Origin of the sequence: Allomuricauda sp. NFXS6 (assembly GCF_040148835.1) — a bacterium.
In the GTDB taxonomy this organism is placed as follows: Bacteria; Bacteroidota; Bacteroidia; order Flavobacteriales; family Flavobacteriaceae; genus Flagellimonas.
The window spans coordinates 402,532-460,202 of the sequence record NZ_JAGEMG010000001.1; the positions used below are offsets into that span (position 1 = coordinate 402,532).

Consider the following 57,671-nt stretch of genomic DNA (forward strand, 5'->3'; position numbering starts at 1 on the left):
GACCACTGACTTATACCCCATCATTGCCGGGGCCATTGGGGAACAAAAGGTGGCCAAGGAACTCGAAAAATTGCCTGGATCATATGTGCTTATCCATGACTTTTCCCTTGCCTTTGATAGCCCCTTATACAACAAGCGGGAAAATGACCGCATATTTAGTATCCAGATCGACCATCTCTTGGTTACTAAAGCCGGCATATTCATTATTGAGACCAAGAACTGGAGCAAGAAGTCCATGGAACAAAATGACCTGCGCTCCCCTGTAAAACAGATACAACGGGCCAATTTTGCCCTTTATGTCCTGCTGAATGGCAGTAAAACATCATTAAGCGGTGTACTCAAACGGCACCATTGGGGGCAACGAGCATTGACCATAAGGAATATTGTGGTGATGGTTCACCACAGACCCCGGGTAAAGTTCAAGTATGTTACCATCAAAACACTTAAGGAGTTGAATGGGTATATCAACCATTTGGAGCCTTTGTTTGATGATGATGAGGTGAAGTGTATAGGGGAATATTTGATAAATATCAAAAATTAGATTACTCTTTTATCATAATGCTCCAATTGCAATTGTAACAACTTTTATGCAATGAGGAATACGCTTGGTTATATCACGCAGAAACCTTTAAAGTAAATAACCATATGCATGTTGGTTTACGATATTCTGTAATCACCCGATTCCCTTTTTCTTAATTTTAAACCACTGAACCAAACAACCCCATGATACGAAGACTGGTGTTAGTAGTACTTATTTTCTTCCATTTCCTTGCATTTTCCCAAAGCGATGAGATCAGTTTGGTTTCCTGGAACATCCAAGATTTTGGGCGGACCAAAAACACGGGAGAACTAAATGAAATCGCTGAAATCGTTAGGGATGTTGACATTCTTGCCATCCAAGAAGTTGTAGCGGGTTATGGTGGAGCACAGGCGGTTGCCAAATTAACCGACCTTCTTAACAGAAAAGGGGCCAAATGGGACTATGTCATCAGTGACCCTACCAACAGCCCGAAATATGTTACCGAGCGTTATGCCATTGTTTGGAAGACCAAAAACATAAAAATAAAAAATCGAGGTTGGCTTATCTCAGAACTAGATTCGTTGGTAGACCGAGAGCCATTTTTATTGGATTTATATGTAGAAGGAAAAAAATTCACTTTGGTCAATTTTCATTCCAGGCCCTATAACAAAGACCCGGAAAGTGAAATCATCGCAATTTCCAATTTTGTCATTGATTCTCTAGAAACTCCTATGATCATTGCTGGCGATTTTAATGTTGAAGAAAAAATGCCTGTTTTTGATTACTTAAAAGATAATGGTTATAAGGCAGCCGTATCCAATGCAAAGACCACTTTAAAACGACAATGTGATAGCAATGATTACCTCAACTACCCTATCGACAATATTTTTTATTCCCAGGATATTTACAAGACGGAAGGAAAAGTTATTGATTTTGTGAGGTTTTGCGAAGAGTTAAAACGGGCCCGTAAATTATCCGATCATCTACCGGTACTTTTAAAATTCCGGATCAACTGGAAAGCACACTAATCTTCCCAGCCACACAAGGTCCTGCCCAAATCCTTGGCCTCTGACAAGCTAACTTGAAAAGTCTTGGTCGAGCAATTGGACAACCCCCTGCAATGTTTGTCATAATGATACCGTTTACTGCTCTTGCCTTTACAGATAAAGACTTTGGTCTCAACATTTGAAACAAGATTGAAACCAGTAATTACCCAAAAAAGTAATAGTAGCGACAAAATTTTAGTCATCCTCATAATGATCCACTGTTTTCAACAATAGGTCTTCGAAATGGTAAATATCGTCCACCGTTTCAATCAAATGTCGGGTTTCCTCCTTCTGCTCATCAAAGGTTCCCAGATATTTATTGCCCCCATTGAGATGCAAGCGGCATAGTGGCTTTCGGTTATTATCATCCAGCAAGATACCAAAATAGGATTGGGTATCCCGATGTACAATACGATCGACCGAGAGTTTCCTGCGCAAAATGGCCACTACGATTCGATACCCTTCCAGTTCCTCCTCCGTGGTGTCGACTTTACTCACCTTTTCTGGCTCCTTGTCCTCTTCCTGTTGTTTTTCGGCCTCCTTGTTTAGCGCTGAATTCAAGCGATCGTTCACCTTTTCGCTAATGGTCTGGATAAAGGCCTTGCTTACCAAATCGGTGAATTCCCCCATTACCTTTTCAGTAAGCCGGCCAGTATAGATCCTTGATGCGAAGAGCCTGACAAAATCATAGCTTGGCGCTTGCAGTTCTTCGCCAATGAGTTTTTTGATTTCCTTGGTATATTTAAGGGAGCTCGCGTTGTCCACTATCTCATCCACGTTAAAGTTCGTTTTGTGGAACTTGGCAATCTCATTGACCACATTCTCCTTTAACTGGGTGATATCGAACTCTAAAAATGGTTTTTCGTCCATTTTATTGGCCGATTCCAAATCGGTGAAAAATTGATATTCTATACCGTTGGTCAACAGGGCAAAACGAGTTTTTGTAGTATGAAAATACCGGAACAATTGAGAGTTGTGGGCGTTCAACTTTTCTTTCCAGTTCTTACATTCGATGATGATTATGGGTTCACCATGCTGAAAAATCGCATAATCCACCTTTTCCCCCTTTTTCAATCCAAGGTCTGCGGTAAATTCAGGTACTACCTCGGTAGGGTTGAAGGTGTCATATCCCAATAAATTGATGAATGGCAACACAAAGGCATGTTTGGTAGATTCCTCGGTATCGATTTGCTCTTTGAGCTTGATTACTTTTTCCGCTAATACCTTGAGTTGGTTCTGAAGTTCCATGTTCCTATATTTTTTTTGATAACAAATCGCTACAATCCTTATTAAGGTTATATGAGGCTCCATGACGTTTTATTCCGACGACAAGGAGTTTATCATCTCCTCTTAGATGTTTGGTAAGCCGCTCCTTCAGTAAACCAGAAGTTTCATTGGATTTCACAACCCACAACGAATCCATGCATTGCCAAGTATTTCCAATTTTTTGAATTTCTTCGATCAAGGGCCGATGGTCATTATTCGCGGCCCCCAGGTCATATGAGATCAAAAAGTACCCCATGCTTCAAACGTTTAGTTTGTACATCCATTTTTTTCACAGGTAATTGACTCAGTGGTATCTTCCCAATGATCGGGATTTGCACGCATATCAAATCCACATCCCGTAATGCTTACTTTATACCCTTTATGAACTTCTCCTGTAGGTATGTGTTTTACTGCCATATCGACCATTACTGATTTTATAATCAAACCTAGCCCTATAAAACATCATTCCCTTACAGAAATCTGTAAGGGAATGTCAAGTTGTGCAATTCATATACAGTAGGCTGAACTAACCTACATTACCATTGCAATGGTCAGTGTGTAATAGTATATCAATTCTCCTCATAAAAGAAATCATGGAGTTCTATTAGGCTACCTCTTTTTATTTGTACAAGGTCACGGGTATCTTTCAAGAAAATACCTAAGGACCTTTCATTATAAACAAATTTCATTTCGTTGGAATAATCCGTTACGACATACATATCTCCTTCCATTTTATAAAATGGAATCATACTCTTTCCTTTAATCCTGACGCCTCTATTGACAATCTTTCCATTTATAATATCACTTTCCACGTCGGCGGTTACTCCAGAGGCAACCTTTACGTAGGCCACCATCATTTTTGTCCATTCCGATCTGTTGATCATAAACCACTTGACCTTGTTAAAATCAATGCCATATTCATTGATCCATCCATGACTGGTGAACCCGAGAAGCACATATTTTTTACCGTTCAAAGCAGGATTGTCCTCCGGTTCAAATTCTTGAATCTTGAAAGTTATAACGGATGCAGGTGACATGTCCTTTACTTTTTTGCCATCAAAGTCAACTGTTTTTAAAGAAAAGCTGGAAATTTCTGGATGGTTGGACAATACCCATTGTGTTGCGGTGAGCTCTGCTCTTTCCTTCATTTGTTCGACCGCCGCTACCCCTGCTCCAACCAATGCCAATGCTCCCACGGCACCTGCAATCGCTGCACCATCATTTTGGGCGTGTGTCTGTTTTGGTATCAAAAGACATAGAAAAACCGTAATCAAAACAAATATCTTGAATTTTAGGCCCACCTTGCTGATGCTTGAAGTTGTCGTAGATATATGTTGAGATACTATGGTTGTGTAAAAATTAAGTGAGGACTTCATCGGTATTGGTTTGATTGCTTCAATATTACAGCCTTATGAAAAAGTAACCTTACAGATATCTGCAAGGGAAATTCAAAGGCTTACCAACAAACTATAAATCAGATTTTTTCCTCCCGGATCATTTTGGCGATCAAATGATTGGTGTTCTTGGCCCCGAATTCATCGAACATTTTACTGACCCTTTTGTCTATGGTACTTTCGCTATTGGGGGTGATATCCTCCTTTTTGAACTTTTCCGAAATCTCCTTTTTGGTAAGCCCTTCCGCCAAGCTTTGAAGTATCATCAGGTCAAACTCTTCGAGTTCAAACACATTGTTGGAAACATTCAAATCGATGCCAGGGGAGACATAGGTACGGTTATGATAGACTTCCTGAACAGCATTTACCAATTCGGTAAGCCCGTGACGTCCCTTGCATACATAACCATTGACCTTTTCCTCCTTGAAAAGTGCATTGACCGTGACCGGGTTGTCCTCCATGGAGTTCACGATGACCTTTAAGTTGGGCTGAATGGCCCTAGCGGCCGCTATCAGTTGAAGTCCCGAAGTAAGCTTCCGCTGAACATGATCACCTTTAAAAAACAGATCGGTGATCAATAATTCAAAAGGTTCTTTTTTGGTTGCGGCATATTTTAAACGGTTGTATGCCTTATCGCAATATAGTTCATCCTGTAGCACGGGAATATGCAAGGTATCCCGCAACATTTCAGAAATCCCCTGATTGGTATCCTGAAAATCCTCGGCAATCAATACTTTTTTGAACATAGTAGTTTTTTTTAAAACGGAATCGTGATATGGGCCGTAAAGCCCTCACCCTTACCGGAATCAAAAATAACGGTTCCTCCAATGGCCTGAATACGCTTTTCTGTATTCCGAAGTCCATTTTTGGCATTTAGTTCTTCCTTGGATGCCCCTACACCGTTATCGGAATACTTCACCACCATGATTTTTCCGGTATGTTTGAATACAATGGTGACCATATTTGCCTTACTATGTTTGCCCATATTGATCATCAGTTCCTGTATGGCCTTGAAAAGGACTTTTTGCGACAATGGGGGCATTTCCCCCCAATCAATATCCTTGACACCGGTAACAAAAAGGTTCGCCTCACTTGGGGTCCGAAAACGAAGCATCTCCAAAAACTCGGCCTTAAATCGGCCTCCCGTGCTCACTTCATTGACTTCCCTGGAAAAATTCCTGCTTTGGTTATAGAGCCCGTCCAAGCGATCCAAGATCTTTGACCGATCCATATCCCCCTGTACCATCAGCATGGTCTGGTTGAGGCCCGCCCCAAAATCATCATGGAGCCGTCGGGACATATCAGCTTCCGTTTCCAGGGTAGCCTCCAACTTGGCGAGTTTGTTTCGCTCTTTTAAACGTTTGGTACGTTGACCAAAAAAATAAATGGCAAAGCTCAGGCCCAACAACAGGACTATGGAACCCAAGTAGGACATGGTTTTCTTACTGCGTTCCTCGGCGGCCAACAAGGCTTGTTCCGCTTTTTCTTTTTCCAATCGCAGGATGGATTCTTGCTTCAGCTTGTCGTCGTATTTGTATTTGGCGAATTGGGTCTTGACCTTTAATTCTTGTTCATCAAGGCTATCTTGCAACAAAATGTAGCGGTCCCGGAGCTTGATATTTTCAGGGTTTATCTGTATGAGAAATTTCAATGCATCAATCTCTGCCCTTGGTACTTTGATTTTTTGTGCCACTTGGATAACGGTATCAAAGTAGGCCTTGGCCCTACCGGACCTATCTTCCATATGAAACTCACCTAGATGGGTAAAGCTTGCCAATTGCCCACGCCAATCCTTTTTCTCCTTTCTTATTTGGAGGGCCTTTTGGAAAGAAGCGTCAACATCCCTTTTTTCCAAAAGCCATTGGGCATAGGACAGATTGTCCAATATCCTTGCATAAACCACAGGAGTGGAATCCAAGGCTGTATTTCCCATAATCCTTTCTAAAAGCACTATGGCCTCTTCATATCTTCCATCATCAATATAGGTGGCGGCAAGATTGTTCTCAAACGCAATCCTGTGCTCTATTGATCCACTATTTTTAATGGCCTTGGTATAATAGAATATGGCATCCTCGAAGTTCAATAACTTCCTATGGTTGGTGGCCAAGAGCCCATAACATTGTACCATTTCATTACGGTCACGAGATTCCCTTAAAAATTGTAGGGCCTCGGTCATGGTTTCCTTGCTTCCAAAAAAATCATTTTGGTTCTTCTGTATCACCCCCATAAGCAACAAACACTTCCCTGTCCAGCTGCTATCCTTCGCCAATTCGAATTGGCTTTTGGCAGCACTGTAATTTTCAAATGCCTTGCTATAATCAGACCGGACCTGATCATAATAATATCCCATTAGATAATATTGGGACGCCTTTTGCTTCGGCCCATCGACTTGGGATTGCAATGTGAGGAAACTATCATGGTGGGCCACCAAGCTATCGTAGTCCCCAGCTTGAAAGAGCAAGGAACTTTTTTTGTACATCAACTTGCCCAAGATGGAATCCGCTTCCAGATCTCTGGCCAAGAAAAGGGCCCTGTCTATACTTCTCTCCTTTTCTTCCAATGAAATTTTTTGGTCAAAAGAACGATCATAATATGTATGTATACTGTCATATTCCGTCGGGGAAGCCATCGCTTTCTTTTTATTCGATGGACCACAGGACATAAAAATGGACAATATGATAAGGAATAAAAATGGTTTCAATGATTACAGGTTTGTTTACAATAAAAAAGCCATGCCCGATTTCCAGGCATGGCTCAAATTAATCAAATTATTCTTACTGGTCCCCTCCTCCTGGCGGTGGCGGTGGCGGAGGTGGCGGCGGGGTCGGATCTTGGTCATCCCCTTCGGTGGCGACCATATCATATTCGCTCGCTATCTCAGCCGTATCCGTAGTGGAACAAGAGAAAAGGAACATATTCAAAACAACGGCCATCAAGGCCAAAAACACTTTTTTCATTTTTATGAAATTTTTAAATTGAACAAAGAGGTGGCCGTCCGGAATCTTCCGGAGCGTTTTTGCTTTTCAGCCACCCGTGAGTTTTGGAGTACTCCTTTGCTATTTTTGGAAAGTGGAAACTGTAAGCGACCCTTTAGGTTACTTTCCAATGGACCTTACAGGCCGCATTACAGCATCCCATAAAAATGAATTTTCTAGAAAAGCCATGTTAGCAACACATCGCGGAATCCATTTTCTGCGACAAAGTAAATTGAAGTGTTCAATTGCATTGCAGACAGCTTATGGACTTGTATTGGACATTTTTTAGACATCAATAAAATCAGTGCTTCGGAAGGGTTTAGTAATATGTTTTGCCTTTTTAAAATTTGTACTTTTAGTCCAATGGATGAAAAATATATAGCAGAGATTGTTCGAAAGGTTTTTGAAAAAGCCAAGACAGAGCATGCCTCCCACTCTAGATTTGCTTTGTCCAGTCACATTAGCGACCATAGTGAACTAAGTTCAAAAACCTTGGAGAGGGCCTATGACAGGTACATCAATAAAAAAAAGAAGTACGGTGCCCCACAAGCGGAGAGTGTGGATTTATGCTGTAAATATCTAGGTTATGATAATTATGCCGATTATATAAAAAAAAGAAAAACGGTCCCTTCCACAAAATGGACCATACCCATCATCGTGGTCGTTTCCTTGGTTTTGGCAATCGTGATAGGGATACTATATGGGAACAATACAAATCCCTCAGTTGAAAAGGGTGAAAATCAATGTATGGCATGGGCCGACTCCATATATGTAAAAGTGCCCTGTACTTCCAAACCCTACTCTTCGTTTGGAACCAAGGTGGAGCCCATGGATATAACAAAGCTGAAGCATTTTAAAAAAGTGGAAGTCAACATGGCAACACAATTCTTTTCGGAGGATGATAAACCCCTACTATGGTACCATAAGAACAAGGAGGGGGAAATTGAATATTTTACGGCTCCGGGGTTGCATCCGACCAATGACGAAACCTTGCGAAAGATTACCCCCTATATCATCCAGACCTATGTACCTGTGCACTCCTATAAAAAGGACTCCTTCTTGGAATAATACCTGCATTTCAAAATGTATAAGGTTTGAATAAAGCAGATGGATAATTCCACTCCTTTATATCAGGGTCTGGGACTCCCCTTTATAAAAAGCGTCCCTTCCCAAGCAACATAATACACTGCCCCCATAATCGATACCTTCCACCACCAAGGCCAAAGCACTTCATAAAACAGACAACCCTTCAAAAATCTCCGGTTTATGGGCACCGGAGCGGCCCTTTATGGCCTTTAGACCATCTCACAAACGGTTTCAAACAGTTGTTTGTCCAAACGTTGCTGTCGTGAAAAGCTCCGTCTGAGGCTACCGTGCAATACGGAGTTGAAGGCATTGTAGCCCAACCAGAGGTTGGGAGTCGTACCCAATAGTATGGCTTCACGATCTAAGACCTCGATGACCTCACGGGCCCTTTTGGAGGGATCGTCATTGGTATCACTGCACTCATAACGGAAGAGTTTGGTCCGATCCAGCACCTCTTTTACAAAGGCCTTGGTATCCAATAGCTCCACGGTCATCAATTGATGGAACCTATCGGAGATGGTATAGAACTCATTGTCCATAAATTTACGGAACAATCCTTCCAGCTCGGGCATGATCAGGTTCACGCAACGCTTGTGGTGCTTGATGGAAAAACCAATTTCCGTTTGGGCCACATGCAGGCCATTGGAGCACACCTTGCGATAGCAACCAAAATGTCCCGATGTGCGTTCGCTCCCATCGTAGGAATTGGTAAAACGCAGCATGGGCAGGATGGTATCCTCCCGGTGTCCCACGGAAAACTGGGAACTGTCGGTAAGGATAAAATCCATACTGAAACTCCGATCGGATCGGTTGATGGTCTGCCGGCGGTAGGCCAGTCCCGTTTTGATGACCCGTTCCTCGGCTTTCCCGAAAAACAGTTCATTGGGGATATGCCCATAGCGTTTGGAGACCACGTTCACGATCTTGCCATTGCTCACAATGGCCCGTTCCATCCCTTTTCTGTTGGGCATTCCCGTCAATGCTTCCAAAGGTCTGAGCTGTACCGGCACAAAGACCTCGTCCTGTTGTAATCTGTTTAAATACATAATTTAATGATTTAAGGTTAAACAATATTTGCAGGACGACCCAAACGGAAGGCAGGCTGTGGAGCGGCAAGGAAACGGAATAAATTGGCCTGTCGTATGGCAGGATAGGGCAGCGGAATGGGTTTATGCCGTCCCTTGTCCGATAACAGGCTGCGACGTTTACCTTGTGCAAAGGATTGGTTGGAGCATAAAAGGTGTACATGAAATAAGACCCCTATAGCAATAACTGAGGGCAACAATCAAAGTATTCCATGACCAATGAAAAAGAAACGCATATCACCTAAGCTGCACTACACCCACGTCTATCTGCCTCGGGTCAGGTTTCAAGGGCTGTTTGATGGTCGTGACCACTTCCAGGCTATAATGACCGAACTCTTCTGTCACCGTACCATGGCACAGGTAAATACCTTTTCCATGAATGGGCGTGGATGCCATCGTTTGGGGAAAATGCACACAATCAAAAAAGTGTCCTTTCAGATCCAGCATGGTGGTAAAGCGCATGGTGTCCCCCTTGGATGTAGTGTTCAAACGGGTATGTACCATGGAGCCATAGATCCAGACCTTTTGTTTGACATGGGCCCCAAAATCACCGGCGGTCAACCGACTCTTTATTTTTGTATCCATGAGTTCATAATATCCACATAGTGGAAAGCCCAAGAGTTCCAATTGGTCATAGGCATCCTCAATGGGATGGGATGGAAGTTGCGGTAATGTAAAATGCCTGTGGTTGGGTTTAAATAGCAGTTTCTGGACCGTATCCTTTCGATGGGCCTTGGTCTTGAACACGGCTTGCCAAAGCACTTGCTTCTTGGGCACCCCAAAGCCCCGAAAGGCATCGATACGCACCAAGATAGTCAACTGTTCGATGGCAATCGGGACCCGGTCTATAAAATCATCAAAGTCCCTGAACTTGCCATGGAGCTGCCTTTCGTTCAAAATGCGTTGGATGACCAAGCGTTCCAGACTCCGAAGCTGACCCAGTCCCAGATAGATGTGCTTGCCATAGATGGCATTGACATGGTCACTGCGGTTGATACAGGGCGGATGGATGACCCCGCCCCACATCTTGGCCTCATGGACATAGAGTTCCGTATCGTAAAACCCTCCCCCATTGTTGAGCACGGCCACCATAAACTCCAAGGGGAAATAGCATTTCAAATACAGGCTCTGGTAGCTTTCCACGGCATAGGAAGCAGAATGTCCCTTGGCAAAGGCATAGCCCGCGAAACTCTCGATCTGTTCCCAGACCATCTGGGTCAGGGCGGTATCATGTCCCCTTTGTTTGCAGTTATCAAAAAACTTCAACTTTACTTCCTGGAATTCCTCCCGGGAACGGAACTTTCCGCTCATCCCCCGTCTCAGCACATCGGCCTCACCAAGGTCCAGTCCCGCAAAGAGGTGGGCCACTTTCAGTACATCCTCTTGATAGACCATGATCCCATGGGTCTCCGGCATGATTTCCAGTAAAGCGGGACTGGCCTCTTTACGGCGCTGCGGTTCCCGTTCCCTGCGGATGTATTCGTCCTTCATCCCGGAGGAGGATACCCCTGGACGGATTACGGAACTGGCCGCTACCAATCCCAGATAATCATGGGTCCGCAGTTTCTTCATGAGCCCTCGCATGGCCGGGGATTCCACATAGTAGGCTCCTATGGCCCTCCCCTGGCTCAACAGTCGGTTGATGTTGGCATCCCGTTTCATCATCTCCACACTTTTGATGTCCCAAAGCTCGGCATCGGGCTGGTTGTCCTTGATGAGCTCCACCGCCTCTTTGATCTTCGCCAATCCCCGTTGCCCCAGAATATCGAATTTGAACAGCCCCACATCCTCGGCAATGATCATATCAAACTGCACCGTCGGGAACCCCTTCGGCGGCAAGGTCGTAGCTGAATAACAATGTTCGGAACGGTCCAGGATCAGGATTCCCGAGGAATGCACACTGATGTAATTGGGCATCCCATGGATATAGGTGGCATACTTGAGTACCAATCGGGCCAGTTCGTCCAAGCTTCCCTGTTTGTACCGACCCGCACTGAGCTTATCGATTTCCTCGGTGGGCAGACCGAACACCTTGCCCAATTCCCGAACGGCGGCCCGGTACTTAAAGGTGTTATAGGTGCCCAAAAGCGCCACATGTTCGAATCGTTTAAAGATATAGGCCGTGACATCGTCCCGGTCCCATGTGGAAAAGTCAATGTCAAAATCCGGGGGCGAGGCCCGAAAGGGATTGATGAAACGTTCGAAATACAGGTCCAGTTCAATGGGGTCCACATCGGTGATCCCGATCAGGTAGGCCACCAGACTATTGGCTCCGCTCCCCCTGCCCACATAGGGATAGCCTTTGGACTTGGCATAAGAGACGATGTCATGGTTGATCAAAAAATAGGACACGAAATCCAGTTCCTGAATGGTCTTGAGTTCCCGGAACATACGCTCCCTGACCTTTTCCGTGGGATGGGCATAGCGTCGGGGCAGCCCATCCAGGGCCAGTTCCCGCAACCGCCTTACATCATCCTCTTTGGAATCCAGATAACGGGACTGGTTCTGGGAAACCCGCTCACTTCCAAACCCAAAGGCAATGGAACAGGAATCCATCAACCGCTGTGTATTCTCCCAGATATGCGGAACATCGGCCAAAGCCCTTTTCAGTTCCTCCATGGGCCGAAGGGTATCGGTAGGTCTGGCCTCTTCGGACTGGGGGAGTTTGCTCAACAGCGTGTTCAAGCCTATGGCCCTAAGCAACCGATGGGTATTGAAATCCTTTTTGCTGCGAAAGCTCACGGGCTGCAACAGCACCAATCTGTCCTTGTATTCGCGATAAAGGGAGAAGCGTAATTTCCGTAGCTCTTCCACGGACACCCCTATGTATTCATAGGCCTTGAAATCCGTCCGTTCCTCTTCCTGTATCTTCTCGAAGGGGTAGATGACATGGACATGGTCAAAGGCAGGTGCCACGGAGGGAATGGGAGTACCTTGATGTAAATGTTCAGAAAGAAAGGCATTGATTTCCCGGAACCCCTCATTGTTTTGGGCCAGTCCCACAAACTCCTGTACGTTCCCGTTTCGAAAATCGATACCGAGGATAGGACGTATCCCCTGTTCCTTGGCCAGACGTACAAAGTTCATCCCGGCCGAGCTGTTGTTGATGTCGGTCAGGGCCAAGGTTTCCACCCCATGGGAACGGGCCAACTCCAAAAGCTCCGTTTCGGAGAGCACCCCATAGTTCAGGGAATAGTAGGTATGGCAGTTCAGGTACATGTTATTGCTGTCTATGGGCCAATAAAATGGGCGGTTGTCCGTCAAAGGGGTTCCCGCCCCTACCAATGCTATGGGCCCCCAATGCCGAGGCCCGCATCAAACTGGACTCCCCAAAGCGGTTCCGCACCCTGTCCATGGCCTGGTAGAGGTTGAGCAGTTTTTCATCATCCGCGAACAGGTCGATCTGATAATGCCCTCCCACGATATGGCTGTAGTTGACCCCGACGAGTCGGATGAGCATCCTTCGGTCATAGAGCGAGGTAAAGAGTTCCTTCACCAAGGGCACCAACACATGGTCCGCAGAAGTATAGGGAATCCGTTTCTGTTTCGTATAGGTCTTGAAATCACTGTACCGGATTTTCACGCTCACACAGCCCGTCATCTTGTTGGCCCTTCGGAGTTGGTAGGCCAGGTTTTCCGCCATGGCGAACAAGGTGGTCTGTAGTTTGACCATATCGGTGGTATCCTTTCCATAAGTCCGTTCCGTGGAAATGGACTTCCGTTCATGGAAAGGGACCAAGGGGGAATTATCCAGCCCCTGGGCCCGCATCCAGATGGTCCGTCCATGTCGGCCAAAGGCACTCTCCAATAGTTCCAAGGGCAGTTCCTGTACCGTCCGGATGGTGGTCACCCCCATATTGGACAACAGCCCATAGGTCTTTTCCCCCACCGAGGGCAGTTTACGGATGTGCAAGGGGGCCAAGAATTCCTTTTCCAGTCCAAGGTCGATTTTCATCTGGTTGTTGGGCTTGGCCTCCCCGGTGGCCACTTTGGAGACCACCTTGTTCTGGGACAATCCAAAGGAAATGGGCAAGCCCGTTTCCCTTAAGATCCGTTGTCGGATTTCCGAGGCGTACTTGTAGCAGCCAAAGAAGCGGTCCATCCCGGAGAGGTCGGCATAGAACTCATCCACACTGGCCTTTTCAAAGACCGGCACACTTTCCTTGATGATCTCCGTTACATTATTGGAGAACTTCATATAGGTCCCTGCATTGCCCTTGATCACCGTGGCCTCCGGGCACAGTCTTCGCGCCACCTTCATGGACATCCCCGAATGCACTCCAAAGCGTCGGGTCTCATAGCTGCAGGCCGCCACGACCCCACGGTCCCCCAACCCTCCGACCAAGAGGGGCCGCTTCATCAGACGGCTGTCCAACAGCCGCTCACAGGAGACGAAGAAGGTATCCAGATCGAGATGGAGAATGGTGGGCTTCATATAAATATTGGATTTATTCCTATTATTTGGAAAATATCCAAATGTACGGAAAGCAATAAGCCATTTCAAAACTTTAACAATTTTGACTATCTTAATTCGGCATAATTCAACCTCAAGATGTGCTACTCGACCAGACAGACCCGGGAACGGAAGGAGCTGGAAAAACTCCTTTCCGTAAAGGCCATGTACGGTGACTTGGACACCGACCTGGAACTCATTTATTTCCATGCCAACGGCTGGAGCCATCCCGTTATGTGGTCCTTGGGCCAGGAAGATCCCAATAATTTGCTCCCGGCGATGTGGGGCATCATGCCCCCAAAGGAAAAGCAGGAAAATTACAAGGAGTATTTCAAGAACCCAAAGACCTTTGGGGGGCTGAATGCCAAATCCGAAAAGCTCTTTGACCATTTTATGTACCGGTACTGTTGGGAGCACCAACGCTGCATCATTCCCGTGGACGGTTTCTTTGAACCCCACAACACCAAAGTGAAGGTCAAGGGCAAGGATTTTAAGGTCCCTTTCTATTTCAGACGTAAAAATGGCGACCCCATATATCTTGCAGGTATCTATACCAACACCGCCGATGGGCGAAGGACCTTTTCCGTCCTCACCAAGGACGCCACCCCCATGTTCGCCGATATCCACAATGAAAAGAAAAGGCGACCCGTCATCATGGATGACGAAAACTTGGATGCTTGGTTACATAACGGCAACAATGAATCGGACGTTCAAGATCTGATCGATGACGATCTTTGGGAAGGGGATTTGAAAGCCTATCCCGTCACCAAGGACCTCTATAGTAGAAGTGTGGATTCCAACTATCCGGGAATCATTGACAAAGCGGATTATGAGGAGGTCTCCATTTCCTATGGGTGACCATAAAAAAAAGAGGAGCCTGTTCCCAGACTCCTCCAATACTACCATCTAATCGGCAATGGTCTTGGCCTGCTGTTCCAAAGCTGCTACCCTTTCCTTGATCCGTGCCTCACGCTTTTGACGACTTTCGGCATAGGTTTCCTCAATGGCCAAGATCTTGTCCTTGTAAAAGGAGTCCATCGCCACGTAAAAGGATTGGTTGGTCAGGTCGTTGGTGTGGTTGCTCTCCCCGAGGTGCACCTGACGGGTCAATAGGAACCGGAGCAGTTTATACAGCATCCCTTTCTTGAAGTTCTGTTGGAACCGTGCAACCAGTTCTTCTCTGGACAACTGGGAATCATCCCCAAGGAAATCCCCAAAATGCTCCCTTTGGTCTTCCCACCCGATGTTGTTCTCGAACAGTGAGATGGAAAGGGCCACCATTTCGTCAGTGGACAAGGGTTTCTTACGATTGATATAATCGGTCTCCCGGATCATATCCACCACATCCTTGAACTGGTGGTTGTTCTCGATCTGCTTTTTCCGAAGTTCCCGGGCATTGATCTTGATGATCTGTTCCTCCGGGGTACACTCGGACATCTTTCGTTTATCCAAGGGCTTGACGCCTGAGCCTAAACCTTCAACTTCTTCCCTGACCCTTACAAAAATGGTCTGTGTCAAATAGGTGTCCGTTTCCAGTAGAATACCCTTTTCAAAGCCATGGTCGATGGCATTGTCCCATGCCTCCTTTTCCACTGTAAAGGATTCCAAAGCCTCATCCAAGAATTCAGTGAACTCTTCCTCGGTGTATTCATAGTGCCGATGCTCCTCTTTAATGCTTTCCATGGTAGGGGCAACAGGTTCCTTTAAAATCTCCAGTTCATTGGTCAAATGTACCTCCAGGCCCTCATTTTCCATTTGGGCCATGACCCATTGGTTGCGTTCCTCGTCCACCCAGTATTTGCTGATGTCGGGAACGAGTTTCAGCCCTTCTTTCTTTACCCGCTTCAAGAGCTGCATAAAGGTCTTGGTCTTTTTGCTCTCAAAGCAGGCAGTCTGGGTACAGACCATTTTCCCCTGCCCGAACAGGTTGCCCTGGTTGGCGGCATTGAAGGGACAGACATCACATGCCCCTGCCTTGGGCACCAAGGTCTTGTCGGCCAAATCGAATGGGGCCCTGTTCAGGTCAAAGGTCCTACTGTCGATCATCCGCTTGATTCGATGTCCCTGAAAATCCCCTTCGAGGCTCTCCAACATCAGCTGTTGCTCATCAGGCTCGAACAGGGCCACGGCCACACCAAGACCCAGGGTCATCTCCCCATTACGGACAAATTCCTTGAACCCTTCGATCAGGCCCGACAGTTTGATGCGCTGCCGGATATAGTTCTCCGACCGGCCCAAACGCTTGGCGATCTCAGATGGTTCGTAACGGTCCAACAGGAACTGGATGGCCTCGGCCTCCTCTGTGGGTTCCACATCCTTCCGCTGTAGGTTCTCAATGATCTGGACTTCCAAGATCTCCTTGTCGTCATACGCCCTGACCATGGCCGGAATGGTCTTTTGCCCAGCAAGTTTACTGGCCCGGTATCTGCGTTCCCCCATAACAATGACATAACCGTCATCGGATTTGCGAACAGTAATGGGTTGCAAAACCCCATGTTCAGCAATGCTCTGCGCCAACTGTCGAAGACTGTTTTCGTCAAAGGTTTTCCGGGGCTGTCCCAGATCTGGGGATACCGAACTGATTTCCAACATCTGGATCTGTGGAACAGAATTCTGTTCTTTCTGCCGTGCTGGTCGCTTAGCTTTTGATGATTTCTTGACATTTCCTTTGCGTTTCGCTCTTTGTTTTGTTTGTACTTCCATGATTTTTGGATTTTGGGTTAAACAATATTTGAGCGCAAAACCAAACGGAAGACAAAATTTTGGAGCGGCGAGGCAACGGAATAAATAGTGACATAAGGAACGGCTTTATGCCGTCCCTTGTCCGAGAAATATTATGCGAGTTTACCTTTCGACAATTATTGATGGAACCCTTATCTCAGATCCTTTCAAGTAGTTTTGGATTTCATGAAAGTTTGTAATATTGCAGCCCGAAATAACAGTGACAACACCAAACCAAATCCCCTACCCTTGAAACGAAGCAAAGACCACCTTCCGTTTTATGTGATTACCGGCGGCCCTGGCGTGGGCAAGACCACCCTTTTGGAGGAACTACGGCAACGCGGCTTCAAGGTCGTGCCCGAAACGGCCCGTGAACTGATCAAAGCGCAACAGGCCATCGACGGGGAGGCCCTGCCCTGGAAAAACAGGAAGCAGTATATGGAGCTGATGTTCGAGGGTTGCAAAGCCCAATTTGAAAAGACCCTCCAAGACGTCAGGACCGATCAGCCCGTATTTTTCGACCGTGGCTTTGTGGACGCCTTGGGCTATGCGGCCTTGGAAGGCCTTCCCATCGACCGGGAAATGAAAAGCTTGGCCGAAACCCACAGGTACCATCCCCAGGTCTTTATCCTGCCCCCTTGGAAGGATATCTACCATACCGATGCCCAGCGGACTCAGGACTGGAACGAATCGGTGTTCACCTACAACAAAATGATCCAGACCTATCGGGGCTACCAATATGACCTAATTGAGGTTCCCAGAGTTGCTGTTCCGGAAAGAGCGGATTTTGTGTTGGAGTCGATCAATTCCAAGTGAACCATCGCCAGTTACCAATCCTTTCATTGAAGCATATCCCTTCTCTGGAAGGCAGCAGCGGTTCGGCAACACAATTTTCCCAACCTCCATCGCGTGAGGGATTGCAGTGAAAAGCCCTGAATCCTTGCCATCAGGCCTTGCAACGGAAAGCCCGGCCCCCTAGGGACACGCCCAAAAAAGACTCGTGTTGTGGTATTTGTTTACCGCCCTTGGGTTTAGTCCCATGGATAGCTGGATAATATGCCCTCCTACCCGGCGTCCTGCTTTGCCCTTAGGCGCTCCATAAAGAACATCGGGGTGATGCCCACCCGGGATTTAAAGGCCTTGACAAAGGTGCGTTCACTGTTGAACCCCGCCTCTTCGGCCAGGGAACGGTTGCTGTAATGGGCCAGCTTTCGGTCCTGTTTCATTTGTGCAATGATATGGTCCACCCTTAGGTCATTGATATATTCCATCACGCGCTTTCCCTTGTAATGGGTAATGATCTGGGAGAGGTATTTCCCGTTCACCTCGGCCAGGACCGCCAATTTGCCCGCGGACATCTTTCGGTCCAGAAAATCACGACGGCCTTCAAAACGTTCCAGACGGGCCAATACCGCATCGATTTTCTCCTGGGAAATTTCCAAAGGGTGGGAAGGAACGGTATGGTTTTTTTGCATTTTCCGGACAGGCGGATTTTCCCCGGCAAGTATGGCCTCGAACCTTTTTTGGTACAGCTTTCGGGTACACTGGTAGCGCCAGGCCAACCATAGCGACAAGATCGCCAACACTACCGCCGCTGTAATCCCGATGTTCTTCTGCCGCTCCCTGACCTTCAAAATTCCTTCAATCTGCTGTTTCTCCCGTTGCATACTTTTCAGGTCATAGCCATCCTTGACCGTATCGTCCAGATATTGGTGCTGTTCCCGCAAAAAATCAATGGCCTCGATATGCCGCTCCAGATAGGCCAACTGTAGGTCGGGCCTTTCCATGCCACCGTAGTATTCGGCCAGGTAGCTATAGGCCCCCAGCAGTTCCGCCTTGATATAGTTCCGCCCCCTAAAATGGGCATCCACCTGTTTAAAATAACTCACGGCCCTTTCCCGTTGGTTCGATTCCCAAAGGCAGCGCCCAAGGTAAAACCCGGTCAGCACCTCATTGGCAAAATCATTTCCTTTGTCCCGTATCAAATGCAGACTACTGTCCAGATGCACGATGGCCAAGGGATAGTTTCCCTGCAGGGCATAATTGATTCCCTCGGACTGGACGAAATATTTGTTCAAGCTTTGATACCCCAGCCGTTGCCCCTCTTCCATGCCCAAGGTATTGACCTTACGGCTCAGGCCATAATTTTCCATTTGCTGGTGACAACGTCCGAGCAACAATAGGGAATTGAGATAACCGGGCACGCTATGGGCCTTAAAATACGCCAGACCTTCATCAAGCAAAGCCACGGCCTCATCATAATGTTCGGTGTAATATTTGACCAGAGCGATATTGTATTGGAGCTTATGATGGAGGTATGCATTATCGGTACGGGCCAGGAACCCATCGGCCATAAGGTAATTTTCCAATGCCCGTTTATACTCTTTTTCGCTGTAGAACACGACCCCCCTGGTGAGATAGGCCGACCCGATCAAAGCGGTGTCCTTGGCAGAAATGGCGCGGAGGACCATACTGTCCGCATAAGCCAGCCTGGCCCCGCCTGTGAAACGATGCAGATAGTTTTTATAGCCTTGTACCCGTTGGGCATCATTGTTTTCTTTCACGGCCTTTTCCAGATAGGCCTTAAGATACCGCTCCTTCCAGATGGTATCCTTTCCTGCCTGCTTGATCCGCTCAAATAGGACCGGATATTCGAGTCCCAAGAGGGAATCGGGATTGCCCAACGGATGCTGGGCACATAGGATGCCCATGCCCATAAGGAACATCAAAAGGGTCAGTCTACCAAACTTTGGTCGTTGCATGGCTATGTAACTAAAAAGGGGAACCATGGTACCTCCATCTTTGGGGAACGGACCGGCGATGCACTGGTGTGGATGATGGAAGTGCGATTTCCTTCGAAGATAGTATAAATTGTGGGTTTTTACCTACATAATTTCCAAAAAGCAGCTAGGACGATTTCAGGAAAGCCACCCGTCCTTTTCGGGAAATCACCGAACAAGCCCTTGGACGGATGCTCCATTTGCCCCTAGTTTTACATCGAATTCAACCCTTAACACCTCCGTAATATCGGCGGTTTCAAAAGGTTCAGATTGCCCGGGTGAGCATGGACCGATCTAATAATCGGTAACTTAAAAACTCATCAAAATGAAAAAACTTGTTTGTATTACCAGTATCGCTCTATGGATGACCATGGGGTGTACACCCGATAATGTATATGACGATTATCCTAAATCAGATAATACAATAGCCTCCCCTTCAAAACAACAGCGGCCACTGCAACCCACGGCCCATGAAAATGACTCGGTCATCGAAGATGAGGACTGGGAGCTGTCCATCCCCAACGCTGTTGGGAACCCACAGACCGTTTTACGACACATGCCCGATCCCGATTTTGATTCCATCGTTCCCGTGCCCGAGCCCGAACCCTTTAGCCTGGAAAACTGATGGAACCCCGTGACCGTGCACAACGAAAATGGCAGCTCCTTTGGCCCATTGCCCTAATGGCCGTCAATCTATGGACCATTTGGATTGTCATTGAACTGTTCGGTTACGATCAACTGGTGGATCATTTCAATCCGGAAGGCATTACCAGACGTGTTCATCCCGGAAAACCGGCCCGGCTCTTGTTCATCAGTGTGCTGTGCAACCTTTTCCCAACGCTCAGCACATTGTTTTCGAAGCTCATGGATATCGGGGAACGCTGATTCTTTTGGAACGGTCCGATAGCGCTGGGAAGCGACAGATAGCGGGGCTGGTTATCCTTTTTATCAAGGAGAGCGAGCAAGTAGGTACGGTACATACCCATGTTGACAGGCTGCACGCCCTGCTGTTCCTGGTCAAAAAAGGGCGGATCCAAATAGTAATCGAGCAAGTCGCCCATAAGCTATATCCCGGCCGACTCCTTTTGCTGCCCCAAGGGAGGAATTGGTTCCTCCGACCATCCCTTTCCCCCATTGAAATGGGCATTGTTGGCCTTGACCCAAAACAGATATATGGAGATACCACCAGGGCATTGCCCATAAGGCTATTTCAGCATTGGGAGGAACAGCCCCGTACCATAGGTCTTAAAACCAAAGAGCTGCATTGGTTGTTGAAATTACTCAAGATCCTAAAGTCAAAGATCCATCCAACCACTCCCTCCCATGCCCAAGGGATTGTCCTTCGGTACGGGATTTATATGCTGTTATGGGAGCTGTACGGTTTGATCTACAAAGAAAACTCTAAGACCTCTATTATGCAGACCACGGGACATTTTTTGGTATTGCAGTTTATGGATTTGCTCAACCGTTATTACCGCTCACAACACCAAGTCGGTTTTTATGCCAGGCGCCTTCAGGTCACGCCGGATCACCTTTCGAGGATTATCAAAAAACACACGGGCCTAACGGCCAAGGTCCATATCCAACAGCTCTTGATGGAAGAGGCCAAGGCACTGTTACACGGCCGGAGACCCATCAAGGAAATTGCCCATTTGCTCGGGTTCAACACCGCCTATGCGTTCAGTAAGTTCTTTAAGCGCAATGCATTCGTATCCCCAACATCCTACCGTGAACAGCACCGGAAGTGCAAAAAACGGGCATGGCACACCTCCTTCGCCGGAAAAGAATGAGCATAGTAAAACAACCAACAAAGCACTGACGTACAACCTGCTACAACAAAATGTTTAGTGGTTTAAATTTGCCGTTTTTAGTGGTTCCCATCATCCGTCCCATCCACCAATTCTGCCTATTCTATCTCCAATAGCAACTCCATCATGGCCAGTGAGGATGCCCCGCCGATTTCAAGTATCCGCTCTTTTGGCGTGTGATCTCCAATTTCATACGTTATTCCTACTGCACCTTCCCCGTACAAAAACCAACCTTTGGATACTGGCTTGTTGCTATTGGAGTCCTTTTCATTGACTTTATAGTCTTTAATGTCCATTTCCAACCTAGTGAACCAATCTTCAATAAAATGAGGCAAAGTAGTTCCTTTCCGGGTTTTGTTGGTATAGAAAACATCTTCGTAAGTTGAATGGAAATCCAATCCCAAAATAATTTCCCCTCCACCTTTTTTGCTGCTCTCCCTAATAAATGACACTGCGTTCTCAACTTCAAGTTGATTGTATTTAGACCAGTCACGGTTAAGGTCCACTCCATTGGCGTTATGTCTCCAATGACCTAAATCCACTCCATCCGGATTCAGAATAGGGAATGCCAATACCCTATACTTGCTTAAAAACTGGGTGGAAATATTGGACTTTTCCACAATCGTTTCCAAAAATTTTTGAAAAGCGAAGAATCCCGTTACTTCTGGTGGATGCTGCCTTGTCAATAGAACTATGATAGGCTTGCCAACCGGACTTCCTCTATAAATATCCAAAACCGGAATATCCCTGCCCAACTCGGATTGTCCAGCACTTTCCAAGTGTACAAAATCATTTGAGGCTACAATTTTTCGCATATACCATTGTCGAACATCGTCTGAACTATTGACTTCTTGGGCCGCAATTAGTTGAGGTTTTTGATTTACCATCAATTTCAAAACCCTTCCCCCATCAGTTTTTATGACATCCACAGAGTCCATAATACTCCATTTACCATTTATTCTTTTTTTAGGTTTGTACCTATGCCGAAAGCCTTTAGGATATTCCAACTCAAAATAAACCTGCCTTGGAGATTCTGACCAAGTTTTAAAAGCATAATAAGGGCTCTTGTTAATAGGAGTATTCTCGGGTGCAAAATGTAAGGTAATCGTTGAATCATTCGATTGGTTCGCGCCGTTGAGACGGGCCCCATTGAATTCATTGCTCACCGACACTCCCAATTCTTGAAAATGATATATTTTTTTGGATTGATAGTTTATCTGCCTATCCCTTGTATCTATGGAATTCTTGAACTTTACTTTTTTAGGCAGGGTGCAATTAACCATTAGCATTGCCAGTGCCATGGGCAAAAGACTTGCCCTAAATCTCTTTAAAATCATATTTCGCTTTATAATTTGTTAATTGATAGTTGACTATCCATCATTTGAAAACAGTGCCCAAGGCATTGCTCATCTTTGCCCAACCTGAAGCATCCTGACGAAGTTTTGGTCGCGCCTGTTCAATGTGGATAAACCTTCCCGATGTCTCCGTGGCTGAAGTGCCACACGGATCGGGAGAACTATTGATAAAACGACCTTGTGTGTTGGTAAACCCCCGTAGTCTGCTCCAATCTGTATCGATATGGGCAATCTTAAAGGTCAATGAAGCATCCTCTTTCGATAGGGCATCCCTGATCAAGGAGGCATAATCGGTATCAGGAATTTGGTCCGTCCCATTACTCATGATCACATCTGGGTCATTATCGCCCTTGCCAAAACCGTGTAATTGTACAAATACTGTACTTGGCAGGCTTGTGGCAATGACCTCGGTCGTTCTTTGGAAAGCCGAATCGGTATTATGTGCCAAATCCGATATACGGTATGCTCCACTGCTACCGCAAGCTGAGGTCGTCCCGGAACATTCCGTTTCAGTATCACTGTTACATCTATGGGCACTGCTCAAAAGAAGTGCCTTGGCTACATTGTTCCTAAAGGAATATGCCGCTTCATAGCCTGTGTTGGTATCATATTTAATGTGTGGCGCCATCAAAATAAGATCTTCGCTTTCTGGTGTCGCACTGAATACATAGATACCCCAATAATTCGTTTTTGCACTGTCGTATTCAGCCAAAACATAAAATACCTGATTGGGAGAAAGTGTGTTATCCGTAAATTCTGTGATTTGATAATTAAGTTCTGCGGATTTCGCTACGGCTTCCGAAATCTGGTCGTTGAGCATATGGCCGACAACTGCTTCCCAAAGGTCCAGTTGTGCATCAACTGGAGCGGTATAGCCGTCCTGTCCGCTTCCCGGTACGTTATCTATAAGGTTTCTCAGATAGGTATCGATATTTCCAGACTCGTACTGGAGCTCCGCTGTTATGGACCCCATAGTGGTCAACTCCAGAACTGTGCTCAAAGGGGATTCGTTTCCCGCTTGGTCAATGGCCAATACTTGGTAAGAATAGGTCGTGCCCGGCTCCAAATCGTCCAAGGCATAAAAGAACTGTCCGGAACTTGTCAAAAAAACACCATCTTGATAAATGGCATAGTTCTGAACACCAACATTGTCTGTTGCGGCATCCCAGCTCAACCTTGCAGTGGTCTGGGTTATGTTCTCAGCGGTAAGTCCCGTGGGCGCCGTGGGCGCCTCTTGGTCGACCTCTGGAGTGGGCCCGTCATCGCTTCCTCCACTGGAAGAGCAAGATGCCAAGAACATCAATGCCATGGCCATAAACCGCCCGGCAAAGGAAAAATCCGTTCTGAATTGTATGATTTTCATATAGTTTATTTTTTTATTGACAAGAACGCCATGCGTTCCTATTCCATTTTGACAAATCATTATTATTGAATATCGGCCCCAAATCAAATTGGGACCGATATCCTCACAACAATTTAGAGAACAAATCAATTGTTAGATCAATCAATGACCAAGGCTAGTCCTCGGATTCATAAATGATTACATTGTCAATATCAAAAGACTCGGATGTAGCACCAGATTGTATTTGAATGACCAATTCATAGGAACGTACTCCTCTTACGTACCCGCTATTAATCTCATACCATTGTCCGGCAACTTCCTCGATATCATCACTGTAGATGCTGGCCAATTCAAGGACCTCTGCTCCTGAATCGGTCGTGATATTGGCATAGGCATGGATGCCATCCAATGATTCCCAGCTGGTATCCCCAAAGTATACTTGAAAAGATACTCCAGAGTTTTGCTGTCCCTCAGGCACCTCAACAGTATCAAAGGTCAAGCGAATGGCCCCATCCGCATCTTCCGAATGGAATCCTTGGGTTCCATCTGGATAAGCCTCATAATCCTCGAACAAGGAAAAAACACCGATACGTTCGGCCGAGAAGCCAAGACTACTGCTACTGATATCCGTAATCGCTATATATTCCGCATCAAAACCAAGCTCATCATCCACACCATTGCCTGCTGCAACATAGTCCACATAAGGTGGTACATCGCCATTGATCAGGTCAAGGGTCTCATCATTGCTTCCGTTTCGGTCATAAGTGTCGTCCTCGGCTCCAATCGGAACTTCTTCAAAAGAGGTTCCCCTGATCGTTTTACCTGCTGGTTGAAAAAAGGAAATGGAAAACTCCATGGCCTGGTTCGGGAAATACAACTTGGATCTATCCGTGGTATCTCCACCTTCATTGACATTGTTGTCGTTCAAGTCTGGGGAAGCCCCGCTAAAGGTACCGTTCGGACTGGTTACTGTGCCCACAAAGGACATGGTCGACCCCAATTCGATATCCTCCTCAGTTAAACCAAGAGCATCGATGATATCACTGATAGAAAGTTCCAATTGGTAAGGAAACTCTGTTACCGTGACGATATCCTCCGCCACAATGTCCCCGTAGGTAACTGAAAGGGAATAAATCTCAGCATTGCCGTTGGAATCCACCAACTGTGCACTGATCATATCGGAATCCAGACTGAGCACGCTATAGCTGAGCTCAGGAGTCTGGTCGAAGGAGACAAAGCCTCCACGATCGGTAATATCCTCAAAGGTATTGTTGTCATTGGAACAACCTATCAAGAATAACAGTCCCAATAAAAATTGTATGCTTATACTTCTTTTCATAATAGAAATCGTTTTGCTGGTTATTTAATGAAACTATCAGGGTTGGTGTCCCAAAATACTTTGTCATAGTTGTTCTTCTGCTCTAAGGACAGATTACGCTGTACCTCTAATCTAGAGAGCGGGAAGCTTCGCGGAAACACAGGGTCATCATCATCGATGGGTACTTGGATGTCGGAAGGATATCCTGTTCTTCTATAAAAATTATAGGACTCCATCGAGTTTCCAAATGCGGAGAGATAATACTCTTTCATGACAATGTCCAAACGTTCCTCATCAGTGGTCGCATTGGCATAATCCGACAGTACCTCATCAACATAGGCATCGACATCAGCGGATGTGGGCTCAAGATCGGAGCTTACGCCTCCAAAGTTCATCACTTTGTCCATGGAGCTTCGGATACCGGCTTCCAACAAGCTGGCTGGGTCCCCGTTCGTCCCTAGGGTAAGGGCTGCTTCTGCACGCAGGAAGCTGACGTAAGAAGAGGTCAACAAAGGAAGGATTCCAGCTCCTCCCAGGTTATCGGTAGTGCTCGGTGCACCTACAAATTGGTTTTCATCAAAGCTACCTCCGCCAGGGTAAACACCGTAAACGGTTCTAAGGAGATTGTCCCCTCTTCCTACACGGCTTTCCCCATGGTCATAGCCCCAATATTGATCACCGATGTAGCAGTAATCGACATCCAGATCACCCTGACAGGGCAAATAGGGAGGTCCACTGAATGGGTCTTCGTCGGATTGACGGTAGAGGTAGTATCGAATCCTGGGATCTGGACTGCTCTTCGACTCTTTTAAAAGGAACATAAAGTAGTTCCCGATATACTGATCAAAACCGCTCACGTAAGCTCTTTGAAAATATTGGTGCCTGCTTTCCGGTTCCTGCACCGTACTGTAGGACCATTGAAAATCCTCTTCGTTGGTATCAATCAGGTTTTCGGACAACAGGGCATTGATTTCCCCTTGGATATTGGATACACCGATATCGGCGCTTGCCAATCTGGCTTGGACGAGCATTCTCAATTTCAATGAATTTGCAAAGGCCATCCATTTGTCCTTGTCACTTTGATAGAAAAGATCCGTGGAAAATTCAAAATTCGCTCTTTCAATTTCATCCTTGGCCTCTTCGATATGGCCCAGTACCATTTGATAGAGCTCTGCTCCACCATCTAGTTCTGGATTGGGGAACTCCGCGTTGTTCACTGCCTGTGAATACGGCACCGCCCCAAGGTAATCCACCATGGTCACGGTCATATAGCCCATCAAAAGCTTGGCGATTCCACTATGGAAAAGTAGAGTCTCATCTTCTTCAGCCAAGGCTGTGATTGTACGTACATTGTTGAGGGCCTCATAATAGGTATCCCACTCATTGCTGGTAGAACCATCCATTACACTGGTCGGGACCACATCCCCGTAGGTGTCGGTCATAGCCTCGTAACGCATGACATCGTCCGTGTTGATGATCATCCATTTCATGTAATGCTGGAAAAGGTACTGCACCTCGTTGAGCATGTATTCCGGGTCCGCACTATCCGGGGTCAGATAGTTGGGATTGTCCTGTAGATCGAAATCCGTTACCTCGCAACCCATCAAGAGCAGTAAGGCCAGTGTGCTTATACTAAAGTATCTTACTATATTTTGCATGTTTTTTCTTTTTAGGTAGGATTAAAATGTTGCGGTTATGCCCAATGCTATCCTTCTTGTGGAAGGGACCGTACTGTCTCCTTCCAGGCCATCACTCTCTGGGTCATAGTTGGTATACCTTGGGAAATTAGGTGCCCTATACCAAAGGTTTCTTCCTGATAGGGTAAAGTCAATCTTTTTAAAAGGCAACGATTGTCCCTTTTGCCTATTGAGGGTATATCCTAAGGAAACTTCCCTGATACGGAATATAGAGGTATCCCACATGGCCAAGTCATTGGCATTGTAATAATTGGAATACGAAATCCTACCGGGATTCATCTGAAAAGTATTGGGGATCTCATTGCCATTGGAGTCCAATAAAGGCTCCCCAGTGGCATCGTCAGCCAAAAAACCTGGAATGACAAAAGCGCCGTCCCTGTCCTCGGTATCCCGGGTCACACCCCGTTGCAACATACTGCTCACAGCTGATGAGTAGATCTCACCACCGTGCCTATATTCAAGCTGTGCTGAAAACCTGAAGCCTTTATAACTAAAGGTGTTGATATTGGTCAATCGCCAATCCGCATTGGGGTCACCGATGACCTCATCATCAAAGCCCACATCACTACTGGTAATTACCTCACCAATCCTGGTACTGGAACCATTTCCACTTATCAAGAGATTGCCCTGATCGTCACGAAGGGCATAATCCCCCATCACAACACCAAAAGGATGTCCTTCCACGGCATACCTATCCTCTTGCAAGCTGATGTTTGCACCGGTATCGGTGGTTTTAACCACCAAGGATTCATCAGCGGTAAAAATGTTACGAAAATTCCATTGAAAATTATCGTTCTTGAACAAATCTATGCCCAAGTCGATTTCAACCCCCTTATTGTCAACCCTTCCCAGATTTATATACTGAGTGTCAAACCCTGAAGATCCAGCTAAGGGAGCACCTACAATCTGATCTTCTGAGATCCTTTTGTAAACAGAGGCTTCCAAGGTCAATCTATTATTGAACATATTGGTCTCCAATCCCAGTTCGAACTCCGTATGAAGCTCGGGTGCCAGATTAGGATTGGCAAATCTTGTACTGTATCTATTGGTTACCGGATAAGAACCATCGGCCGCGGCAAACCTAAGGTTATCGATGACCAAGGTACCACGGGTCCTATATGCACTCGGATAACCGGAAGAGGTGGCATAGGCTCCCCTAATCTTCAGGAAGTTGACCAGGTTACCACCAAAGTCAAAGGCCGAGGTCGGCACAAAGGATAAAGATGCGCCTGGATAAAATAGGGATTGATTGGCCCTTTCCACTGTACTTCCCCAATCATTTCTACCGGAAAGGGTTGCATACAAATATCGCTTGTAGGCAAACTGGAACTGACCGAACACACCTGCCAGATTTTCATCTTGGGACGAATAATCAGATTCTGTAGTGGTATAGTTACTGGGCCTTAAAAAACCGTATACCACTTGTCCATTGGAATCCGAGGATCTGCTCTGGTATCTGGTTATCCTAGAGTTGGCACCAATCTGCGCCTCTAGGTTAAGGTCCTTGGTAATGTTCTTGTTGAAACCAAGAATCAATGTCTGATTGACATCCACGTCACGGTTACTATCCAAACGGAGGTAACCTATTCTAAAAGTATTATCGTCATATCCTCCTTTGTTGGAATATTCAAAACCGTTATAATGTCTACTATCATATCCTGCCCTATAAATCAGGTTAAAGTCGTCGTTCAATTTATAATTGGCATTGACCGTACCGTAAACATGTTCCGTAATACCGTTGGTTCCAGTGTTATGCAACATCCACAAGGGATTGGTGTCATTTCTATAATAAACCGATTCCCCTGTCAATGGGTTCTGATAAGGAAGCTCGGTCAGATCAATCCACCTGGGCTGGTAATACACTACGTTGAAAATACTCTCTCCATAAACCGTATTCACTTTTCTTGATGAATAGTTCAACGTCGCCGTAAGATCCAGGTTATCGGAAATCTGAGCTCTACCACCCACACTGATATTGAACCGTTTCAAATCGTTGTGATCGATGATACCTTTTTCATCCGTATAACCTGCGGTAATGTTGAACCCAACTTTTTCCTGTGATGTCGCCACGGTAAGTGAATGGGTAGTACCTACACCTGTACGGAAAATGTTACGGACATTATTGGGCTTCGCCGCTATGTCCATGGTCGCACCCTCGTACTGAGGAAAAATATCACCCAAAGAGGCATAAGGATGATCGATTGTTCCGATTTCCGAAAATGCAGGTCCCCAGTTGGAAAGGTACGTGGGTTGGAACTCTCCTTCCCCTCCATTGGAATAGGTGTTCTGGAACTCGGGCAACTGTGATACCGTATTGGTGTATACCGTGGTTGAATACGTTGCCGTTGTCTGTGCTTGGCCGACTTTGGCCGAACCACTCTTGGTCTGAATCAGGATGACCCCGTTCCTACCCTCACTACCATAGAGCACGGAGGCGTTGAAGCCTTTCAAAATGCTCATACTTTCAATATCATTGGGGTTGATGTCCCTAAGCAGTCCATTAAAAGGAACATCGTTCACTACGATCAATGGATTATTGGAACCCGTGATTGAAACGTTTCCCCGTATCCGAATGGGGGAATCGGAACCGGTCTGTCCATCTGCGGGAGTGATTACCACACCGGCAATCTTACCCTGAAGGGTTCGGGCCAAATCAGCCTCTGGACGTTGCTCCACTTCTTCCGCTTTTACTTGGGAAATTGCATACCCCAAAGCTTTCTTGGATTTTTTGATCCCTTGTGCTGTAATCACAACCTCCTCCAATGCTTGTGTTGTTTCTTTCATTACTACATTCAAAGTAGTCTGGTCGCCCACCTTGATCTCTTGGGTCTCGAAACCCATGTATATAAACTGCAGCACATTCTCGCGATAGGGAACCGTGATGTTGTAATTACCATCAAAATCCGTGGTGGCACCCTTTGTGGTCCCTTTAATCAAGACTGCGACATTGACCAAAGGAAAACCTTCTTGATCAGTCACGGTACCAGACACGTTGATTTGTGGTTTTCTATTAGACTTTTCAGCTTTCTTGACCATTATGGTGTTGTCCGTTGTCAAAACAACATTGAGGTTACCCGGTTCCAGACTTTTTTTAAGAAGCCTGTTGGTACTGATGCGTCCCTTTTTTACAGGTATTGTCGGATAATCATCGAACATCCCGACCTCATAGACAAAACTGTAGTCGGTCTGGTTCATGATCAGGTCGAAGACCTCATCAACCGTCATAGCTCCATCCAAATCAATTTTTATACTGGATTTTTGAGAAACCAGATTGTTGGGAGCAAAACTGAACACTGTAAGACAACACAAAAAGATAAATGTTCTCATGAGAAGCAATAGAAGCCGGTTTCCCATCAGAAACCTAGCTTTCGTTAGTTTAGTTTTCATAAATTTGATTGTTATTAGTTAGTTTCTAAACAATTAATTAATAATGATAAATAGGGGGCGTGGCTATTGAACTTTGGCGAGTTTGGCCCGTCCCTTTTTTTGGGTTACGTTTTTAGATCATAAGCAGTCCTTTTTTTGGTTTAACTTCCTTTTATCGTTGGTTATCTATTTATTTGAGTGTGACGGTTTTGTCGTTGATTTCATAACTGCGCAACGAACTGGACATTATGACCGAGAGTATATCCTCGATGCTTTGGTTTTTTCTAAGCACTCCTTTGAACCTTTTGTCCTTCAGAGACTTGTTTTCAAAGATCACTTCCATATCATACCATCTGGCGAGCGTTCTCATGATTTCCTCGAGACGCTTTTTCTTGAAACTAAAGACCCCGGATTTCCATGAAATCTCAGCAAAGACATCAACCTCGGAAACCTCAATTGCACCGGTATCCAGATTGAGCCTTGATTGTTCTCCAGGAGCTATCTCAAGAGACCTTTCCCCATTGCGAACGGCGACCTTACCCTCTACAAGGGTCGTAAGCACTTCCGGCTCATCTCCATAGGCCTTGATATTAAATTGAGTTCCCAGTACCTGAATCTCTTGGTCCTTGTGGTATACTTTAAAATCATCGCCGTTGTTCTTTGTACTGGATGTGACTTCAAAGTAGGCCTCCCCATATAGAAGATATACCTCCCTACGTTGTCCCGCCACGAATTCCACGGGATATTTCAGTTTGGATTCGGAGTTGAGCCAGACCTTGGTACTATCGGAAAGTAGCAGGGAAAACTGCCCTCCCCTGGGCACGGAAAGGTAATTGTATTCCATCCGGCTTGCCTTGTCCTGCTTTGGAGCATATACAATCCGATCCTCTTTTGCATTAAGAATCTCAGTGGAGTAGTCAGCACCCTTTCCCAACGCAACTTCCTTGCCATCCCCAAGGGTCAATACCGCTGCGTTGACACCAGGCTGTATCCTATTATTATGAATCACAGGAGCAGGGACCTTCGAATCTTCTGTTGGGAAGATATCGTTTTTGAAAAAGAGTGTCGAACTGATCAGAACAAGGAGCACGGCCGCATATTTCAACAATGCAGATGGGCTGAACCTTTTTCTGGATGGTTCCATTTTATCAAGTAATCTTTCAGCATTCCCAAAGTACTGTTCGGAGTTCAATAAATGGTTGATTTCCACAAACTCACGAAAATAGTCTTGGTGTTCCTTGGACTTCAGCCACGCTATGAGTTCCTCGGACTCTTTTTCGGAAAGTCTATTTTCAACTAATTTTAGCAGTAATTTATCAACCTTCGTTTGATTCATACTTAATAATTATTTAATCTTATGACGTGGGAGAATTCAAATCCCCCCCCTTTGAAGGACAAAAACTTTATGTTTTTGCTCTTGTTATAAAAAAACAACCTCTTTTTGCAGCAGCATACCGACATATTTATATTGAATTCCCTAAAGAAGGGAGACAAAAAGATTTTCGATAAGCTCTATTCTTCGTATTATCAAAAGTTATGTTCCTTTCTTTTAAGCTATTGTCAAGACCGGGACATCATCGAGGATGTGGTCCAAGATGTTTTTTTGAACCTATGGGCCAAACGCCTGGAAATCAATATACAAACTTCCTTGAATGCTTTACTCTATAGGTCGGTATACAATAAGCTCATGGATAAATACAGGCATCTCAGGTTAAAAAATGAAATGCTTTCCTCTTACTACCATACAGCTGTTATGCTAGCTATGGAAAAAGAAGATGATCAACTCAAAAAGCGTGTTCAGCTGTTGCAAAGGTGTATGGAGGAACTCCCTGAGCGATGTGGGGAGGTCTTTGTCAGGGGAAAGGTCCGTGGGCTGAACTACAGGGAAATTTCCGAGGAATTAGGGATTTCGGTAAAGACCGTCGAGGGCCATATCTCAAGGGCCTATCGACTTTTAAAGGAGTGCTTGGACAAGGACTAATGTAGGACCGGAAACGCCGGACATAGTATACCACCTTCGACGGATAACATTGAGCACCCTTCACAACAACATAAAAAACTGATTTTCTAACCACTACACCCACCTATTGGGTGGCTCAAATTGTCCGTTTTTAGGGGTCTCAATAATCCGGCCCATGTACCAGTCCATTGAATACCAAAGACCAAAAGATGTTTATAGAAAAGCAGCTTGATAATTATAATGGTTTTGTAGAAAATCTGTCCTAAAGATCGGGATATCTACAAGTTATCCTAACTTCTTGATGATTTTTTACCCTACTCATCTGACAAATCCAATGTAAGTATTAAACTAATTTGTTAAGATTGTCAGATTAAGTCTTAACTATTACAAACAACGGGGATTTGAACCAACTTAAAAATGACTTATCCCCTCCTACCATTTAGGCTTTCTTCACATCTGGGTAATACAGGTCATTTTCATTCATAGGATTCATTGTTTACATAAAAATCAAGCATAAATACTTGCATTTTGCCTTATTCAAAATATCTCAGTGATTTTAACAGGTCTATTCTCCCTGAGTGATTTGATTGCTGCCAGACCTATTTTCAACGATTGAAGTCCATCATTTCCATCAACTGGTGTTTTGTCATTATTTTCAAGGCTCTTTGCAAAGTCACAGATTTCGTTCTTGTACGCTTCCCTATACCGTTCCAAGAAAAAATGTAAAGGCAAGGCTGCATGTATGCCCTTATCGTTGTACAATTTATGGGAATCCATAAAGTTGTTATTGGACTGGACCATGCCCTTAGATCCAAACACCTCCACCCTTTGATCATATCCGTAGGACGCCTCTCTACTATTATCAATCACGGCCATAGTACCATCGGAATAGGTAAGCGTCACCACTGCAGTATCTATATCACCTGCCCTGCCAATGGCCTCGTCTATAAGAACGGCCCCCTTGGCATATACCTCCTCCACTTCCTTATCGACCACAAAACGGGCGACATCAAAATCGTGAATGGTCATGTCCAAAAAGAGTCCGCCCGATTTTTCAATGTAACTTATGGGCGGGGCCCCGGGATCCCGGCTGGTAATCTTGACCAAGTGGGGCTGACCCACAGCTCCGGTTTTCACCAAATCCTTCACTTTTCTGAACTCTTTGTCGAACCTACGGTTAAAGCCCAACATGAGCTTGACCCCGGCCTTGTTCACAATATCGAGGACCTCCACTACCCTCTCCAATGATAGATCGAGGGGTTTTTCACAAAAGACATGGATACCGGCCTTAGCAGCCATCTCCACATAATCTGCATGGGTGTCGGTTGGTGAGCAGATCACTATAGCGTCTATGGGGGTCATTGTCAACATTTCTTCGAAGGTAGAAGCAATGTACGGTATGTTCTTGTTCCTGGCATATTGTCTGCCCTCTTCCAAGGGATCCATGGCCGCGACCACTTGGACCCCTTCCATTTGGCAAATGTTGCCCAAATGAATCTTGCCTATTCTGCCCAAACCGGCAACGGCGAATTTTGGTTTTTTCATGAATTTGATTTCTATAAACTATAATCCCAATGTTATAATATAATCCCTATTTGACTTGGCGCATGCTTTTGGGTTTCCCATGCCCGGCAAAATATCTTGTTCCACTACAATCCAGTCATCGTATCCGGTTCGGCACAACAAATCCACAATTGCTTTAAAGTCAATATCTCCTTTGCCCAGTTCACAAAAAACTCCTCTTTTGAGCGCATCGAAATAATCCCCTTGGGCCTTTCTGGATCTCTGGGCAGCTTTGGAATCATAATCCTTAAAATGAACGTGCCAAATCCTATCTCTATATTTTTCCAAAGCTTTTATCGGATCCCCACCTCCAAAGGCATAATGGCCCATATCCAAACAGAGTCCCACTAAATCGGGGTCGGTAAGCTCCATTAAGGTATCTATCTCTTGAGGGGTTTCCACATAACCCGCACAATGGTGGTGGAAAACGGTTCTTATGCCAAAAGCATTCTTTACGGCACTTGCTATTTGATTGGCTCCTTTTGCGAAAACCTCCCATTGGGCCTGTGAAAGTCCCATTTCTGGAGTTATCCTTCCGGCATTCTTAGTTCTTTCCACTACCGAGGCATTATCGTCCGCCAATACGATAAAGGCATCTTCATAGCCAGCCTTGTGCATCAGGTTTGCTACACGCATGGCAGATTCCAGGCCCTCCAAGTGTTTTGATGTATCTGCCAGAGCAACGGGAACAAAGGCCCCCAAGAGCTGAAGGTCCCTTTTGGTTATTTCCTTTCTCAAAAGGTTAGGATTGGTCGGCATATAGCCCCAATCCCCAAGTTCAGTGCCCAAATATCCTGTTTCCTTGATTTCATCCAAAACCTGTTCAAACCCTATTTCTTCCGATTTCTCCTCAAGGTCAAACTCCAGTGCGCCCCATGAGCAAGGGGCATTTGCTATTTTGATCATTTGTTATCGTTTAAAATTTACGTGACCAAATGTTCGGCCAACGTTCGATGACCACTTTGGTCTGGGTAAAAAATTCTATGGCGTGTTTTCCTTGTCCGTGCAGATCGCCAAAAAAGCTATCCTTCCAACCACTGAATGGGAACTGGGCCATTGGCGCGGCAACGCCTATGTTGATCCCGATGTTTCCTGCATCAGCTTCGTTCCTGAATTTTCTGGCATTGGCACCACTGGTCGTGAAAAGGCAGGCCATGTTCCCATAATTGCCATTATTGACAAATTGCAAGGCCTCATCAATGTTCTTCATCGATATCAAGCTCATCACAGGTCCAAAAATTTCAGTTTGTATCAACTCTTTGTCCAAAGCCACATTTTCCAAAATGGTGGGGGTTATAAAATTTCCTTTTTCATATCCGGAAATCGTTGCATTTCTACCATCCAACAAAAGTTTGGCCCCTTCGTCCACCCCTTTTTGGATGAGTCCTTCGATCCTTGTCTTGCTTTCTGGGGTAATCACCGGTCCCATATCCACATTGTCCAGACCATAGCCCGTGGTCCTGTTCTTTACTGTTTCATAAATTGAATCCTTGATCTCTCCTTTATCATCGCCCACAGTGATAATGGTTGAAGCGGCCAAACACCTTTGTCCAGCACATCCATATACTGAATCCGCAATGATCTTGGAAGACATTTCAATATCCGCATCGGGCAGAACCACAACAGGGTTTTTAGCTCCGCCCTGCGCTTGAACCCGTTTTCCATTGGCCGTTCCCTTGGAATAAATGTAACGGGCTACCGGGGTACTTCCCACAAAGCTTACTCCTTTTATGATGGGGTTTTCCAATATTGCATCTACGGATTCCTTTCCTCCGTGCACCAAGTTCAACAACCCGTCCGGAATGTTGAGCTGATCAATCAGTTCAAAGACCTTCATCATGGTCATGGGCACTTTTTCCGATGGTTTTACGATAAAGGCATTCCCCGTGGCAATGGCGTAGGGCAAAAACCAAAACACGATCATTCCCGGAAAGTTGAACGGAGTGATGCAGGCCGCTACTCCAAGTGGTTGGCGGATCATCATCTCATCGATACCCGTGGCAATGTCCTCAATGACATCCCCTGCCATGAGCATAGGAGTGCCACAAGCCACTTCCACATTTTCTATGGCCCTCTGGATTTCCCCAAGCGATTCAGCCCTGGTTTTTCCCGATTCGTTGGTAATGACTTCTGCCAACGCTTCCCGATTGTCCTCCAATAAGGTTTTGAGCTGGTACAGTACCTGTGTTCTTTTCATCACGGGTACTTTGCTCCATTCTTTGTATGCTTTATGTGCGGCCTTGGTCGCCCGATCTACATCCTTTGCGGTATCCGTACCGTAAGGGACCTTTGCCAAAACTTCTTGATTGGCCGGATTATGTACCGCTATCGAATCTTTTGATGCGCTTTCGGACCATTTTCCGTCAATGTAATTCTTTAAAATATTCATTTTCTTGTTATTAAGGCTATATTAAAATAATTCTTTTTATTATGAATTGCTTCCGAGCAATATGTAAATCAGTATGGTGACCAAGCAAAGTCCAATGGACATGGCTTTGGTGTATTTCCATGAAACAAGGCTCACCGCACCCACATCCACCATGTCGTATGAGCTTTTTCGCGGATAAAAATGGGAGACCACAAACATGACGGCCACATTCAGGACAAACTCAATACCCCACAAATGCACGAAATGGATCCCGTGTTCCGTATAGATCCACGACATAAAAATGTAGAACAGAAGCCCAAATATCAATGCCGCCTTCGCCCCTGTGGCCGAAATGCGCTTCATGAAAAACCCTGCCAACAAAATGGATGCAATAGGGATAAAATAGATACCGTTGAGCTCTTGGAGCAATTGGTAAAGTCCGTCCGGTGCATTGGCCATCATAGGAGCCGCGAATATGGCTACCACCGCCAAAATTGCCGATGTGGCCTTGCCGACTACCACAAGTTTGCTGTCACTTATATCCTTATTGATATGCTTTTTGACGATGTCTATACTGAACAGTGTGGCCACAGAGTTGAGTACGGAGTTGAACGTGCTCAATACAGCACCCATGATGACGGCCGCAAAGAAACCGATCAGCCATGTTGGCAACACCTTTTTTACCAGTTGTGGATAAACACTGTCCTGGTTGCCGTAATAGGCATCCTGAAAATAATAGTAACAGATTACCCCTGGTAACACGATAATCAATGGAATCAAAATTTTGAACAAACCCGTGAGCAAAAGACCCTTTTGGGCCTCCTTGAGGTTTTTGGCTCCCAATGCTCTTTGGACAATGGTCTGGTTCATACCCCAGAAATACAACTGGTTTATGATCAATCCCGTGAACAGCACTTCAAACGGCAGTACGGAATCGGGTGCCCCAACGACATTGAACTTTTGAGGTGCAAATTCATATACTTCGGTTAGACCGTGCAATACATTGCCATCGCCTATGGCCATCAGGGCGAGGAAGGGAATGAGCAAACCGCCCAACAAAAGACCGAACCCGTTGATGGTATCGGAAAATGCAACCGCTCTCAACCCCCCAAAGATGGCGTAAATAGATCCTATGGCCCCAATGACCACCACGGTAATCCACAAGCCCTGTGTCTTGTCTACCCCCAAAATTTCCGATACGCCAAAAAGGCTCTCTATACCAATGGCACCGGAATACAGTACTATGGGCAACAGAGTGACCACAAAAGAAAAAATCAAGATGACGGCCACTAATGAACGTGTAAAACTGTCAAAACGGTTCTCCAAAAACTGGGGAATCGTGGTGAGTCCCATTTTAAGGTATTTGGGTACAAAAAACACGGCTGCCACGACCAAGGCTATGGAAGATGTCACTTCCCATGCAATAACGATGAACCCGTTGACGTATGAATTCCCGTTCATGCCGATCAAGTGCTCCGAAGATATGTTCGTTAAAAGCATGGAACCGGCAATCACTGTCCCCGTAAGGCTTCTTCCACCCAAAAAGTAACCATCTGATGAACTTAGGTTGGTTTTCCTTAGACTGTACCAGGTAAAGAGTGCAACTCCTCCCGTAAAAAGGACAAACGATGCCAGCATTATGATCAAATCTGAATCCATTGGTTTGGTTGGTTTGGTTGAAAGAGGTTATAGGTAATATTTTTGGGTCTTCTTATTGTTTTGATAGGTTTCAAAGGATTCTTTGACAGCGTCTTTTTCAGACACTTCGGCCACAGCAACATCCCACCAAGCAAAACCTGGCACCCCTTTTTTTCGATCCACTTCAATGTAGATCAAAGTGGTCTTATCAATGGTCTTCGCTTCTTTTAAGGCCTCCTTGAATTCGGCCACGTTGGATGCTTTTATGACATGAGCGCCCATGCTCGCGGCATTCGCCACATAGTCCACGGGCAACAATCCGCCATCAAGCTGATCCGTTTCTTCGTTACGATATCGGTAGTATGTGCCAAAACCTTCGCTCCCCAAAGAAGCAGAAAGAGAGCCTATACTGGAGTAACCATCATTGTTCAACAAGATAATAGTAAGTTTTTGCCGTTCCTGAATGGCAGTGACTATCTCCTGTGACATCATCAAATAACTGCCGTCACCCACCATCACATAGATTTCACTATTAGGTCTAGCCATCTTGGCACCAAGGCCACCCGCAATTTCATAGCCCATGCAAGAGTATCCGTATTCCAAATGGAAACCTTTCGGATTCCTTGTGCGCCATAGTTTATGTAGATCACCGGGCAGGCTTCCTGCTGCACAGAGCACAATGTCCTTGGCCTCCGAAAAATTATTCACGGCACCTATGACCTCGCCTTGAAAAGCGGGTGTTCCGTTTTTTTCCGCATATATTCCGGATACAAAATCATCCCAGTTTTTGTTGAGTTCCAATACTTTTTTCCGGTAGGGTTCCCCCACTTCAAAATCTGAAAGTTGTTGATTCAATTCTTCGAGAATCGCCTTGGCATCTCCCACCAAGGGAAGGGCACCGTGTTTGAAAGAATCGAATTCCGTTACATTGATATTGATGAAACGGACATTTGGGTTTTGAAACCCTGATTTGGATATGGTGGTAAAATCACTGTAACGGGTTCCTATGCCTATGACCACATCGGCTTCCTTGGCCACTTCTATGGCCCCTGGGGTTCCCGTAACACCGACTGCACCCAAATTTTGGGACACATCATAGGGCAACGATCCTTTTCCCGCATAGGTCTCTGCTACCGGAATTCCTGTTCGGGTGACCATTTCTTCCAAAACATCTGTGGCACCGCTATAAATGGTCCCTCCCCCGGCAACAATAAACGGTTTTTTGCTCTTTTTAATGAGTGAGACGGCCCGTGCCAATAAGCTACGATCAGGCAATGTCCTACCTATTGTCCATATTTTTTTCTCGAACATTTCAGATGGAAAGTCATAAGCCTCAGCTTGGACATCCTGCGGAATGCTCAAGGTTACCGCACCTGTCTCCGCAGGAGAGGTCAATACCCGCATGACTTCAGGTAGGGCCGTAATCAGTTGTTCTGGCCGGTTGATTCGATCCCAATATTTTGAGACAGGCTTAAAACAATCGTTTACAGAAATATCTTGCGTAGTATTGGATTCAAGTTGTTGCAGTACGGGAGCCACTTGTCTTGTTGCAAAAATATCCCCAGGGATGAGCAGTACAGGAATCCGATTTATGGTCGCCAAGGCTGCGCCTGTGACCATGTTTGTTGCTCCAGGCCCTATGGAGGTGGTACAGACAAAGGTTTCCAAACGGTTCTTAACTTTGGCATAGGCCACTGCAGAATGGACCATGCCCTGCTCGTTACGGGCCACATAAAACGGAAATTCCGGGTCTTGGTGGAGTGCCTGCCCGATTCCTGCTACATTTCCATGTCCCAGAATCCCAAAACATCCGGCAAAAAACTTGTGCTCCCCGCCATCCCGTTCCACGTATTGGTTCTTAAGGTACGCGATGGTCGCTTGGGCCACTGTCAATCGTATTGTTCTCATTGATCTTTCTCTTTTTGGTTGTACTTAAAAGTGCACCTTTTCACAATCCGTTTCATCTTTCCTTCATTGATATTGCACCTGGCTGTTCCATATTTCAGAAACCGCCTTTATCCTCTATAAATTTCAGGGATTCTTCCAGGGTCGGCATAAAATTGGCACACCCATTTTTGGTCACCACCTGTGCTCCGCTGGCATTGGCCATCCGGCATGCTTTGTACAGGCCCCAGCCTTGAAGCAGACCATATAAAAAGCCGCCTGCAAATGCATCACCCGCTCCCAATACGTTCAAGACCTCTACCGGAAACCCGGGCACATCTTCCCGTGAACCATCTTTTGAATAGATGCTTACCCCTTCCGAGCCCCTTTTTACCAAAAGCGTCTCAATTCCCGAAGAAAGCAACCATGTTATTGATTTTTCAATATCCCCTTTGATCTCGGGTGCCGATATCTGTTGGTGTTTGATGACCACCTGTGATGCCTCGCTCAGAGTAGCCGCAAGAATTTCCTCTTCGGTACCTATCGCAATCTTGACTTTGGGCAAAATGGCTCTTACGGTGATTCCAAAGGCACGGTAGTCATGCCACTGATCTGCCCTGAAATCGAGGTCCAAAACAATGTCAACATCATTTTTCTGAGCTATCTCGGCGGCAAAAAAGGTTGCGCTCCTACTGGGTTCAACGTTCATGGCCGTACCGTTTATGAGCAATATCTTATGATCTTGTATGTTGGCCTTCAGTACATCATCTATATCTACTTGGCTATCGGCCGCATTATCGCGATAATAGACCAAGGGAAACCTGTCGGGAGGTTCGATGCCCAAAATGACCGCACTGCTTCGTGCTCCATTTTTGACTGGAATGCAGTCTGTGTTCACCTTTTCTTTTCTCAAAAAGTTGATGATGAATTCACCAACTTTGTCTTTGCCCACTGCGGTAAGCAAGCTGGGTTGGAGCCCAAGGCGGGCACAGGCCACCGCTATGTTCAACGGAGAGCCTCCCACAAAGGCGTCAAATCCTTTGATATCATTGAATGGGTAACCTATGTTCTGCGAATACAGGTCTATGGAAGATCTTCCGAATGTAATCACATCGTATTTCTTATTGCTCATCTTTTAGTGTTTGTTCATTTGTGCGGTAACCAAGGGCAACCTATTGTCTTTTGTTTTCCATGAACCATAGATCCACTCATGATCGGGATCTGTGGTATTGGCCAAGCACTGGTCGGTGCCGGCCAAAAAATTGAGGTAGTAACAATGGAAACCATGCTCCGCCACTACTGGGTGAAATCCCTTTGGAATCATAACCACATCATTGTGGCGTGGCCTTACTATTTCGTCCAAAGAACGGTCTGCCGTATATACTTGTTGAATGGCATAAGCCTCTGGTTTTTGGAATTTGTAGAAATAGGTTTCCTCTTGAACGGGCTCCAATACATTTCCTTCTGCATCCAAAATCCGTTCATCATGCTTGTGTGCGGGGAAGGAACTCCAGTTGCCCGATGGGGTGTAAACTTCACGCACCACGATCTTACTGCATGCAAAACCGGGTGGTACCAAGTCGTTGAACTGTCTTGTTGCGTTGTCCCCTCCAAAAATGACCGTAGGCGTTTCTTCGGGCGTGATAAACTTTGCTGGATATTCCCCATCAGATTTGCACCATCCGTAGGCAATATCCAAAGTATCGCTCGTTGCGGTCAGTTCAAACCTACTGTTCCTTGGAATGTAGAGAGTGTGTGCAACTCCGCTGAACACATCTTTCCGCCCATTCTTCGTTTCCCATGTTCCCTTATCGCTCTTCACTCTAAAGTTTCCGCTCAGGAGCACAATGACCATTTCATTGTCTGCTGTACTGTGTTCCCAGTTCTCTCCCCTTCTCATTTCCCTGGCCCCAAAACTCAGATAGTTCCAATTTGCGGTCTCTGGAGTTATGCTATGGTATGTTCCTGGTGTTTTAAGGGGTTTGACCAATAAATGGGATTCTTTTCTCATCTGCTCATTACTATTTTGTTGTTTGTCCTTATTCTTTCTGCCTTGCCAGTGGCTCCCAAAAGTTCAAATTTTTGCAACATGAACTTTTCGTATTCTTGCATGTATTCCTTTCCGGGCAATATCGGGTCGAACAAGTCTGGAGTCTGTTTAAAAAACTCCCGATGCACCCTGGCCCAAAGCAATCTGGTGTCGGTCGCAATATTGATCTTGCAAACACCGTACTTTATGGATTCTACTACCTCTTCCGGAGGAACACCCGCTGCTCCCTCGGTCAACTTTCCACCTGCTTGGTTGATCCGTTCTATTTCCTCTACATTGACGGCAGAGCCCCCGTGCAGTACAATGGGGAAACCGTTCAACCGATCCTGTATTTCTTTTAGTATATGGAATTGGATTCCCTGGCCTCCCGAAAATTTATAGGCCCCATGGCTGGTCCCGACCGCTACGGCAAGACTATCACATTTTGTGGCATTGACAAACACCGCCACTTCGGATGGTTGGGTGTAGCAGGAATGTTCCTCTGCAATGTCGATATCGTCTTCCACACCTGCGAGCACACCCAATTCTGCCTCCACGACCATATTGGCTTGGTGGGCCTTTTCCACCACGGTACGTGTCCTCACCACATTGGTCTCAAAATCATCGTGGGAAGCATCGATCATCACAGATTGGTACTTTTTCGAGTTTATGGCGTCAAAGGCATGCTCTTCATTGCCATGGTCCAAATGAACGGCATATACCGCCTTGGGATAGATCTTTGCCGCGGCATCGATCATGGCGGACAACATTTTGGCATGGGCGTAGTTCCTTGCCACAGGGGTCAACTGCACTATAAAAGGAGCGTTGGCCCGCTGTGCGGCACTAAATAGTCCGTGCACCTGTTCCATTGTAAAAACATTTACGGCCGCAATGGCATATTTGCCGTAGCAGTCATTAAAAAATATCTTGGGAGAAACAACCATGTCCTTTTATTTTTTTAGTGGTCAGACAAAAGCCTTAAACCGAGGTTAAAAGAACAAAAAAAACGCTATGTCCGAAAGCATTGGGGCGAAAACTCCATGCAAAGGTTTGCATGAAAACCACATCAAAATCAATCGGAAATACCGACCGAATCTTCTCTGGAGGATGCCCTTACAACCAGTTCCGGCTTAAATACTTCCATTCTGAATTCTTCCTTGGAATTTTTGTTTTTTATGCGTTGCAACAATATCCTGGCAGACAACATGCCCAAACTGTACACCGGTTGCCAAACGGTGGACAATGCAGGGGAAAAGTATAAGGAATGGGGCTCATCATCAAAACCGACGATTGAAATGTCACCAGGAATAGCCAGTCCCATTTTTTTGGCCACGTGCATGGCCGAAGCGGCTATATTATCGTTTATGGCAAATATGGCATCGGGGGCATCTTCGAGTTCCAGTAATTTCTTGGTGGGTTTGATACCATCTTTATGGGAAAACCCCTTAACGTGTTGGATGTAGTCTTTTCGCAAGGGCATCTTGTTCTTCTCCAGAGCATCAAGATAGCCTTGGAGCCTATGCTTTGTGGTGCTCAGGTTCAAAGGGCCACCCAAATGGGCTATTCTTTTGCAACCGGAACGTATAAGGTATTCCACCGCTTGTAATGCCCCGGAATAATCGTCCACCAAAACCTTGTCGCTTTCCAATCCTGGGCAGTCCCGATCAAAAACCACCACGGGCACATCGTTCTTCTGCAAATTTCTGAAATGGTCAAAACTCTTGGTTCCCGATGATGGGGAGACCAAAATACCATCCACTCGCATCTTGGACAACTTCTTCACCAAGGTGACCTCTTCTTCATAGGATTCATTGGAAATACATATCATGATATTGTATTCCGTTGGTCCTACCACATCCTGAATGCCCGTAATAATGGCGGAAAAAAAGTGACTGGTCATTTCCGGGACTATGACCCCTATGGTATTGGATTTTTTTTGAAGGAGTCCCAAGGCCATGGGATTGGGTTGGTAATCCAGTTCCTCGGCCAGTTCCTTAACAGCTTTCTTGGTATCGTCCCCGATAGCGGGATGATCGTTAAGAGCCCTTGAAACTGTGGAAGGAGCAATATTGAGCTTGGCTGCAATATCTTTTAAGGTTACACGTCCCTTCTTCATAGTTCATTCGTAGATCATTTCTTCATGTGGCACTGTGCAGTGTCCCAAAACAAAAAGGCAGCTGCCATAACATACACCGGCCAGGGTGTCAAATCAGCAAACAAAATACAATAAATTTCTCAGAATGAATCCCATATTATCCAGAAAGAATCGCTTATTGTTGTCTTTGGGAAACCTTGGTACTATATTTCAAACATTGGATATTTCTTTCTGCAGACCTTAACTCTTTGTTTTGGGGATTCAGACCCCATCGCCTGTATTTTTCCGATCTTTTTTGGTTCCCCTTTGGAGCTAAATGGCCTGAAGCCATTCCAATAATAATTGCCTCCATGTGGCCAACCGGCCATGTTGGAAACCCATGGCAAATCCGTGTCCCCCATGAGGATAGAGGTGCATCTCCACCTTTACGTTCTTTTCTTTGAGTGCCCCGTACAATTGGAGGCTGTTTTCCACAGGGACGACCAGATCGTCCCCGCTGTGCAATATAAATGTGGAAGGGGTATCCGGTCTGACCTGTAGTTCATTGGAATATAGGTCCACCAATTCGTTGGATGGATCATCCCCCAATAGATTGTTCCTTGACCCCTTGTGGGTATTGTCCAGTTTCATGGTGACCACTGGATAGATCAGCACCATGAAATCAGGTCGGTTGTTCCCTTCAAAATGGGTGCCCAGCGTAGAGGCCAAATGCCCTCCGGCTGAAAACCCCATGACCCCAACTTTATTGGGATCGATGCCCCAACTTTCCGCATTGGAACGGAGCACTTCGATTCCCCGCTTGGCATCCATCAACGGGGACAGGTGCGGTATTTCATTGGAACTGTCCTCCGGCAATCGGTATTTTAGTACGGCCGCTGCTATGCCATGTCCGTTCAGCCATTTGGCAATGTCCGTTCCTTCCTTGTCATAGGCGAGAGCACCGTATCCACCCCCAGGGCATATCATTACCATGGCACCTGTATTGATCACAGCAGAGGGCAAATATACCTCCAGGGCAGGGTCGATGACCTTGGAGATTACCCGCGCAGCAGGTTTTTTCATCTGTTCCTGAAGCGTGGACACTTTGGCATTGGGCACTTTTCCTTCCCAAAGTGGAAGGATATGGTTCTGTGCATGGCCAAGGCAGCCATACATTAAAAGGATCACATATAGAAAATGTCTCATGGTCTATTTCATTGTTATAAAGGAATGGAATGGGTGGCATCAAGCGGTAACGACTCAATCACAGCCCACTACCTTTTCCAGTTCGTTCTTTACCTCCTGCTCCTCTGCATATTCGACATATAGCCCTTCATAGGGTCTGTCCGACACTGCGAACATGACATCCGTGCAGCGGATATTGTCGTACTGCCCGTCCCCGTCGGAACTTTGCATGTGGAAGATGCGGCTGATATAGCTGTCATCCCTTGCATCGATATAGGCCCCGATATCATTACCATAATTATTGGGCTTTCTCCAGTCCGGGGACACCAGTTTATTGTTTTCCCTATAGCGTTTGAGTTGGAGGAAGTTTTCCTGGAGCACCCCATTGGCCGTCCCAAAGGGCTGGAAGTTATTGGTGTGCTCACTTTTGGTGATATTGTTATTGGGTTGGATATAAAGGATCACTTTACCCAACAACCCACCTTCCTTGGAACCATTTTCGTCCATAAAATATAGTGTCTCGCCGTCCACTATCCTGTCCTGGCTCACAATGGTCTCATTATGGAACCCACTGGAACTGTGGAACCTAAGCTTATCGCCAAATTTGTCTTGCATCAGCTGGATGATATTCTGCCATTTGGCGTCCGCTAACCACTGCTCGTATTCCTTTAGCTCAGTCATAATAAAAAGGGGTTCATGGTCTGGATTGGCATTGCTCCACTGTGCGATGTACTCGATCCAATCCCCAAGCAAAATGGAAGACGGATTGTCCACTGTAAGATCTACTTCATCTCCCGGGGCATCGTGTCCCAAGACCAGATTACCAATGTTTATGGAGGATAATTGAACGGAACTTCCCTTTCGCAAGAACATATCATAGCCCTTTTCGGCGGGCGAGAGCGATGCATCGGCACCTATGAGCGGATCCGTTTCGTTGTTGTACTCATAGACCAAGATCGGTGTCCCGTTATCCATTACCAATTGTGACCCGACCACATTGCCATTGGCAGCATAGGAATTGACATATAGTTTTCCATTGGATAGGACTGCCTGAACGGTACCCGTGAGAAGATCGGAGGTGGCCATTTCGGAATTGCCCAACGACCAAGATGTCCCATTGACGGCTATGGCATCCACTTTGTAATTGGTAACTGTGTTCATATTGTGGCGGAAAATATAGAGTTTGTTGTCCTGTTCAAACGGGTAGAGGGATTCTTCCGAAGGAACGGATTCCAATTCATAAAGCGCCGTGCCCAGTGTGATGCCCCCACCATCAAAAACCATCTCAATGATCTTATAGGTGCCCGCATCTTCTGAATGCAGTGCGATAAATGCCCTTTCATCAAAAACAAAGGTGGAAATTTGCGCATTGACGACTCCTGTACTCGCTGTTCCAATGGTGTTCAGAACTGTTCCGTTGAAACCATGGACGGTCAAGGTCCCATCAGTCGGAACATAATCGAGTACATATTGCTCCGATTGATGAGCCAGTATGTTGAACTTCCTGTTCTCTTCCGACCAGGGATTTCCAGTATTGTCATAGACCAATTCCTGTTCTCCATCGGTCAACATGTGAATTTTCAAGGTCCCCGCTGTTTCTGAATAGGAAAGCAGATAGGGTTCTCCGTTGTGGTTGAAGGTGGACAAATTGTCCGCTTCATCTGGCCAAGTGGTCTGTAGCTCTATTTCTGTGTGGAAGCTGAAAAGGTCAAATTCAAAAAACCTAAGCCCTCTTTCCAACTGGGTGGCTATGCCTTCACGTTTCATCCCGCCCTGATTCCCTGAATATGAATTGTGCGTCCCCCTGAAGAAGAACTGCCTGTAGATGGCCGTTGTCGAATCTTGGGCCACAGGTTCTGGGTTGGGACCCTCACCTCCCTGTGTTGGCGGGGGCGGGCTTGTTGTGGGCTCTTCACTGTCCGATGAACAGCCATGGGCCAGAAATACACTGAACAGTAAAATGCTTAAAATCGATATTCTTGTCATGTCACTAATATAAAGCATTGGAAGGGACCCCTAAATCGGAGCCCCTTCCTGCAATGAGAAAAAACATTCTTAATTATCCCTGTTACAGAATTCATTGTTGTCCGTTCTATCGGCAACAAAATTGGGTTTATGGGCCTCTTCCCATTGTGGTGCATCGGTGTCAAAGTCGTAATTGCACATTACGTTGCTCACGTCCCACCCTGATAGGTCTTGGTTGAATGCCTTGTTTTCTTTGAACAGATTCTGCATATTGACCACATTGCTCACGTCCCACCCGGAAATATCCTGGTTAAAGGCGCAATTTTCACCACCGAACATGGTTTCCATGTTGTCCATACTGCTCAAGTCCCAATTATTGATCGAGGGATTGTTAAATCCGCTGTCCTTGAACATGTCCCACATGCTCACCACCTTGCTCATATCCCATGCACTAAGGTCGCCGTTGTAATCGGATTCCCTGAACATTTCACGCATGGTGACCACATTGCCCAATTTGTCGCCCCAACCGGAAAGGTCCTGATCAAAGGCATCGTTCTGCCTAAAGGTGGACTGGAAACTGGTCACATTGGAAATATCCCAATCACCGATGGGCTGGTTGAAAGGACAGTTCCTGAACATGTTCTTCATGGTCGTGGCACTACTGACATCCCATCCGGATATGTCTTGATCAAAAGCGGTATCCCTAAACATGGTCTCAAAAGTGGTCACATTGCTTACGTCCCATTGATCTAAAGGCTGGTTGAAATTATTGGCCTTATAGAACATGTCCCACATGCTTGTGACACCGCTCACGTCCCAGTGGTTGATATTACTGTTAAAGGATGTGGCTTCCCGGAACATTTCCCTGAAATTGGTGGTTTCACTTAGGTCAGGGGCATCTTCTGCTGTTATCTGCAGATTGGTGCACTTTCTAAAATAACCGCCGTCATTGCCCAATTTAACCTGTCCCCAGTTGGTGATGTCGATGATGTTTGCCGCACTCTCGTTGGTCATATCAAAGTTGAACCCATTGATTTCTCCCCAAACGGTGACCGTATAGTCACCGGCCTCTGCGTAGGTGTGCGTGGCAGATTCAAGGTCGTAGGTGGCGACTATACTTTCCTGCCCATCACCCCAGAATACTTTGAAGTTGTAGGTTCCAGTCTCTATAAGTGGAAGGGTTATACTTCCGTTGGCATCCACCCTCCAAACAGACACAAATTCATCATCGGACTCAAACGGTGCCAATACTTTTAGATTGATGGTGTATTCCTCTTCCAGTCCAAATCCGGATACCAAAAGTGTGGAAGTTCCAGTAGAAAAACTTTCCCCGGATGCGGGCGAGGTTGTGATTCCATCCTGTAAATGGATGGTAAGTACCATGTCACTGGCATCACAATTTTCCGGAAGGGAAGCTGTAATGCTTCTGGAATAATTGGTGACAGAAACCTCAATATCTTCCTCAATACAAGGGTTTTTGGAGGCTTCTATGATTATGGAATCGATATAGACGTCCCTGTCGTCAAGGGAAAAGTCTGTACTGTCCACATCACAGGAACTGAGTGCAGCTCCGATAAATGCGATCAATAGGAAAAATTTATAAAATCGTTTCATTGTTTGTGTTTTTTTTGATTAATAGCCGGGGTTCTGTTCCATATCCGTAATGTCAACTTCAGCCTGTGGAATAGGAGCCAACAATCTTATGGGGTCAACAGTGATACCTCTTCCCTCCGTTTGGAAGAAACTGTTCATGGTCTGTATGGCTTTGCCCGTTCTCAGTAGGTCGTACCAGCGGTGGCCTTCACCTGCCAATTCCAACCTTCTTTCGAAGGCAATGGCATTGCGCATGCTTTCTTGGTCACTAGCAGTGGTGTTGTCCAGACCTGCCCTGTTCCTTACCCTATTGAGATAAATCTCCGCAGTAGAGGTCTTGTTGTTCTCATTGAGGCATTCCGCATATAATAGCAACACATCCGCATACCTGACCACAAAGTGGTTGTCCCCGGCATCTTCCCTGTTGCTATTGGGTGATGGCGTCCATTTGTTGATATAATACACATTGTTGGATTCGTTGATCAAGTTTCGGCGAAGGTCTCCTGCCTCGTATAAATTGTACAGGGAACTTTCCATGGCCATGGCCCCCATGCCCCCTTGGTCATCGGGTTGGGTAAATATGTAATAGAACCGGCTTCCTTCACTCATTCCATCAAGATTGGAGGTGTACTGAACACTGAAAACATCTTCATCGTTGCCTTCATTTTCCACACCGAAAAGGCCATCAATCGGAGCAAGGTCATATTTTTCGGAACCCACGATGATTTCCAATTGTGCCTCTGCCTTGCCAAAGTCCCCCAATCTCATGTAATGCTTAGCAAGAATGGCACGTGCTGCATATTCATCTGCCCTGCCCACGCTATTGGTTTTTGGCAGGAGTGCTATGGCATCCAACAGGTCTGTCTCAATCTGTGTGTAGATTTCCGCCACTGGTGTCCTGGTATCATCAAATGCATAGGTGGGGTCGTTCACCTCCAACACCAAGGGAACGTCCCCATAGATTGTTGTGAGTTGCTCATATAAAAACCCTCTGATGAATTTCATTTCACCGATCCTTATATTTTTCAAGGACTCACTATCATATACCACATTGTCGATCACATCCAATACAGTATTTGCATAGAGGATGCCTTCGTAGGCGTTCTCCCATATACTGCCCACAAAACCTGTGGTGCTGATCCATGAAAAATCTTCCAAAGGCCTCGCCCCTCCATTGGAGTTTGGAGCTTGGATATAAGCATTGTCAGAAGGGATCTCTCCCCACAGAATCATATAATAATCATATAGTGCCTGTAACTCGTTATATGTAGCGGTCACTGTTGATTCAACATTGTCCTGTGTGGTGTAATAGTTGTCGGCCAAGATGCCAGTTTCTGGAAATTGCTCCAGTTCGTCTTCACATGCAAAGCATGAAAGCATTGCCAAAGTGTAAATATATATTCGTTTCATAACCATGATTCTTTTTTATTGGAATGTTAGATTGATGCCCGCAGAAATGAGTCTGGGAACTGACGTTGTGCCAAAAATATGTCCTCTGTTCAGTGGGTTGCCCGTGTTACCTCCATCAGGGTTCATCCCCCTAAACTTGGTCCAAGTGTGCAGGTTATTGGCAGAGACATATACGCGCAGGCGCTTTAGGTGCAACTGTTGCAACACATCGGAAGGGATGTTATACCCCAACTGTACGCTTCTCAATCTCAGGTAATCCGCATCAAGTACGTTGTAATTGGTAGGGTTTCTACTGGCAGCCCTTGTAGCTGTATTGCCATAGGCATCGGGTGGGGCCAAAAAACCATCCGGATTATGGACAGGGTCCCAATAATTGTTGAAATAGTGGTAGTTGGTATTGGTAAATGCCTCCCCATACTCCAAATATCTGGAAGTCATCTCATCAAAGGCCATTCTTCCAACGGTTCCGTTGAAGTTCATGCTCATGTCAAAGCCTTTATAGGCGAGGTTTATTCCAAAACCATAGGTTACTTCGGGGTTGTAGTCGCCCAAAAGCACCCTATCATCGGCATCGATAATATCGTTTCCATCTGTGTCTTGGAATATATAGTCACCCACTTCTGCAGATAGTGTAGTATTCTTTCTATTGTTATATTCGGCTACTTCTTCCTCGGATCTCAAAATCCCGGTGATCTTATAGCCATAAAGGTTCGCCAAGGACTCCCCTACCCGGGTAATGAACCTTTGATTACCTCCTTCGAACAACTCTTCAGCCCCTCCAAGGGAAAGAATCTCATTGTTGTTGGTCGCCAAATTGGCATCAAAGCCAAAGCTTAGATCCCCCAAGTTGAAATTAGATCCACTGAGTTGGAATTCCCAGCCCTTGTTTCTCATTTCCCCAATGTTCTGAAGGGAATTGTTGAAACCAGTGTGTTTGGGTACCGGCCTGTCCAACAAAAGATCGGTAATGTCCGCTACGTAGTAATCGACCCCTAGCCTGATCTTGTTGAAAAAACTCAAATCCATACCGAAGTTGTTGGAGGTATTGGTCTCCCAAGTAAGGGCATAGGATGGGGCACTGGACGGGGCGGCACCGGGATGGAGCGTACCATCATAGGGATAGTCCCTTCCTGTGCTAATAGAGGCATACTGTGCATAGTTGCCAATCTGATTATTACCTGTTTGCCCCCAGCTATATCTAAATTTTGCAAACGTGAGTATATCATTCTCCGGAAAAAAGGACTCATTACTCAATACCCAACCAGCAGAGAACGAACCAAAGGTTCCATACCTGTTGTCCCTTCCAAACCTGGAGGAACCATCGGTACGTATGGATCCCGAAAGGAAATAGGTGTCCTTGTAATCATACATGACCCTACCAAAATAGGACAGTTGTGTCCATCGGCTTCGTGATGCCCCAGCCGTCTGTACAGTGGAGCCATCTATGTTTTCAATGATATCGTTTGGGAAATCGAACCCGTCAACGGACAGTCCAGATGAGGAGCTTTTCTGAAAACTCTGTCCCGCCAAGGCATTGAAGGAATGCTGGCCTATATCCAAGGTATAGTTGGCGGTGTTCTCAATGAGCACATCCCCTTGATCGCTCCTACTTTCCGACCCCTGCTGAGGATTCCTTTCACTGATCAATTCACGGTATGCACCGGTGAGCATTGGCGCATATTGGTCGGTAAACTTGTAGTCCAACAGATAACCCAATGAAGTCTTTAGTTCCAAATTGTCTATAGGCTCATAGGAAAGATAGGCATTTCCAAAAGTCCTGAACTCTCTTCTATCATACTTGGACAATTCTGCCATGGCCACAGGGTTTTCTTGTTGATTGGCATTATAAGGTCTGTTTGCACGAATCTGTGCCTCAATATTGTACCCGGTTGGGTGCGAATCGTCATAAGCAGAGAAAAATGGGTACATATATACCATGGCTCTACCTGCTGGATCTATAGGGAACCTATATTGGTTACTTCCATTGGTAAGTCCTCTTTCAGAATAGTAACCGTTCATGTTTGCCCCGAACTTCAAGCGTTCACTCAATTTGGTGTTGAACTTGATGTTAGTGGTATAACGTTTTTGGTCTGCAGTGATCACTATACCTTCCTCATCGGTGTACCCCAATGATACTGAATAGTCGGTGGCATCGTTCGAACCCGATACATTTATATGGTGGTTCTGTACTATCCCTGCCCTGTACACAGCGTCTTCCCAGTTAAAATCCATTAGGCCCGGTTCGTTGTTCAGGTACGGAAGGGTATAGTCCAATAAAAGTTCCCGCACGTTTGCTCCATTAGCAATACGCTGTGCCTCTGTATCATTAACACTGACATTGCTATGGTTTTTCAGATATGCGTTGTTTCGTCCGTCCCTAAAGAAAATGGCCGCATCATAAGCGTTCAAAAGGTCGTAAGTCCCGGTACGTTCTTGTATCCCTGCCACGGAATTGATCTGAACTGTCGTTTTTTTGCTCCGCCCCCCTTTCGTGGTAATCATGATAAGCCCGTTGGCCGCCCGAGATCCATAAATGGCCGAGGAAGCCGCGTCTTTTATCACATCAATGGATGCAATGTCATTGGGATTGATGACATTGAGGGAGCTTCCCTCTGCCAACGGAAAGCCATCGACCACCACAAGTGGGTTTGCGCTTCTGGTGATGGAGCCCGCACCCCGTATGGTTATAGTATTACCGTCCCCAGGGTTTCTTGCGTTGGTCAAAATGTCAACCCCTGGTAGTTTTCCCACTATGGCCTGGTCGAAGTTGGCGTTGGAATACTCCTGGATACTTTCTGCATCTATACTTACCACTGAGCCAGTGATTTTTTCCTTGGAGCTTGTCCCGTAACCAATGACCACCACATCATCGAGAACATTGCTGGCCTCTTTTAAAACAAAATCCAGGGTGAATACTGATGGGCCAACAGTCTTTTCCATTGTTTCAAAACCCATATAAGAAGCCACCAAAACAGGTGTATCGGAACTGGTTTCAATGGAATATTCCCCATTAAAGTCGGAAATAGCCCCATTGTTGGTTCCCTTCTCCACAACACTGGCCCCTGGAAGGGGGTACCCATCACTATCGATAACAGTACCATTTATTTTCTTTTGGGCCCACGAAACCGTTGTAAGGCCAATTAGAAAAATTGTTACCAAAAATTTAAATTTCTTCATATTAGGTTGATTATAATTGTTAATTCGGCAACCAAATAACAATAAAAAAACGATTTCGGTAATACGCCTACATCAAAACTTTATGCAAAGGTTTGCATTGGTTAACCTTTAATTTGCAAGCATTTAACCGCTTGTTTATACCCTATTTGAAAACATTTTATAAAGGGTGACAACAGTCTCTGCAAGGAGTGTGAAGGTGCCCCCTTCCAACTCTTTGATCCTTAGGGGTTGTAACACCTTTTTTTGTGCAAACCTTTGCACAATATTTTTTTAAAGAATGTATTATTTGTCGTTGTTTTGAATTGTCCAATTTTCCCAACTGGGTCTGTGGATGAATCTATCCTTTATAAATGATTTCTATGCACCTTACATTACACAAGTACAAGATTTCCTTGCTCCATTTGGTCGTTCTCCTTGGTGTTTTCCAATTCCAGTCCAACGTCCATGGCCAGAGCATCCATTCACACAATGATTATGAACAGGCTGTTCCTTTTTGGGATGCCTTTTCTGGTGGTCTCCAATCTTTTGAAGTGGATGTATTTCTAAAAAACGGAGTACTATACGCCACTCATGAGGAATCCGAAATAATCGAGGACAGGAACATTGAAAATCTTTATCTCCAACCCATTCAAAAGGCATTGGCTCTGAAACTGGGGGAGCAAAAGGCCATCCAAGTGCTCATCGACATCAAATCCGAAGCGGAACCGACTCTCCAAAAATTGGTCGCCGTGCTGGAACAATACCCGGATATCAAAGGGAACAACAATATCACCTTGGTCATATCGGGAAATCGCCCTCCCATTGACACCTACATCAACTATCCCCAATACATCAAGTTTGATTATCAAAGCTTGGAAAACATCGACAATGAAAAAGTTTGGGACAAAGTGGCTTTGATCAGTCTCAACTTCAAGAAGATTTCTCCTTGGAACGGGTTGGGAAGACTTACCTCTGATGACCTTAACAAGGTAAAGGCCACCATTCATAAAGCGCATAGCTATGGAAAACCTTTTAGGTTTTGGGCCACTCCCGACACCAAAACGGCTTGGCGGGCACTTGCTGATCTTGGAGTGGATTTCATCAACACGGATATGCCCTTCGTTTGCATGGATTTTGTCAATTCCCTGGAAAAAAGGAGATACGGGAACAAGGTTTTCTCAGAAGTATATACTCCTCATTATACTGTAGATCAAAAGAAAAAACCGGTGAAAAACATCATTCTGCTCATTGGTGATGGAAATGGGTTGAGCCATATCTCTTCGGCAGCCTTGGCCAATGGGGGGGCATTGACCCTAACACAGCTCAAGAGCATTGGTTTCCTTAAAACAGCTTCAGCCGACGATTTCACTACCGATTCTGCTGCCGCTGGCACAGCCTTGGCAACAGGGAATAAAACCTACAACAGAGCTATTGGATTGGATACCTTGCGAATGCCCCTTGCCAACATTCCCGAAGTACTTGCGAATTCGGGTTTTGTGTCTGGTTGTATTACCACCGATAAGTTGACCGGGGCCACGCCAGCTTCCTTTTATTCCCATCAGGAAGACCGGTCACAAGTAACCTCCATTGCAGCAGATTTGTCCAAAAGTGAGCTTTCTCTATTTGTAGGGGGAGGCAAAACCGATTTTGAAAACAGGGAAAACCTAGTGGGCTTCACTCTGGTGGATCATATTGATGATATTGGTGACTCTGGCCATGAGAAGATCGGTCACTTTTTTTCCAATGGCGATGTGCCAAGTGTTCTGGAAGGAAGGGGGGATGCATTGGCCAGGGCGACCAAAGGCAGCATCGATTTCCTAAAGGCAAAGAACAAACCTTTTTTCCTGATGGTGGAAGGTGCCAAAATAGACAAGTATGCACATAAAAAAAACGTGGCGGGCATTGTCAGTGAGGGGGTAGATTTTGACAGGGCCATAACGGAGGCCATAAAATTTGCCGATGTTTCGAAAAATACACTTGTCATTATTACCGCCGACCATGAAACCTCTGGTTTTGCCATTCCACAGGGTAATCTCAAAAGCAGGACCATTGAAGGGGATTTCACCACTTTTGACCACACTGCGGCCATGGTGCCCATTTTTGCCTATGGCCCACACTCCCATGAGTTTCAGGGTGTGTATGAAAACAGTGAAGTTTTCGATAAAATAATGAACATCTTGAGCATTTACCTTGAATGAATTTTTAACGATTAGTTTAGTTAGCTTTTAGATGCTGATGTTGAGAGAGCTTGGGAACAAAACCGTTCCCAAGTTTTTTCCAAGTATAACCTGTCACCACGAGCTAATAGATTAGGTTAGACTCGTCACTTTTCCATGGCCTTTACTACTCCTTTCTACTACCCTCCACTTTGGTATTCGCTATCTAGGAGTAAAACATTCTGCTTTATTCAACAAATCTTGTTCCATAAAGTTGTCAATGACAACACACTATCGGGCCTGGTCCCAGTAAGTTCCCATTTCTTTCTACATATTGAGCGTAATTTTATCTTATGAAAATTCTATTGATTGAGGACGAACCACAAATGGTCAATACTATTAAAGATTCCTTGGAAAAAGAGGGTTATTTAGTTGAATTTGCAATGGATTTCCATAGTGCCATTGGAAAAGTTTTTGTTTACGAGTATGATTGCATCCTATTGGACATTATGTTACCCAATGGAAGCGGGTTGGATATTCTCAAAAAATTGAAAAAAGAGAATAAAAGTGAAAATGTTATCATCATCTCGGCCAGAGATTCATTGTATGACAAACTCGAAGGATTGGAGCTTGGTGCCGACGATTACCTTACCAAACCATTCTATTTGGCCGAACTCAACGCTCGTGTAAAAGCAGTGCTGCGAAGAAAAGAACTAAATGGAAAGAACTTCATTGAGATGGCCAATGTTGTGCTAGAAATGAATAAACACCAACTATTGGTGAATGGAAACAATATCCCTCTGAACCGTAAAGAATTTGGTGTTCTCAATTATTTTTTGCTGAACAAAAACCGTTTGGTCAGCAAGGAAGCACTGGCAGAGTATGTCTGGGGAGATCATTCTGACAATTCGGATAACTTTGATTTCGTGTATTACCAAATAAAAAATCTTCGAAAAAAGTTGAACGATTCCGGGGCGGGCATCCGATTAGAGTCAATCTACGGTGTTGGATACAAACTTATCGAAGTATGAAGCTCCAAAACCAATCCTTAAAATATCTTTCAATCTCCATTCTGGGCATTGTCATTCTTTGGGGCATCATTTTCTACATAAATACGCTTAATGAAATCAAAGGCAGTATTGATGAAGGTCTTGAGAATTACAAACGGTTAATCATTCAAAATGCTAAAAAAGACTCCAGCATTTTGGACAAAAGTTATTTTGATGAGAGTTTTTTTTCCATTGAAAGGATAACAGCACCAAAAGCACTTGCCCAGAAGGACCAGTACATTGATACCGAAATCTATATGCAGGATGCCGATGATGAGGAGCCCGAACCCGAGCCAGTGCGCATGTTCATAACCACATTTGAAATCAATGGAAAATACTATCAACTGAAAGTGGCCAATTCCATGGTAGAGGAAGACGACCTAATCAATGAATTGATGAAAGGGGTCATTTTGCTCTATGCCATATTGATCATATCCATAATAGCCATTAATTTAATTGTCCTAAAAAAACTATGGCAACCTTTTTACAAACTTTTGGACCAATTAAAAGGTTTCCGTCTTGGCAATCATCAAGCGTTGCCCGAAGTTAATACAGAGACCAAGGAGTTTGCCGATTTAAAAAAAGTAATGGACAATTTGTTGCAGCATGCTATCAAGACCTATGAGCAACAAAATCAATTTATTGGAAATGCTTCACATGAACTGCAGACTCCATTAGCCATAGTTTCTAATAACCTGGAATTGGTACTGGAAAACAAGACCTTGGAGAGTTCTGATGCCAAGAAGATAACTGAAACCTATCAAATAGTACAACGTTTGATCCGTCTCAACAGGTCTCTACTACTATTGGCCAAGATCGAGAACAATCAGTTTATGGGCAGCCACAATGTTTCCATCAATACGATTGTTACACAAACTATAGATGACTTGAAAGAAGTTATAGAATTCAAAAATATTAAAATAACCATTAAGGATACTACTGAACTTTCCGTTATGATGGACAAATCGCTTGCAAATATTTTGATTTCCAATTTGATCAGAAATGCTGTTCTACATAATGTAAAAAACGGAAAAATCGATATTGCCATAATGGATAGAACATTGAAAATATCGAACACCAGTATGAGTCAAAAATTGAACGATCCAAACATTTTCAGGCGTTTCTATAAAGGCACGGGAAAAACCAACAGCACTGGGCTCGGATTATCAATGGTAAAAGCTGTCACGGAACTGTACGGGTTTTCAATTTTCTACACCCACAAAAATAATCTTCATTGTTTCGAACTGACTTTCAAATAGTTTTCGATTCCCAAATCTTTCCAGATTTGGGTTTTTCCTTTGTAGTGTAACCCTAAAAATATATTACTAATGATAAAGCAATTCGTACTCATTGTGGCGACATGCTCATTTAATTTTTCCAACGCACAGGACATTCCGCAAAACCAAGTTCCATCTCTAATCGTGAACCT

The 57,671-nt window shown here is 45.4% G+C and carries 44 protein-coding genes (2 of these 44 only partly in view); 13 read left to right on the forward strand and 31 right to left on the reverse strand.

Annotation, left to right across the window (positions count from 1 at the left end; genetic code table 11):
• Both J4E06_RS01785 and J4E06_RS01790 read left to right on the forward strand, forming a co-directional pair.
• Positions 1–541 carry the 3' portion of a nuclease-related domain-containing protein gene (locus J4E06_RS01785; RefSeq protein WP_349522334.1) on the forward strand. It extends 533 nt beyond the left edge of the window, so the window shows 541 of its 1,074 coding nt (coding positions 534–1,074); its start codon lies beyond the left edge, outside the window; its stop codon occupies positions 539–541.
• Positions 542–723: 182 nt separating this feature from the next.
• Complete coding sequence (locus J4E06_RS01790; protein ID WP_349522335.1) at positions 724–1,548, forward strand: endonuclease/exonuclease/phosphatase family protein; 825 nt, start codon at positions 724–726, stop codon at positions 1,546–1,548.
• Between the two features lie 213 nt (positions 1,549–1,761).
• On the opposite strand, the gene J4E06_RS01795 is transcribed toward J4E06_RS01790, so the two are convergent.
• From J4E06_RS01795 to J4E06_RS01820, 6 genes are all read right to left on the reverse strand, one after another.
• Positions 1,762–2,814, reverse strand: coding sequence for a type I restriction endonuclease (locus tag J4E06_RS01795; RefSeq protein WP_349522336.1), 1,053 nt, complete (start codon positions 2,812–2,814; stop codon positions 1,762–1,764).
• A 285-nt stretch (positions 2,815–3,099) separates the two neighbouring features.
• The gene (locus J4E06_RS01800; protein ID WP_349522337.1) at positions 3,100–3,249 is read right to left on the reverse strand and encodes a hypothetical protein; all 150 of its coding nucleotides are present in this window, start codon (positions 3,247–3,249) and stop codon (positions 3,100–3,102) included.
• Positions 3,250–3,401: 152 nt separating this feature from the next.
• Complete coding sequence (locus tag J4E06_RS01805) at positions 3,402–4,208, reverse strand: hypothetical protein (protein ID WP_349522338.1); 807 nt, start codon at positions 4,206–4,208, stop codon at positions 3,402–3,404.
• 98 nt (positions 4,209–4,306) lie between these two features.
• Positions 4,307–4,972 (reverse strand): DNA-binding response regulator, encoded by a 666-nt coding sequence (locus J4E06_RS01810; protein ID WP_349522339.1) that lies wholly within the window; start codon positions 4,970–4,972, stop codon positions 4,307–4,309.
• 11 nt (positions 4,973–4,983) lie between these two features.
• Positions 4,984–6,927: a tetratricopeptide repeat-containing sensor histidine kinase gene (locus J4E06_RS01815; protein WP_349522340.1), complete on the reverse strand. Its 1,944-nt coding sequence runs from the start codon at positions 6,925–6,927 to the stop codon at positions 4,984–4,986.
• A gap of 73 nt (positions 6,928–7,000) precedes the next feature.
• Entirely contained in the window at positions 7,001–7,183 is a 183-nt protein-coding gene (locus tag J4E06_RS01820) for a hypothetical protein (protein WP_166247305.1), read from the reverse strand.
• Between the two features lie 381 nt (positions 7,184–7,564).
• Between J4E06_RS01820 and J4E06_RS01825 the strand changes: the two genes are divergently transcribed.
• The gene (locus J4E06_RS01825; RefSeq protein WP_349522341.1) at positions 7,565–8,269 is read left to right on the forward strand and encodes a hypothetical protein; all 705 of its coding nucleotides are present in this window, start codon (positions 7,565–7,567) and stop codon (positions 8,267–8,269) included.
• Positions 8,270–8,496: 227 nt separating this feature from the next.
• Here the strand turns inward: J4E06_RS01825 and J4E06_RS01830 are convergent, their stop codons facing one another.
• The 3 genes from J4E06_RS01830 to dinB all read right to left on the reverse strand — a co-directional run bounded on the left by J4E06_RS01830 (position 8,497) and on the right by dinB (position 13,807).
• Positions 8,497–9,333, reverse strand: a complete 837-nt coding sequence (locus J4E06_RS01830; protein WP_349522342.1) for a DUF932 domain-containing protein — start codon at positions 9,331–9,333, stop codon at positions 8,497–8,499.
• A 276-nt stretch (positions 9,334–9,609) separates the two neighbouring features.
• Positions 9,610–12,591 carry a DNA polymerase III subunit alpha gene (locus J4E06_RS01835; RefSeq protein ID WP_349522343.1) on the reverse strand — a complete coding sequence of 994 codons (2,982 nt, stop codon included), beginning with the start codon at positions 12,589–12,591 and terminating at the stop codon, positions 9,610–9,612.
• 1 nt (position 12,592) lies between these two features.
• Positions 12,593–13,807 (reverse strand): DNA polymerase IV, encoded by a 1,215-nt coding sequence (dinB, locus tag J4E06_RS01840; RefSeq protein ID WP_349522344.1) that lies wholly within the window; start codon positions 13,805–13,807, stop codon positions 12,593–12,595.
• Between the two features lie 117 nt (positions 13,808–13,924).
• Here dinB and J4E06_RS01845 point away from each other — a divergent pair, with 117 nt between their 5' ends.
• Complete coding sequence (locus tag J4E06_RS01845) at positions 13,925–14,683, forward strand: SOS response-associated peptidase (RefSeq protein WP_349522345.1); 759 nt, start codon at positions 13,925–13,927, stop codon at positions 14,681–14,683.
• A 48-nt stretch (positions 14,684–14,731) separates the two neighbouring features.
• On the opposite strand, the gene J4E06_RS01850 is transcribed toward J4E06_RS01845, so the two are convergent.
• On the reverse strand, positions 14,732–16,528 hold the full coding sequence (locus tag J4E06_RS01850) for a ParB/RepB/Spo0J family partition protein (RefSeq protein WP_349522346.1): 1,797 nt from the start codon (positions 16,526–16,528) through the stop codon (positions 14,732–14,734).
• Positions 16,529–16,795: 267 nt separating this feature from the next.
• Here J4E06_RS01850 and J4E06_RS01855 point away from each other — a divergent pair, with 267 nt between their 5' ends.
• A complete protein-coding gene (locus J4E06_RS01855) occupies positions 16,796–17,362 on the forward strand; it encodes an AAA family ATPase (RefSeq protein WP_349522347.1) in 567 nt (188 codons plus the stop codon).
• Positions 17,363–17,610: 248 nt separating this feature from the next.
• Here J4E06_RS01855 and J4E06_RS01860 read toward each other — a convergent pair whose 3' ends face one another.
• Positions 17,611–19,335 carry a helix-turn-helix domain-containing protein gene (locus tag J4E06_RS01860; protein WP_349522348.1) on the reverse strand — a complete coding sequence of 575 codons (1,725 nt, stop codon included), beginning with the start codon at positions 19,333–19,335 and terminating at the stop codon, positions 17,611–17,613.
• 316 nt (positions 19,336–19,651) lie between these two features.
• On the opposite strand from J4E06_RS01860, the gene J4E06_RS01865 reads away from it, so the two are divergent.
• The 3 genes from J4E06_RS01865 to J4E06_RS01875 are packed head-to-tail and all read left to right on the forward strand — an operon-like array spanning position 19,652 to position 21,116.
• A complete protein-coding gene (locus J4E06_RS01865; protein WP_349522349.1) occupies positions 19,652–19,951 on the forward strand; it encodes a hypothetical protein in 300 nt (99 codons plus the stop codon).
• Positions 19,951–20,211: a hypothetical protein gene (locus J4E06_RS01870; protein WP_349522350.1), complete on the forward strand. Its 261-nt coding sequence runs from the start codon at positions 19,951–19,953 to the stop codon at positions 20,209–20,211. Before J4E06_RS01865 ends, J4E06_RS01870 begins: the two co-directional genes overlap by 1 nt.
• Positions 20,148–21,116 carry a helix-turn-helix domain-containing protein gene (locus tag J4E06_RS01875; protein ID WP_349522351.1) on the forward strand — a complete coding sequence of 323 codons (969 nt, stop codon included), beginning with the start codon at positions 20,148–20,150 and terminating at the stop codon, positions 21,114–21,116. Before J4E06_RS01870 ends, J4E06_RS01875 begins: the two co-directional genes overlap by 64 nt.
• A 116-nt stretch (positions 21,117–21,232) precedes the next feature.
• On the opposite strand, the gene J4E06_RS01880 is transcribed toward J4E06_RS01875, so the two are convergent.
• The 6 genes from J4E06_RS01880 to J4E06_RS01905 form a co-directional block, all read right to left on the reverse strand.
• The gene (locus J4E06_RS01880; RefSeq protein ID WP_349522352.1) at positions 21,233–22,471 is read right to left on the reverse strand and encodes a M14 family metallopeptidase; all 1,239 of its coding nucleotides are present in this window, start codon (positions 22,469–22,471) and stop codon (positions 21,233–21,235) included.
• Positions 22,472–22,511: 40 nt separating this feature from the next.
• Positions 22,512–23,852, reverse strand: a complete 1,341-nt coding sequence (locus tag J4E06_RS01885) for a fibronectin type III domain-containing protein (protein ID WP_349522353.1) — start codon at positions 23,850–23,852, stop codon at positions 22,512–22,514.
• A 154-nt stretch (positions 23,853–24,006) separates the two neighbouring features.
• Positions 24,007–25,170 carry a hypothetical protein gene (locus J4E06_RS01890; protein ID WP_349522354.1) on the reverse strand — a complete coding sequence of 388 codons (1,164 nt, stop codon included), beginning with the start codon at positions 25,168–25,170 and terminating at the stop codon, positions 24,007–24,009.
• Between the two features lie 20 nt (positions 25,171–25,190).
• Positions 25,191–26,807, reverse strand: a complete 1,617-nt coding sequence (locus J4E06_RS01895) for a SusD/RagB family nutrient-binding outer membrane lipoprotein (RefSeq protein WP_349522355.1) — start codon at positions 26,805–26,807, stop codon at positions 25,191–25,193.
• A 21-nt stretch (positions 26,808–26,828) separates the two neighbouring features.
• On the reverse strand, positions 26,829–30,173 hold the full coding sequence (locus J4E06_RS01900) for a SusC/RagA family TonB-linked outer membrane protein (protein WP_349522356.1): 3,345 nt from the start codon (positions 30,171–30,173) through the stop codon (positions 26,829–26,831).
• 229 nt (positions 30,174–30,402) lie between these two features.
• Positions 30,403–31,548, reverse strand: a complete 1,146-nt coding sequence (locus J4E06_RS01905; protein WP_349522357.1) for a FecR family protein — start codon at positions 31,546–31,548, stop codon at positions 30,403–30,405.
• A 105-nt stretch (positions 31,549–31,653) separates the two neighbouring features.
• Between J4E06_RS01905 and J4E06_RS01910 the strand changes: the two genes are divergently transcribed.
• Positions 31,654–32,193: an RNA polymerase sigma factor gene (locus tag J4E06_RS01910; protein ID WP_349522358.1), complete on the forward strand. Its 540-nt coding sequence runs from the start codon at positions 31,654–31,656 to the stop codon at positions 32,191–32,193.
• 516 nt (positions 32,194–32,709) lie between these two features.
• On the opposite strand, the gene iolG is transcribed toward J4E06_RS01910, so the two are convergent.
• From iolG to J4E06_RS01980, 14 genes are all read right to left on the reverse strand, one after another.
• Positions 32,710–33,717, reverse strand: a complete 1,008-nt coding sequence (gene iolG, locus J4E06_RS01915; RefSeq protein ID WP_349522359.1) for an inositol 2-dehydrogenase — start codon at positions 33,715–33,717, stop codon at positions 32,710–32,712.
• Between the two features lie 18 nt (positions 33,718–33,735).
• The gene (locus J4E06_RS01920; protein ID WP_349522360.1) at positions 33,736–34,641 is read right to left on the reverse strand and encodes a TIM barrel protein; all 906 of its coding nucleotides are present in this window, start codon (positions 34,639–34,641) and stop codon (positions 33,736–33,738) included.
• A gap of 10 nt (positions 34,642–34,651) precedes the next feature.
• Complete coding sequence (locus tag J4E06_RS01925) at positions 34,652–36,124, reverse strand: CoA-acylating methylmalonate-semialdehyde dehydrogenase (RefSeq protein ID WP_349522361.1); 1,473 nt, start codon at positions 36,122–36,124, stop codon at positions 34,652–34,654.
• Between the two features lie 39 nt (positions 36,125–36,163).
• Complete coding sequence (locus tag J4E06_RS01930) at positions 36,164–37,762, reverse strand: solute:sodium symporter family transporter (protein WP_349522362.1); 1,599 nt, start codon at positions 37,760–37,762, stop codon at positions 36,164–36,166.
• 27 nt (positions 37,763–37,789) lie between these two features.
• Positions 37,790–39,649, reverse strand: a complete 1,860-nt coding sequence (gene iolD, locus J4E06_RS01935) for a 3D-(3,5/4)-trihydroxycyclohexane-1,2-dione acylhydrolase (decyclizing) (protein ID WP_349522363.1) — start codon at positions 39,647–39,649, stop codon at positions 37,790–37,792.
• A gap of 94 nt (positions 39,650–39,743) precedes the next feature.
• Positions 39,744–40,757 (reverse strand): 5-dehydro-2-deoxygluconokinase, encoded by a 1,014-nt coding sequence (iolC, locus tag J4E06_RS01940; protein WP_349522364.1) that lies wholly within the window; start codon positions 40,755–40,757, stop codon positions 39,744–39,746.
• A 3-nt stretch (positions 40,758–40,760) separates the two neighbouring features.
• Entirely contained in the window at positions 40,761–41,636 is an 876-nt protein-coding gene (gene iolB, locus J4E06_RS01945; protein WP_349522365.1) for a 5-deoxy-glucuronate isomerase, read from the reverse strand.
• Positions 41,633–42,598 carry a class II fructose-bisphosphate aldolase gene (locus tag J4E06_RS01950; RefSeq protein WP_349522366.1) on the reverse strand — a complete coding sequence of 322 codons (966 nt, stop codon included), beginning with the start codon at positions 42,596–42,598 and terminating at the stop codon, positions 41,633–41,635. Before J4E06_RS01950 ends, iolB begins: the two co-directional genes overlap by 4 nt.
• Before the next feature lie 128 nt (positions 42,599–42,726).
• Complete coding sequence (locus tag J4E06_RS01955) at positions 42,727–43,770, reverse strand: LacI family DNA-binding transcriptional regulator (RefSeq protein ID WP_349522367.1); 1,044 nt, start codon at positions 43,768–43,770, stop codon at positions 42,727–42,729.
• A gap of 291 nt (positions 43,771–44,061) precedes the next feature.
• Complete coding sequence (locus J4E06_RS01960; protein WP_349522368.1) at positions 44,062–44,934, reverse strand: alpha/beta hydrolase; 873 nt, start codon at positions 44,932–44,934, stop codon at positions 44,062–44,064.
• 54 nt (positions 44,935–44,988) lie between these two features.
• Positions 44,989–46,899 carry a hypothetical protein gene (locus J4E06_RS01965; protein ID WP_349522369.1) on the reverse strand — a complete coding sequence of 637 codons (1,911 nt, stop codon included), beginning with the start codon at positions 46,897–46,899 and terminating at the stop codon, positions 44,989–44,991.
• 69 nt (positions 46,900–46,968) lie between these two features.
• Positions 46,969–48,492: a BspA family leucine-rich repeat surface protein gene (locus tag J4E06_RS01970; protein ID WP_349522370.1), complete on the reverse strand. Its 1,524-nt coding sequence runs from the start codon at positions 48,490–48,492 to the stop codon at positions 46,969–46,971.
• 18 nt (positions 48,493–48,510) lie between these two features.
• Positions 48,511–49,881 carry a RagB/SusD family nutrient uptake outer membrane protein gene (locus J4E06_RS01975; RefSeq protein WP_349522371.1) on the reverse strand — a complete coding sequence of 457 codons (1,371 nt, stop codon included), beginning with the start codon at positions 49,879–49,881 and terminating at the stop codon, positions 48,511–48,513.
• Positions 49,882–49,896: 15 nt separating this feature from the next.
• Positions 49,897–53,058 carry a SusC/RagA family TonB-linked outer membrane protein gene (locus tag J4E06_RS01980; RefSeq protein ID WP_349522372.1) on the reverse strand — a complete coding sequence of 1,054 codons (3,162 nt, stop codon included), beginning with the start codon at positions 53,056–53,058 and terminating at the stop codon, positions 49,897–49,899.
• 359 nt (positions 53,059–53,417) lie between these two features.
• On the opposite strand from J4E06_RS01980, the gene J4E06_RS01985 reads away from it, so the two are divergent.
• The 4 genes from J4E06_RS01985 to J4E06_RS02000 all read left to right on the forward strand — a co-directional run.
• The gene (locus J4E06_RS01985; RefSeq protein ID WP_349522373.1) at positions 53,418–55,235 is read left to right on the forward strand and encodes an alkaline phosphatase; all 1,818 of its coding nucleotides are present in this window, start codon (positions 53,418–53,420) and stop codon (positions 55,233–55,235) included.
• Positions 55,236–55,546: 311 nt separating this feature from the next.
• Entirely contained in the window at positions 55,547–56,224 is a 678-nt protein-coding gene (locus J4E06_RS01990) for a response regulator transcription factor (RefSeq protein WP_349522374.1), read from the forward strand.
• On the forward strand, positions 56,221–57,501 hold the full coding sequence (locus J4E06_RS01995) for a sensor histidine kinase (RefSeq protein ID WP_349522375.1): 1,281 nt from the start codon (positions 56,221–56,223) through the stop codon (positions 57,499–57,501). Before J4E06_RS01990 ends, J4E06_RS01995 begins: the two co-directional genes overlap by 4 nt.
• Positions 57,502–57,570: 69 nt before the next feature.
• Positions 57,571–57,671 carry the 5' portion of a PepSY-like domain-containing protein gene (locus J4E06_RS02000; protein ID WP_349522376.1) on the forward strand. Its footprint extends 343 nt past the window's final position, so only the first 101 of its 444 coding nucleotides appear in the window; the start codon lies at positions 57,571–57,573; the stop codon falls past the right edge of the window.

Coding starts and splice junctions, on each gene's coding strand:
- J4E06_RS01990 (WP_349522374.1), top strand. CDS start 55,547: ATGAAAATTCTATTGATTGAGGACGAACCACAAATGGTCAATACTATT.
- J4E06_RS01995 (WP_349522375.1), top strand. CDS start 56,221: ATGAAGCTCCAAAACCAATCCTTAAAATATCTTTCAATCTCCATTCTG.
- J4E06_RS01790 (WP_349522335.1), top strand. CDS start 724: ATGATACGAAGACTGGTGTTAGTAGTACTTATTTTCTTCCATTTCCTT.
- J4E06_RS01960 (WP_349522368.1), bottom strand. CDS start 44,934: ATGAGACATTTTCTATATGTGATCCTTTTAATGTATGGCTGCCTTGGC.
- iolB (WP_349522365.1), bottom strand. CDS start 41,636: ATGAGAAAAGAATCCCATTTATTGGTCAAACCCCTTAAAACACCAGGA.
- J4E06_RS01925 (WP_349522361.1), bottom strand. CDS start 36,124: ATGAATATTTTAAAGAATTACATTGACGGAAAATGGTCCGAAAGCGCA.
- J4E06_RS01970 (WP_349522370.1), bottom strand. CDS start 48,492: ATGAAACGATTTTATAAATTTTTCCTATTGATCGCATTTATCGGAGCT.
- J4E06_RS01930 (WP_349522362.1), bottom strand. CDS start 37,762: ATGGATTCAGATTTGATCATAATGCTGGCATCGTTTGTCCTTTTTACG.
- J4E06_RS01835 (WP_349522343.1), bottom strand. CDS start 12,591: ATGTACCTGAACTGCCATACCTACTATTCCCTGAACTATGGGGTGCTC.
- J4E06_RS01800 (WP_349522337.1), bottom strand. CDS start 3,249: ATGGCAGTAAAACACATACCTACAGGAGAAGTTCATAAAGGGTATAAA.
- J4E06_RS01805 (WP_349522338.1), bottom strand. CDS start 4,208: ATGAAGTCCTCACTTAATTTTTACACAACCATAGTATCTCAACATATA.
- iolG (WP_349522359.1), bottom strand. CDS start 33,717: ATGAAAAAACCAAAATTCGCCGTTGCCGGTTTGGGCAGAATAGGCAAG.
- J4E06_RS01850 (WP_349522346.1), bottom strand. CDS start 16,528: ATGGAAGTACAAACAAAACAAAGAGCGAAACGCAAAGGAAATGTCAAG.
- J4E06_RS01965 (WP_349522369.1), bottom strand. CDS start 46,899: ATGACAAGAATATCGATTTTAAGCATTTTACTGTTCAGTGTATTTCTG.
- J4E06_RS01885 (WP_349522353.1), bottom strand. CDS start 23,852: ATGAAAATCATACAATTCAGAACGGATTTTTCCTTTGCCGGGCGGTTT.
- J4E06_RS01905 (WP_349522357.1), bottom strand. CDS start 31,548: ATGAATCAAACGAAGGTTGATAAATTACTGCTAAAATTAGTTGAAAAT.
- J4E06_RS01980 (WP_349522372.1), bottom strand. CDS start 53,058: ATGAAGAAATTTAAATTTTTGGTAACAATTTTTCTAATTGGCCTTACA.
- J4E06_RS01810 (WP_349522339.1), bottom strand. CDS start 4,972: ATGTTCAAAAAAGTATTGATTGCCGAGGATTTTCAGGATACCAATCAG.
- J4E06_RS01825 (WP_349522341.1), top strand. CDS start 7,565: ATGGATGAAAAATATATAGCAGAGATTGTTCGAAAGGTTTTTGAAAAA.
- J4E06_RS01950 (WP_349522366.1), bottom strand. CDS start 42,598: ATGGTTGTTTCTCCCAAGATATTTTTTAATGACTGCTACGGCAAATAT.
- J4E06_RS01795 (WP_349522336.1), bottom strand. CDS start 2,814: ATGGAACTTCAGAACCAACTCAAGGTATTAGCGGAAAAAGTAATCAAG.
- J4E06_RS01975 (WP_349522371.1), bottom strand. CDS start 49,881: ATGAAACGAATATATATTTACACTTTGGCAATGCTTTCATGCTTTGCA.
- J4E06_RS01870 (WP_349522350.1), top strand. CDS start 19,951: ATGGAACCCCGTGACCGTGCACAACGAAAATGGCAGCTCCTTTGGCCC.
- J4E06_RS01820 (WP_166247305.1), bottom strand. CDS start 7,183: ATGAAAAAAGTGTTTTTGGCCTTGATGGCCGTTGTTTTGAATATGTTC.
- J4E06_RS01830 (WP_349522342.1), bottom strand. CDS start 9,333: ATGTATTTAAACAGATTACAACAGGACGAGGTCTTTGTGCCGGTACAG.
- J4E06_RS01890 (WP_349522354.1), bottom strand. CDS start 25,170: ATGAAAAGAAGTATAAGCATACAATTTTTATTGGGACTGTTATTCTTG.
- J4E06_RS01880 (WP_349522352.1), bottom strand. CDS start 22,471: ATGATTTTAAAGAGATTTAGGGCAAGTCTTTTGCCCATGGCACTGGCA.
- J4E06_RS01895 (WP_349522355.1), bottom strand. CDS start 26,807: ATGCAAAATATAGTAAGATACTTTAGTATAAGCACACTGGCCTTACTG.
- J4E06_RS01955 (WP_349522367.1), bottom strand. CDS start 43,770: ATGAAGAAGGGACGTGTAACCTTAAAAGATATTGCAGCCAAGCTCAAT.
- J4E06_RS01900 (WP_349522356.1), bottom strand. CDS start 30,173: ATGAGAACATTTATCTTTTTGTGTTGTCTTACAGTGTTCAGTTTTGCT.
- J4E06_RS01985 (WP_349522373.1), top strand. CDS start 53,418: ATGCACCTTACATTACACAAGTACAAGATTTCCTTGCTCCATTTGGTC.
- J4E06_RS01860 (WP_349522348.1), bottom strand. CDS start 19,335: ATGGTTCCCCTTTTTAGTTACATAGCCATGCAACGACCAAAGTTTGGT.
- J4E06_RS01920 (WP_349522360.1), bottom strand. CDS start 34,641: ATGATCAAAATAGCAAATGCCCCTTGCTCATGGGGCGCACTGGAGTTT.
- J4E06_RS01845 (WP_349522345.1), top strand. CDS start 13,925: ATGTGCTACTCGACCAGACAGACCCGGGAACGGAAGGAGCTGGAAAAA.
- J4E06_RS01865 (WP_349522349.1), top strand. CDS start 19,652: ATGAAAAAACTTGTTTGTATTACCAGTATCGCTCTATGGATGACCATG.
- iolC (WP_349522364.1), bottom strand. CDS start 40,757: ATGAGCAATAAGAAATACGATGTGATTACATTCGGAAGATCTTCCATA.
- dinB (WP_349522344.1), bottom strand. CDS start 13,807: ATGAAGCCCACCATTCTCCATCTCGATCTGGATACCTTCTTCGTCTCC.
- iolD (WP_349522363.1), bottom strand. CDS start 39,649: ATGAGAACAATACGATTGACAGTGGCCCAAGCGACCATCGCGTACCTT.